Consider the following 57,671-nt stretch of genomic DNA (forward strand, 5'->3'; position numbering starts at 1 on the left):
GTGCTGCCCTTTGACGCGGACTAAAGCGTGTTAATCATCGCCATTAAGAAAGCCAAGCAATTGCAGCAGACTGGTGAATAAGTTAAAGATGGCAACAAATAAGGTGACGGTCGCCATAATGTAGTTGGTTTCTCCACCGTGAATAATGTTGCTGGTTTCATAGAGGATCAGTCCAGACATCAGCAATACAAACATCGCCGATACACCTAATGACAGGGCTGGGATACTAAACAGCATCGCACCTAATCCGGCTAGAAACGCCACCAAAATACCAACCATTAAAAAGCCACCCATAAAGCTGAAGTCTTTTTTGCTGGTGAGTGCATAAGCTGATAATGATAAGAAGATGGCGGCGGTGCCTACCATAGCTTGCATCACAATTTGGCCACCATTTGGTAGGCTTAAGTAGCTGCTTAAAATCGGCCCTAGAGTGAGACCCATGAAACCAGTTAGGGCAAATACACAGACTAAGCCCCAGCCACTGTTACGACATTTTGTCGTGGCAAACAATAGTCCAAAATAGCCAACCATAGTGAGGATTAAACCAGGGTGGGGGAGGTTTAGAGCCATCGAGGTGGCAGCCATCAGCCCGCTAAAGAGCAGGGTCATGGACAATAAGGTATAAGTATTACGGATCACTTTATTACTTGCCAGCACGCTCTCGTTGGTGGTGCTTGGTGCATTTGAAAAAGGTGATGTGTTCATTTTGGTATTCCTTATTACTGCGAATCGCTCAGTTGTTTGTGGTAAATAACGCTCAAAGTGCGCTTGGTCGTTTATATCGGTTCGCTGATTAGCGGTGCGCGTAACGCTTTGTTGCGTATTCGAGCTATTTTACGATTTACAGTGCGGCTGGCTCGGCTGGCCGCGCGATCAACTGCAACACTGATCTGCGATTGAGTATCCTCAATCACCACATCTGCTTGACCACTCAGTTTCACTAATATTTGACAGCGTTTATCGTTGCCACCGCGCGTCCCGTTCGTATCGGAAAGTCTCACCATAATGCGCTTAATACGTTGGTATTGAGATCCCATGGCGAAATGTAGCCGACGGCGAATATAATCTTGTAAAGACGGTGTTAGGGGTAAATGACGTGACTGCATGTCTATTTGCATCTGCTTCTCCTCACCAATAAAAACTGATTAGAGCGATTAGCTTATGTTGCTTTCATTGGCAGGTATACTCGAATATAGTTGTTGTATGGTTCGTATAAAACGAGGTATTTGATTCGTGATTAATTACAAGCACCTGCATTATTTTTGGGTCGCAGCCAAGCAAGGCGGAATAGCTCGTGCCAGTGAGCGCTTGCATATAACGCCACAGACAATTAGTGGACAAATTACGTTGCTGGAACAGCATTTTGGTGAAGCCTTGTTTAACAAGGTGGGGCGAAACCTAGAGTTAACCGAAATTGGTCGTTTGGTGCTGAGTTATGCCGATGAGATTTTTTCCTTGGGTGATGAACTTGAAGATACGATGCGCAATAAAATTGCACAGCGTCCACAGTTATTGAAAGTTGGGATTGCCGAAGTTGTGCCTAAATCCATCGCTTATCGTCTATTGTCACCGGCGCTCAATTTGGCGGACTCGGTACGTATGATATGTCGAGAGAGTAGCCTTGATAATTTACTGGCCGAACTGGCCTTACATCGCTTAGATATTGTGATCGCCGATGCGCCAGTTCCCCCAGGTTTAGGGGTTAGAGGCTTTAATCACTCTTTGGGGGAATGTGGTGTGAGCTTTCTCGCCATTCCTAGCTTAGCCGAGCGTTTGGTTGGTGATTTTCCTCATAGTTTACATGGTGCGCCGTTATTGATCCCTAGTGAGAGTAGTGTGATGCATGTGCGTTTATTGCAATGGCTGGATAAACTTCACATTCATCCGCGAGTGGTGGGCGAATTTGACGATAGCGCATTAATGAAGGCTTTTGGTCAAGCCGGGGTCGGGGTGTTTCTTGTGCCGAGTGCAATTGCCGCGGAGGTCGCGGCGCAATATGGTGCAGAAGTGATTGGTGCGAGTGATGTGGTACGCGAGCAGTTTTTTGCGATTTCGGCGGAACGACGTTTATCCAATCCTGCGGTGCTTGCGATTACTGAAGCGGCCAGAGAGTGGCTAAAAAAATAGACTAAATATGCTCGCAGAGTTTGTTTAGATTTAGCGTTTAATATTGCTTGCTCATCACAATAACAAGCAAAAATCAGCGAACGCAGGTGTTTGCTCGTGATTGCTCAATGGCGAATTTTTGATTATTCAGAGTCTTCCTAACACCCTAAATAATGAATGGTATTTGAATGGCAATTAATATTAATTCCTCTCGGTTCGGGCCAGCTATATGTTGGTTTTCGAATATCCCCATCCTGTTTTAGCAACGCTAATCGCTGATCGTTCCATCGGCGTTGTATGTGTCGAGGTGATTAATGAGTGAGTGCTTAAAGTTCGCATTGCTTGCTCGTTAGTTCGTGTAGGCAAAGCGCAACACTCACACTGCAATCGTTGGTGGTTTTACCATAAACCACCATGGCACCACGCTCTCACTCGGCCGGTCATATAACAACTGCGCATATCAGCTTGGAATTGGCTGAAACAGGCATTCAGCTAAGCACATCGAAAAGAACGCCTCTTGTCACGGTGGCGCCTGGAGCGACATCGATAGAGAGCTTTAGTGATGATGTTCGGGGTCTTGCTTCTTACTTTGGTTTAAATCATACCGCCATTGGCGCGAATAACCTGACCATTTATCCAGCCACCTTCTGGACTCGCCAAAAACATCACCACATTGGCAATATCTTGTGGGGTGCCAAGGCGCTCTAATGGGTTCATATTTGCCAAACGGTCAATCAATTGTGGTGATTTTCCGTCTAAAAACAAATTAGTGGCAGTAGGGCCGGGAGCCACGGTATTGACTGTAATACAACGTCCACGAAGCTCCTTTGCCAGTATTGCAGACATTGTTTCTACCGCTGATTTAGTTGCCGCGTACACGCCGTAGCTTTCTAGTTTTAGTCCTACGATGCTGGTGGACAGGTTGATAATCCGTCCTCCATTTGTGACTCGTTCTGCAGCGAGGCGCAGGGTATTAAAGGTGCCTTTAAAATTCACGGCGACTTGGCTATCAAACAGCTCCTCATCACTCTGAGAGAGTTGAGCAAGTTTCATGATTCCAGCATTGTTCACCAATAGCGAGATCGCTCCCAATTTCTCCTCGACAACATTAAACATGTGTGCGACCTCTGTTGAGTTGCCCACATTACCCTGTACCGCGATAGCGTTTCCTCCACTGGCTTTAATGTCTGCGACCAGACTTTCTGCCACATCTGCACTTGATGAATAATTCACGCCGACGGCATAACCTTCAGCGGCTAATTTGTTTACGATTGAAGCACCGATTCCTTTGGAGCCGCCAGTAACAAGGGCGATTTTTGACTGAGACATATTGCATTACTCATGAGTTGTTAAAAGATTATGGCCAGTATATGGTTATATCAATGCTTAATAATTACCCATTATTTAACTTAATAATTCCAAATAAATTAATAATGTCGAGGTGAGTGGGTGGATAGATTCAAAGAGATGCAGGTGTTCGTGAGGATTGCAGAGCGTAACAGTTTTGCTTTAGCGGCGGATGACCTGAGTATTCCAAGGCCGACGATGACAAATATAATCAAGCGACTTGAAAGTCGCTTAGGGATCCGCCTGTTAGAACGAACTACCAGGCAAGTGCATATGACTCATGAAGGTGAATCCTATTATCGGCAATGTGTTGGGCTACTTTCAGATCTAGAGGAAATTGAATCTTCCTTTTTGGAGGTTTTACCTAAAGGTCATTTGCGGGTAAATCTGCAAGGCACTTTGGCAAAGTACTTTGTGATGCCCAAGATTGCTGACTTTATTCGCCAGTACCCGGATATTACGCTACACATCGCTGAAGATGATAAGTTAATCGATCTCGTCCATGAAGGAGTCGACTGTGTCCTCAGGGCTGGACCACTGCAAGATTCCTCGCTGATTGCTCAGAAAATAGCTGAAATGACGCAAGTCACTGTGGCAAGCCCTGCGTATCTTGAAGCCTTTGGGATCCCTAAGTCGCTGGATGATTTACAAGAGCATCTTGCTGTTGGTTATTCTTTTGCGCAGTTATCTAAACCTTCAAGCTTGGCGTTTAAGTTAAAAAACAAGTATGTATCTATCAATTTAGCTAGCAGAACTTCAGTTGCTGGCGCAGATTTGTACACTGGGTGTGCTGTCGCGGGTTTAGGTTTAATCCAAGTGCCCAAATATCGTTTGGTGAATGAACTCGCAAATGGTTCTTTGGTTGAGGTGTTAGCGGACTTTCCGCCTCCACAGATGCCAGTATCCATTGTTTATCCAAATCATCGACATCTTTCCGCCAGAACCCGGGTATTTATCCAGTGGCTTAAAAGCCAGTTTCAAGAGAATAAAAGATAGCGAATACAAGCTAGCCTGCAGTTAGTGAAAGCGTATAAAAGTGAAGTTTATATTATGGCTTATTGAACCTAAATCAGCGGGATTGAATAAGCATTGATTGTTTATATAGTCAAGATCGGTGAAAATAGCGCCCAATTATGATTAACATCGCAGATTCGCCCAGAGCAGAGCCTCGAGAGGGACTTCTAAATGGTTTGCCAATCTGTGTGTACACTAAAAGAACTCTAAGCCATGTAAAAATTAAGCCTGCATTACGACTTACTGAGCCTAAATCAGCGGGACTGAATAAGCATTGATTGTTTATAAAGTCAAGATCGGTGAAAATAGCGCCCAATTATGATTAACATTACAGATTCGACTAGAGAAAGCCCTCGAGCGGGATTTCTAAACGGTTTGTCGATCTGTGTATAAACTAAAAGAATTCTTAATGACAGAGCCCAATTCTCTTCACCAAATCAACAAGCGAAGAACCTTTGCTATCATCTCTCACCCGGATGCGGGTAAAACCACCATTACTGAAAAGGTGTTGTTATTCGGCAACGCGATTCAGAAAGCCGGTACCGTAAAAGGCCGAGGCAATGCTACGCATGCTAAGTCGGACTGGATGGAGATGGAAAAAGAACGGGGGATCTCGGTGACTACCTCGGTGATGCAATTTCCCTTTAACCATTGCATCGTCAATTTATTAGACACTCCTGGCCACGAAGATTTCTCGGAAGATACTTACCGAACTCTCACCGCGGTTGATTCGTGCTTGATGGTAATTGATGCCGCCAAGGGTGTGGAAGACCGTACCCGTAAGTTGATGGAAGTGACCCGCCTGCGGGATACACCAATTGTGACTTTCATGAACAAATTGGATCGAGATATTCGTGATCCTATGGAAGTGATGGATGAGGTTGAAAACGAACTTAACATTATGTGTGCGCCAATTACTTGGCCAATCGGTTGCGGCAAGTTGTTTAAGGGGGTGTACCACATCCCTAGAGATGAAGTGATTTTGTATCAAACAGGTAAAGGTCACACCATTCAAGATGAGCAAATCATTAAGGGTCTTGATAACCCTGAAGTTGAGGCGGCAATCGGAGACGAATTGGCGGAGCAAATGCGTGAAGAGCTCGAGTTGGTTTTAGGTGCTTCCAACGAATTTGATCACGAGTTATTTTTACAAGGCGAGCTTACCCCCGTTTACTTTGGTACTGCCTTAGGTAATTTTGGCGTGGATCATATGTTAGAAGGCCTAACAGAATGGGCGCCTTCACCCAAGCCTCGAGCAACCGATGTGGGTGAAGTGCAGGCCAGCGACGCTAACTTTTCTGGTTTTGTATTTAAAATTCAAGCCAACATGGATCCGAAGCACCGTGATCGGATTGCCTTTATGCGGATTGTTTCCGGTGAATATAATAAAGGCATGAAGATGCGTCACGTACGTTTAGGGAAAGATGTCAGCATTTCGGATGCGGTTACCTTCATGGCTGGCGACCGTAGTGCTGCAGAAAATGCAATTGCTGGTGACATTATTGGCTTGCATAACCATGGCACCATTCAAATTGGCGATACTTTTACTCAAGGTGAGATGATTAAGTTCACCGGTATTCCCAATTTCGCTCCGGAGTTATTCCGTCGAATTCGATTGAAAGATCCCTTGAAGCAAAAACAGTTGTTAAAAGGCCTGATTCAGTTATCTGAAGAAGGTGCAGTGCAATTGTTTAGACCTTTACGTAACAACGATTTAATCGTGGGTGCCGTTGGGGTATTGCAGTTTGATGTGGTGGTTCACCGGCTTCGTACCGAGTATAAGGTGGAAGCGGTCTACGAAGGGATCAGCGTCGCGACTGCGCGTTGGTGTGACTGCGATGATAGTAAGAAGTTTGAAGAGTTTAAGAAGAAAGCGCATGATAACCTTGCTTTAGATGGCGGGGATAACCTGACTTACCTCGCGCCAACCATGGTGAATTTAAACTTAGCCATTGAACGTTATCCTGCGGTGCAGTTCTTCCAGACTCGGGAACACTAAGCAATTTTGGATAAATAAAAAGGTCGCATTAAGCGACCTTTTTTTATGGGGGAAGTTATGTTTTATTCGCGTTCTTTGGTGTAAGGCACGCCAATCGCTTTGGGGGCCACAGCTTTACCAATAAAGCCAGCCAATAAGAAAACGGTGAGCACATACGGAATGGCTTCGATGGCTTGTACTGGAATCGCGAAGTTACCAATCGATACCCCTTGCAGACGAATAGCCAAGGCATCCAAAAATCCAAACAACAAACAGGCGCTGAGCGCAGTAAACGGACGCCATTTCCCAAAAATTAATGCGGCTAGGGCCATATAACCCTTACCCGCACTCATGTTGGGAATAAACTGAGCCGTTTGTGCCACCGATAAATATACGCCACCAATGCCAACCAGCAGACCACAAATGAGTACTGCGCTATAGCGCATTTTTACCACCGAGATCCCTGCGGTATCTACCGCTGCGGGCGATTCACCGACAGCTCGAAGACGTAAGCCAAATCGGGTTTTAAACATCACATACCAAGCTAATGGTACGGTGATAATCAGTAAGTAGACTAAGGCAGAGTGGCCACTGATCAGTTCTGAATAAAGTAAGCCGATCACCGGAGTATCGGCGAGAGCATCTGCGCCGGGTAGGTGGATTGGCGCAAAACGTGCGGCACCACTTAAAGCTGGCGTTTGCCCGCCTTGATGGAACCAATGTCGGCCTAAGGTAATTGTTAATCCGGCGGCTAAAATGTTAATCGCCATACCACTGACAACATGGTCTCCGCGGTGAGTAATGGTTGCAAAACCATGGAGTAGTGCGAGTAGCATCGAAATAGCTACCCCAGCCAGTAGCCCTAGCCAAGCAGACCCTGTCACATGGGCGGTGGCAGCACCAGTAAAGGCCGCGGCTAGTAATTTTCCTTCTAAGCCAATGTTCACGATCCCTGAACGTTCACAGAACATGCCCGCAAGCGATGCAAAAATTAGCGGTGTGGCAACCCGAATCGTTGCATCTAGCATTAAGATAATGGTTTCAAACATCTTAAGCAGCTCCTTCTGAATGGTTTGGTTTTTTGCCAAATAGCTTAAGATAGCCGCGCTCCAGCGAGGGCTTAAACATGTGCTCTAAGGCTCCAGAGAAAAGGATCACCAGCCCTTGCAGTACCACCACAATATTACGGTCTACCCCATATTCAAAGCTGAGTTCAGCACCGCCTTGATAAAGAAAACCAAATAGTAAGCTGGCGAGTAGCACTCCGAGTGGGTGGTTTCGTCCCATCAGGGCCACCGCAATTCCGGTAAAACCAAAACCTTCTACAAAGTTAAGCTTGATTTGGTGCAGTTCTCCTTGCAGAACATTCAGACCGAAGAAGCCCGATAACATACCGGAAATTAACATGGTTAAAACTACGATTTTTAGATAGTTGATACCAGCATATCCAGCGGCGTTGGGATTCGCGCCCACCGATCTGATCTCATAGCCCCAGCGAGTGTTCCAAATAAATAGCCAAACAAATACACAGCAGGCTAACGCAAATACGAAGCTTAAATTGAGTGGACTCGGTGCTAGTTGAATACCAAACCAAGCCAGCATTTCGTGCACTTTCGGTAGCCAAGATGAGACTGCAAAAACGCGACTTTCGGTGGCCATGGTACTGTCTGGTTTTAAAACGTCGACCAGTAAGTAGGCCATTAGGGAAGCGGCGATAAAATTGAACATGATGGTGGTAATTACGATGTGTGACCCGCGTTTCGCCTGTAAATACGCAGGAATAAAGGCCCACGCCGCACCGAATAAACCGCCAACTATAATGGCAAGGGGAAAGACTAGATACCAAGGTAAATACTCACCGACGGTTAGGCAGACTAAACCGACGCCAAGACCACCGATGTAGGCTTGACCTTCGCCACCAATATTAAATAGTCCAGCGTGGAAGGCCACCGCTACGGCTAAACCCGTGAAGATAAAACCAGTCGTGTAGTATAAGGTATAACCAAAACCTTCGGCATAACCAAAGGCGCCAGTCCACATGACTTTGATGGCATCTACCGGTGATATATCGATGTACATAAACAACAGGGCAGACACGAGAAACGCGGCAAAAACGTTGATCGCAGGCAGTAAGGCTACACTAACCCAAGCCGGTACCGGTGATTGACTCATTGTGCGCCTCCTTGTGCTGAGTTTTTAATATGTTCAGGCACAATGTTGGCCATCATTAATCCTAAAGTTTTTTCATCGGCCTGTTCAGCACTGACTTCGCCAACGATGGCGCCGTCGAAGACCACTAATATACGGTCTGCCAAATTCATGATTTCGTCGAGTTCCACCGAGACCAATAGTACCGCCTTACCGGCATCGCGGGAGTGGATAATCTGTTGATGAATGTACTCAATGGCACCAATATCGACGCCACGGGTTGGTTGCCCTACCAAGAGAATATCTGGATTTTGTTCCATTTCGCGGGCAATCACTAATTTTTGCTGATTGCCCCCAGAAAAGTTAGCGGTTTTTAAATTGCTATCATCGGGTCGAACATCCCATTTCTGCATGCTGTCCAGACAAGCCTTATCAATAGCGGCTTTATCTTGTAACAGCCCTTTGTTGTATTCTGCTAAATGATGGTAGCCGAGAATATAAGCTTCCTTCGCTGAAAACTTATTGATTAAGCCCTGTTTATGGCGGTCTTCTGGAATGTGACCAACGCCCATGGCTCTCACTTCTCGTGGGTCTTTGGATTGTTCGGCGCTCAATTGGTGTTGATTAAGGCGAACGCTACCGCTACTCGGTTTTAAGATCCCGCTAAGCAAGCCGAGGATCTCTGACTGACCGTTGCCTGATACACCCGCGATCCCCACAATTTCTCCTGCGCGCACTTGGAAAGAGACTTCTTTCACTCGTTTTACGCCTGCAGGATCAACATAACTGAGTTGATTCACTTCGATTAAGGCTGCTTCCGGTTTTGCTTCGCCGCGCTCTACTTGTAATAACACTTTTCTGCCAACCATTAGTTCAGCGAGATTCTCTTGGTCGGTTTCGGCAGTCACCACATGTGCAACCATTGCACCTTGTCGCATCACCGAAACGTTATCGGTAATGGCTAATACTTCACGCAGCTTGTGGGTGATAATCATTACCGTGGTGCCCTGTTCGCGTAGTTTCGCTAAGATATCAAACAGGTGGTTTGCTTCTTGAGGGGTTAATACACCAGTAGGCTCATCTAAGATTAAGATTTTTGCCCCACGGTAAAGTGCTTTAAGAATTTCAACCCGCTGTTGTAGTCCAACCGCTAGATCTCCCACGAGGGCATCTAAAGGGACATCTAGGCCATAATCAGTCGCAAGTTGTTGCAATTTTTTACGGGCTTTACTAAGGCTTGTTTCTAAATTCCAGCCGCTTTCGGCACCTAATACAATATTCTCTAAGACGGTAAAGGTGTCGACCAACATAAAATGTTGATGAACCATACCAATGCCGGCTTGAATGGCTTCTTGAGAATTATGCGGCTCGTAGGGACGACCGTTGACTCGCATTGAGCCTGAGTCGGCATGATAGAAGCCGTAAATGATACTCATCAGAGTGGATTTACCGGCACCATTTTCACCAATAATGCCGTGAATAGTGCCTTTAGGGACTGCTAAATCGATGTTTCGATTCGCGTGAACGCTACCAAAACGCTTGTCGATTTGTTCCAGTTCAATGGCAAAATCAGCTGCTTGTGTCACTTTAGATTTCCAATATCTAGCGAATAAAAATACGCCAACCCCGTGGGTTGGCGTATTTTATCGACGTTTAGAAGTTACAGGTATTATCAGACATGTAGTCATGAACGCTGATCTTACCAGCGATAATGTCAGCTTTAAGACCATCTACGTATGCTTTCATTTCATCGCTAATTAAGGCTGCATTGTTTTCATCTAGCGCCCAATCGATAGAATTTTCTTTTAAACCTAAGGCTTTAATCCCTGGTTTCCAAGAATTGTTGATGCCGTCTTCCCAAGTTCCGTAGGCTGCGACACCGACTTTCTTAACCATAGAAGTCAGCATAGTACCCGGTTGAAGGTGGTTTTGGTTTGAATCAACACCAATCGCAAATTTACCAGCGTCTTTTGCTGCTTGGTAAACCCCTAAACCAGTACCGCCTGCGGCAGCGTAGATTACATCAGCTCCTTTAGAGAACTGAGATTTAGCCAGTTCTGAGCCCTTTGCAGGATCGGCAAAGGCTGCAGGTGTTGAGCCTGTCATATTTTCTAATACTTTAATATCAGGATTGGCGTAAAGCGCGCCTTGTTTATAACCACAGGCGAATTTACGGATTAATGGGATGTCCATTCCACCAATAAAACCAACGGTGTTGGTTTTTGAGGCTTTTGCCGCAAGCGCTCCGACTAAGAATGACCCTTCCTGTTCTTTAAATACGATAGATTGCACATTCGGTTTATCAACGACCATATCGATAATGGTAAATTGCGTATCTGGAAACTCAGAGGCGACTTTTTCGACTGAAGATGCAAAGTTAAATCCGACAGCGACAATCGGTCCAAAACCGCGACTGGCTAAGCGACGTAAACCCTGTTCACGTTGTGCTTCGTTTTGCGGTTCAAATTCGCGAACATCTACGCCTTTGTCTTTTTTAAATACTTCGACACCGTTGCGATATACGGCTTCGTTGAACGACTTATCAAATTTACCTGCGGTATCGTAAACTACTGCTGGTTTAGCGGCTAAAGCGCTAAAAGATGCTACAGCGAAAGCGGCAGCTGTAAGCTTGGTTGCGAATTTTTTCACGGTTAACTCCCTGTTTTTTTAGAAGTGTTTGTATTATTTACAGCAATCTGACTAGCCTAGCTTGACCTGTTATATTTTCTGAGCTGCAATTGTGACTAAGCGCATAGCCTGCCTTACATTTCCTTGGTTAGCTACGGACTATCGTTTAGGCCGAAACATAACCAGTATCATCTGTAAGTATCAACGGACTTGCGCTGCGTTACAGTTGTCCGATGAATAACTATCATTGCATCATGAAATTATCTTATGTTAGGCCTTTCTACCACTGATAAATATGCAGTGATCGAACTATAGAGTAGGGCGAAGGATAAATGAATTCAATATTGCTGCTTCAGTATTTCACTAGATCATTGGGTTGATTAAGAGATATTACCTAGTTATGTGGGTAATATGCAGATAAAATCCAGTTTACAGCTAAAATGAGGAAGGATATTTTGAACCAGATCGTCAGATTTTTTCGAAAGTGCTTAGTGCGTTATGATCGTTGGTTAGCTGAAACTGGTTTAGATAAGCCTTGCCGAAGCTGTATTCCACGGGAACATCTCAAGTCAGAGGACGATTAACTATGGCTTGGTTTGATACGCACTGTCATCTTGACTTTCCTCCCTTTGATGCGGATCTTGCCAGTCACTTAATGAAGTTTAAGCAGCAGAATATTGCTCAGTGTCTGGTGCCAGCTGTGGGGCCGGATAATTGGCTACGGGTGTTACATCTATCTTCCCATCCAATGTTGCATGTTGCGCTGGGCTATCATCCCTGCTTTTTCGATCCACAAGCTTTACAAGGTCAGCCTGAATTACTCTTAGCCGATTTATTACAGCTTGAACAGTTAGTCGAAACTCATCGTCAGCAAATCATTGCTTGGGGCGAATGTGGCTTAGATGGTCGCTTCCCAGAAACTCTTGCTCACCAAGAGTTTGCTTTGGTGCGGCAAATTGCCGCTGCACAACATCAGCAATTGCCGTTACTCATTCATTCGGTACGTTTACATGATCGGGTTGCGCAATTATTGAAGCTGGAACAGTTTAATCAAGGTGGGATTATTCATGGCTTTAGTGGTAGCTATACTCAAGCCAGTCGTTTTGTTGATTTAGGTTTTAAGCTCGGTATTGGCGGAGGAATTACTTGGCCTCGCTCTGAAAAAACGCGCAAGGCACTGCGACGCCTACCATTACAGGCTTTGGTATTGGAAACCGACGCGCCAGATATGCCTTTGTACCAGATGCAGGAGGCGTATAATAGTCCACTCAATTTACCAACGATTTTTAACTGTTTGTTAGAGTTACGCAATGAGTCTGCGGAACAGCTTCAACAGGCCTTATGGGAAAATAGCCATCAGGTCCTAAATTTGTCGATATAAGCGGTCTTGACTACCGCCATTGTACTGTTGCAATTTGTAGGAACGGCGTCACTTCCATAGACCTTGGTTTCGAGTTTATCGCCATCAGCGCTTAAATTTGTCGATATGTTCAGAGTTTACCGCCGCCACTGCGGCGCTGACGAGTTCACTTGCAGTCATTTGTTGCTCGCAACAGCCCAAACGCATCGCGGGGGTAAGACCCTCTTTATCTGGGAGTAGATAGTTAAATAAAGCTCGGTTTATTTCAAATAAGGCATCAACGGAACTAAAACTTTTCAGTTGTTTAGGCATATTTAACTGCAGGTGTTGGAAAAAGTTTTGGCAAGCTAAGGGTTGGGCTAAGGCGACCTTTGTCGGATTTTGTTGAGCACTGGTGATTGAGCAAAAAGCTCCGAAATCGGCGGGATACCAGCGATCGTTCCACCAACCAACCTTGTTACCCGCCGATCCCATATCAGTTTCACTGCGGGGGTGGCGATAGACGTAATAAATATCGGCTCGTTGCTGTTTTATCTCTTCAACACACGACATAAGGGCTGCGCCACGGATACTACTTTCGTGCTCGATGTAGTGATGGAAATTTTGGTTTTGGCTGGTAAAGGCGCTTAGTAATTGAAAGTGAGCGTAAGCCGTAAGTGCTGGCTGCAATAGCTGGCTGCCACGCAAGGCAGCGGTGCTACCGTAATGTAGATCTTCAAAGTGATAGCGATTCAGGGTGAGTTGGTAACGTCGTTTTAGCGCCTCAACGATCGGGCTATCCGATAATGGGGGTAACAGAGTAGAGGTTTTTTGTTGATAGTGAGCGCTATCGTTTAACTGCAGTTGGCTTTGGTTATGGGTGTGCAGTAACACATAACCGGAAGTGACTTCAGTTGAGCATAGTGTCCAGATACGTTTCTGTTCAGAAAACTCATGGATCTGGCTTTCGGTATGTAGTGCGCAGAAGCTTCTATGCAGCACCCTTTGCTCCTGTTGCCGACTATAAAAGCGTAAACATTGATATAGGCGTTGCAATAGCTGGTAATAGATCTTCGGAGCAATCTCTAGCTGTTGCATTATTTGTTGTGGGTTGTGGCCTCGATTTAGCAGGCTGAATAACCTTGATAAAGGCTCAAGCCCCTTGATGTTCACTTGGGTAAACACGTTTTGGCACTTGCGGCATTGATAACGCTGGCTATTGGCTCCCGTCTTACCGTAGCGTTTCACCCCAACAGTCGTACCGAGGAAAAAACCGGGTTCGCAGTGGCTGCAGCCACAGGGGGATTTCGTTAGCTGCTGTTTGGCTTTTTCCTCAACAATTAAATTGACACTGTGGCTGTCGACCAATGGCGGATAACTGCCACAGGCTTTGCAGTGCAAGGCTGGATAACCCAAATGTTGACTTTCAGCTAGATAGTCAGAACTTTCGGTCAGGCCAAAATTTGGGCAGCGGCAGTTTTTGCAGCAGTTAAACTGGTGTCTAAAACTATGTGCGGAGGCATTTTGCAGCTTTGCTGCCGCCTGAGCCTCATTCACAATACACTCTCATTATCAACATATTCAGTTACAACTCTCACATTTTGTTCTCATTGACCACAATAGCGTGACTTGAGTCACGAATTGCCGTTGATTTAGGTCCTACACTCATCAGCCTGTAGTCGCTAGTCATTTAATCGTCGAATTTCGACTCTGCTTAGTGAATCACTAAGGCTTCTTTAAATAGAACGTCTCTAGCTCGCTTGAGTGGTTTGCGAGCAAGAATGATTGCCATTGGCAGAATTCAGCAGGCGATTTGCTGGTGCGCGTTTATTTACTTATTAAAAATTTAATCTCAGTTATATTTTGTTGGATTTTTAATCTGATTGTCATGGTTATGCCATCTTAGGCAAGTCAGGTTTTATTATCAACACATTTGGTTATTTAATCGGCTGTTAGGCCGTATATGTCTATAGGGTTTGATCTGTCCCTCATTTAAGGCCTAGGGCCACGGTATCATTGCCGCCGTTATTATATCGGCTCGCAAACGGCCTTGCTGGGGACTCGATGTAACTGCAAACGTTATGATGCTTCGTTGATATTTGTTTCGCTTGAGAAAAATGAAACGGTGCTGATTGTATTAAAAGACAACTTAATCGAGAGACACGAATGAATAGTACGGTAATGAGCTTGGTTGGCGTATTCGCGCTACTAGGAATAGCATTGTTGCTTTCCGATAATAGATCCCGAATTAATAAACGCACGGTATTCGGCGCGTTTGTGATTCAAGCTGGATTTGGCGCTTTTGTGCTTTATCTTCCCTTTGGGCAGGAGGTTCTTGCCACTGTCTCTAACGGCGTTCAATCGGTGATTAATAGTGCCCAGGCGGGAATTGATTTCCTATTCGGTGGTTTAGCCACTGACGCCATGTTTGCCAATGGTGTCGGTTTTGTATTTGCTTTTCGGGTACTGCCAATCATCGTATTTTTCTCGTCTTTAATCGCAGTTTTATACCATCTCGGTATTATGCAAAAAGTGATTTTTTTGATTGGTGGCGGCTTGCAAAAAATACTTGGAACGAGCCGGCCGGAGTCGATGTCGGCTACCGCGAATATTTTTGTGGGTCAAACCGAAGCGCCGATTGTAGTGAAGCCCTTCATTCCCAAAATGAGTGAATCGGAGTTATTTGCCATCATGGTGGGTGGGCTTGCTTCGGTCGCAGGTTCTGTTTTAGCGGGTTATGCTGGACTCGGTGTCGAGCTTAAATATTTGATAGCGGCATCATTTATGGCGGCTCCCGGCGGCTTGTTGATGGCGAAGATGATCAAGCCAGAAACCAAGCCATCAGAGCAAGATATGGATGCCGCTCTTAATGAAGTTGAGCGCCCGGCAAATGTAATTGATGCGGCCGCCGTTGGTGCTTCAAATGGTATGCAACTCGCATTAAATGTGGGGGCGATGTTGTTGGCCTTTATTGGTTTAATTGCTTTAATGAATCATATGGTTGGTGGGGTCGGAGCCTGGTTTGGCTTAGAGCATTTAACGGTTCAATTAATTCTCGGTTACATTTTTGCGCCACTTGCTTGGATTATAGGGGTGCCTTGGGCTGAAGCAGTTCAAGCGGGTAGTTTTATTGGTCAGAAAGTTATTGTGAATGAATTTGTCGCTTACGTCGATTTTGTGAATGTACGAGCTACGTTATCGGAACACACTCAAATTGTGGTGACTTTTGCTTTGTGTGGGTTTGCTAACCTGTCTTCTATCGCAATTTTACTCGGTGGTTTGGGGAGTATGGCTCCGACGCGTCGCAGTGACATTGCGCGTTTGGGACTTAAAGCCGTTGCTGCTGCGTCACTAGCTAATTTGATGAGTGCGGCACTGGCAGGATTTTTTACCAGTTTGTTATAGCGACTGTCGTTTTTTGGCCTTGCGCCGAGAAGCTAAGCTATATCGCTGGTCTACTTTTTATTAACTTTGAGGAATAGTTATGTCTCAGTCTCTCACCGTGGTGGCGCAGCAAGCGCTATCTTTGATGGATCTTACGACGCTAAATGATGATGACACTCGTGCGAGTGTCGCAGCTTTGTGTGCTCAAGCCAGTTCAGCTCAAGGGCAAGTTGCTGCGGTATGTATTTACCCTCGATTTATTCCTTTTGCTCGTCGCATATTAGCGGAACAAGGTGCCAGCGAAGTAAAAATTGCGACGGTGACTAACTTCCCTCTGGGGGAAGATGATGTCGCTTTAGCGGTCGCTGAAACTAAGGCCGCAGTTGCTTACGGTGCCGATGAGGTGGATGTGGTCTTTCCATGGCGAGCTTTAATGGCGGGGAACCAACAGGTGGGAACAGACTTAGTTGCTCAATGTAAGGCAGCCTGTGGCAGCGCGGTGAAACTGAAAGTGATTATCGAAAGTGGAGAACTTAAGTCAGCTGATTTGATTGCCAAAGCCAGTGAGCTGGCGATAAAAGCTGGGGCCGATTTTATCAAAACCTCAACTGGCAAGGTAGCAGTGAACGCCACTCCAGAAGCTGCGAAAGTGATGCTGAATGCCATCGCTAAATTTAATCCTAACTGTGGTTTTAAAGCGGCTGGTGGGGTGAAAAGTGCTGAACAAGCCAAGATTTATCTTGACCTTGCTCGTCAGATCTTAGGGGATGAGTGGTTGAGTCAAGCGCATTTTCGGTTTGGCGCGTCTAGTTTATTAGCTGCTTTACAAGCCACGATTTTAGGTGACTCAAAGGCTGAAGCTGGCGCTGGTTATTAAGCCCTAAGATGGTTAAGGAAAGCTAATGTTGCTACCTCAAGAAATTATTCGACGTAAACGAGATGGAAAAACGCTCTCGTTGGCAGAAATCCAATTTATGGTGAATGGGCTCAGTCGTGGTCAACTCAGCGATAGCCAAGTTGGGGCTTTTGCGATGGCGGTGTATTTTCAGGGGATGAAACCTGAAGAAGCCACTGCATTAACCTGCGCAATGCGTGACTCTGGTCAAGTACTCAGTTGGCAGCATCTCGACTTGCCTGGGCCTGTGGTCGATAAACATTCAACGGGTGGGGTTGGCGATTTAACTTCCTTGATTTTAGGACCAATGGTTGCAGCTTGTGGGGGTCATGTACCGATGATCTCAGGCCGCGGTTTAGGTCATACCGGCGGTACTCTGGATAAACTTGAAGCTATCCCCGGTTACTCCATTAGCCCGACGACTCAGCAGTTTGAACAGATCGTCAAACAGGTTGGGGTTGCGATTATTGGTCAAACCGGAGAATTAGCTCCTGCCGATAAACGTTTGTATGCGATCCGCGATGTGACTGCCACCGTTGAATCTATTCCGTTGATTACTGCATCTATTCTTAGTAAAAAGTTGGCCTCTGGTCTCGATGCTTTGGTCATGGATGTGAAGGTGGGGAGTGGCGCATTCATGCCTGATTACGCCCAATCTCAGTGTTTAGCCGAAAGTATTGTACAGGTTGCCAATGCCGCTGAGGTGAAATGCTGCGCCTTGCTGACGGATATGAACCAGCCTTTAGCGCCCAGTGCCGGTAATGCGCTAGAGGTGGCCGAAGCCTTACGCTACCTGAAAGGCGACCGCTCGGCACAGCGTCTACATCAAGTGACGACGGCTTTAGCCGTAGAGATGTTGTTAGCGAGTGGCTTAGCCAGTAGCCAGCAACAAGCGGAACAAAAACTTGCGGTAAGTCTCTCGTCGGGAGCTGCCTTAGAACGTTTCTCGATGATGGTGGCAGCGCTTGGTGGGCCGCATGATTTTGTGCAACGTAGTGAGCAATATTTACCGAAGGCTAAGCTTATCAAACCACTTGTTGCTGAACGCGATGGTATTGTGACACAAATCGATTGCCGCGCATTAGGCATGGTTGTTGTTAGTTTAGGTGGCGGTAGAACGGTCGCTGGTGCAGCCATCGATCATAGTGTTGGGATTAGTGATTTAGTCGAGTTAGGTGCTCAGATCATTCAAGGGCAAAGCTTACTCTACTTGCATGCGCAAGACGAGTCCTCTTGGGAAGCAGCAGCGAGGCTGTTACAGCAAGCTATCACGATAGAGTCGTCCGTGACTGTATCGACAACGGTTGTCGCGGAACATCCGGTTTATCAACGTATTGGTCCGCAATAAGGAGATCTTATGAAACGTGCAATTATCTTAATGTTGGACTCATTTGGCATTGGTGCCAGTGCAGATGCTGACAAATTTGGAGATCAAGGCGCCAATACCATGCTACATATTGCCGAGCAATGTGCCGCAGGCAAGGCTGATATTGGCCGCAGTGGGCCGTTAACATTGCCTAATTTGAATCGGCTTGGTTTGGGCCAGGCTTGTGCCGACAGCGGCGGTGTTTACCCACCAGGTTTAGATCCTAAGGTTAATTTTGAGGCTTGTTATGGTTATGCCGCAGAGATGTCTAGCGGCAAAGATACCCCGAGTGGGCACTGGGAAATCGCTGGGGTACCGGTACTATTTGACTGGGGCTATTTTAGCGAGACAGAGAATAGTTTTCCGCAAAGTTTGCTGGATGAGTTAGTTGAACGGGCTGAACTGCCAGGTTATTTAGGGAATTGCCATGCTTCTGGTACTGAGGTCCTCACGCGCTTAGGGGAAGAGCACATGGCAAGCGGTAAGCCGATTTTTTATACTTCGGCGGATAGCGTGTTTCAAATAGCGGCGCATGAAGAAACCTTTGGTTTAGAGCGTCTATTAAAGTTATGCGAGTTGGCTCGAGAGCTGGTGGACCCTTATAACATTGGTCGAGTCATCGCTCGTCCTTTTATTGGGGCTAATGCGGCTGAGTTTGCTCGTACTGGTAATCGCCGTGATTTATCAGTCTTACCACCGGCCCCTACCTTATTAGATAAGATGGCTGAAGCGGGTGGCGAAGTGGTTAGTATTGGGAAAATTGCCGATATTTATGCTCAGCAGGGGATTACCCGTAAGGTGAAGGCGACAGGGCTTGAAGCGCTATTCGACTTAACTTTGAGCGAGATGGCTCGGCAAGTGGATCACAGCATAATTTTTACCAATTTTGTTGATTTTGATTCTTCTTATGGACATCGTCGTGATGTGGCAGGTTATGCCGCAGCCTTAGAATATTTTGATCAGCGTTTACCTGAACTGCTGGCACAGCTTGGTGATGAAGACATCGTGGTACTTACCGCAGACCATGGTTGTGATCCAACATGGCCAGGTACCGATCATACGCGTGAACACATTCCGGTTATTTTCTTTGGGAATAATTTGACCGCTAAGAATGTCGGGAAGCGTGATAGCTTTGCTGATATAGGCCAAACCATCGCCGACTATATGGGTTTACCAGCCTTACAATATGGACGTAGTTTTTTACAAGAATAAGTATTTTTAGCAGCTAATACGGCTTTATCTTGCTGCTGTCGACATAACTTTTATTAGGAGAATATATGGCAACCCCTCATATCAATGCTAAGCCTGGTGATTTTGCTGAAACGGTACTGATGCCCGGCGATCCATTGCGTGCGAAATATATTGCGGAAACTTATCTACAAGATGTTGTTGAAGTGACAGGTGTGCGTAACATGCTCGGATTTACTGGGACTTACAAGGGCAAACGAGTCTCTGTCATGGGCTCGGGCATGGGGATCCCCAGTTGTTCTATTTATGCCCATGAACTGTATACCCAATATGGTGTAGAAAACATTATTCGTGTGGGAAGTGCTGGCGCGGTTAGCGAGCAAATTAAATTGCGTGATGTGGTGATTGCCATGGGCGCGTGTACTGACTCCAAGGTTAACCGAAGCCGTTTTAAAGGACATGACTTTGCGGCAATCGCTAATTATGACTTACTACGCGCAGCGGTGGATAGTGCAAAGACTCATGGCATTGATGCGAAAGTGGGTAATATTTTCTCTGCCGACCTATTCTACAGCCCAGAGCCTGATATGTTTGATGTTTTAGAAAAACACAATGTTTATGCGGTGGAAATGGAAGCGGCCGGTTTATACGGTGTTGCTGCAGAATGTGGTAAGGCGGCGTTATGTGTGGTGACCATTTCTGATCATATTCGTACCGGCGAGCAAACCACAGCCGAAGAGCGCCAAACAACCTTCAATGAGATGATTATTCTTACCTTAGAATCGTTACTTTAAGTTGGTTTTGAGAGAGGCTTTGGCGGTGATATAACGGTGGAAAATCAACTTCCATCGAACGTCCTCAAAGCACTCTCAATTTATTCTCAATCGATGATGATTGAAGGACAGGAACACCGCCTTAATGACGGCTTTTGGACAGCGACTTTATCGGGAGCACAAAGCTCGCCGAGCCGCTTCAAAGCACTCTCCATTGATATATGATTAGCCTAAGTTTTACTTGTTGCTGCTTCTGGCGGCGATGCTTGCCAATAGTTGCTTCGCTTGTTTACTGTTTTTGCGTTGTGCTCGGTTATTAATCCGTAGCAACATCGCGAAACGACGTTTTCTTGAGAGTACTCGAGTAAGAAAAAAACCGATGGATATCGACATTAAAAACATTAGCATCATTCGTGCTTGACCATCACTCACATAAGTATTGGCTTCGGCTAATAGAGTTGTGTGCTCTAGCGTAATCCGTAAATAACCTAAAGTTTCTCCCTGCGGGCCTCTAATTTCAGCAATGTAGGGGCGTCTGCCGAGGCCCTCTAAGGGTGTATGGCTACTTCCGGCTAAGGGGAGAAGCTTGCTTAAAGGCAGTGCTTGCTGTGATTGGGCTAAGCGGAGCCCTTGATGGTCATAAATGGTAGCGTCTTTAACAAAATGTTCTTTGACTAAGGCATTCACCAAGTATGTGAGTTCGGCTTGATTATCTTCTCCGATAAAAGCCGCTGCGTTCAAGGCTGCTAGCGAAGTGAGTGAGCGCGCTAGTTTTTCAGTTTGATTTTCAATTAATTGCTCACCGCTATGCTTTAAGTCTAAATAGCCGTAAAGAACCCAAATGCAGCACCCAATGGCAATAACAAATTGGAAAAATTGAATGAATCGATAGCGTTTTACTGCTGATTTGGCCACGCGAACCTCTTTTTTATCGTCAAAGCTATTGTAGGTGCTTGCCAAACTAAAAAGCAATACGCTATCTTGATGCGCCGCATTTGTAATTAACAAGGAATCAGTTTGCAATCACCTCATAGCCTAGACCGCTTACCGCAGTCCTTAACTCAGTGGTCTCTTTCTTTAAAACAGTTTCCCTACCAAGTTTGCCCCGAGTTGGGCCTGCAGGAAACTAACCAAGGTCTCACTGGTAGTTACATCTTGGCTTGGGCGAAAGAGTTACTGATTAGTGATTTTATTAGCTTAAGTCAAAGCTTCATGTCGCAGCAAGCATTGCAGCTCTGCGGAGTGATGCCTGCCGCAGGAAATATTTGTGTTTTGTTACGTAGCGATGCCGACGCGCAATGGTGTAGAACACAGCTAGAGGCACAAGACTTTGCTTTTGATGTGGTGGTCTTAAATCGTTTACCAGACTTAAGTGAACCCGGTTTAGTGTTGATGGATATGGATTCCACCACGATTCAAATCGAATGTATCGATGAGATTGCCGCCTTGGCTGGCGTAGGAGAGCAGGTGAGTGCAGTGACTGCAGCCGCGATGCGTGGTGAGTTAGATTTTGAGCAGAGTTTGCGTAGTCGAGTTGGCTTACTCAAAGATGCGCCGCAAAGCATTTTACAGCAGGTGGCTGACCAAATGCCCTTGATGCCGGGTCTAGAGTGCTTGATTAAAACGGTTCAGCAAGCGGGCTGGAAGGTAGCCATCGCCTCGGGAGGATTCACCTTCTTTGCTGAGCGGCTGCAACGTGACTTAGGTTTTGACTATGTGAAAGCCAACGTACTCGCGATAGAACAACAACGACTCACTGGTGAAGTGATTGGTGGAGTGGTTGATGCGCAGGTGAAAGCAGATGTATTAGCCCAGCTAAAACAGCAATATGGCGCTAAGCAAACCATGGCGATAGGCGATGGGGCGAATGATTTGAAAATGTTAGCAGTTGCCGATTTTGGGGTCGCGATTCATGCCAAGCCTTTGGTACAAGAGCAGGCGCAATTGTCGGTCAAACACAGCGATTTAGATGGGGTGGTATGTATCCTACAAGCCGCTAAAATGCTGATTGCTTAGACGATAACCTGTATATCTCTGCATCCTTGCGGCGAGATTGATGCCTGCCCGATAGAACTGAGTGCTATCGGGCCCATAACATCGATTTTTATCGTCGTTTTTTATATGAAGTATCGCGTCGATTACGCTCCGCTATAGGGGCGTGTTAATCGCGACTCAAGCGAAAGCGCTGCATTATTTCAGCACTGATATCTGTTAACTCAATCAGACCTGCAACACTCCATAACTCATCTTCTAATTGTTTGGCTCGATGGATGGCGTAATTGCTAATGTAGTCTAGTTCACGTTGTATATACTCGGTATCTGGGCGGCCCACACGTGATAACAATAAGGAGAAGGCATGGACCTGACCGCGGTCTAGACTCAGCTGAATAAATTCTCGTTGTTGTTGGCTTGACTTAAAGCCACTACTGAGTCGCTGGCTGAGTAGTTTTTTGCCATCTTTTGAGAGCACGACGATCAGCTCGAAGCGTTCGGGTGGATCACTCGGTCGATGGTCTTTTAAGCGTGAAGAAATAAGTGAGCCAAGGTTCTCATGGGCTAGAAATTGGCTTAAATCCGCAGTTTGCTTGTGTTTATCAATATTGAGTAGCAGATCGCTAGCCTGAGGGATCGTGCCATAGGCAACGCAGCCCACTTCCAGATTGCCAGGGATCTTATTAATGTATAAGGCTCGGCAAAAGAGCGGCGCACAAACAAGTTGTCGCAGCGCATCTGATAATCCCGAAATATTTCTTCCTTCTGGCACCAGTGGTAGTTTATCTAAGTTATGATCGATTAATTGTTTAAAGAAACCTCGACCTTGATGTACTTTCCCTTTTGTATCCACCGCTTTTAAGTTGTAGATGGTATGGCTGGTATTACAGTTAACCACCTGGTAGTTGAGCTGGGTTAAATTAAAACTTTTCACTAGTTTTTGAAATTGAGGGAGAGCCAAGTTCAAGTGATCGTCAGGATTGAAATCCAGAGGTGTTTCAACTTGGATTTTCATTCCGCCGAGCGAGAAATCGACCACCCATCCACTTTCTATAAGGCCTCGGTGTTCAACCTCGACCAGAGAGCGGTATTGGTAGCGATTTTCTTTACGCAGCTGCATATACTTGTAGCTAATTTGCTCAAAAGCGGTAATTGATTGTTTTGTTTGGTTGAATAAAGCCAGTTTATTGGGGTTATCGTTTAAGGGGTAGTTCTGCTGATAATCGCTGCCATTATCTGCCCCGGTGATATCACTTAATAAGCCGACCACACTCAAATTTTCAAGGGCATTGGCAACCCGCTCTTGTTCAATAGCAGAATCTTTTCTAGGCAAGGGAGTACTCACTTGCGCATCGCTCGCTTGGGCTTTTTGCCACTGAAATCTAAACACTTTCCAGCTTGGCTTACGGCAGCCAAAGGCGAAGTAGAGCGCGCGAATTTCCGGGTGTTCTGCGAGTTCTTCACTGCTGGCAGAATAAAAGAACAACTTGTTATTGGTGGTATGGGTAAAGCAATAAATCAGGCTTTCACCTTGATTTATTGCCTGATAACGCATCATTCGCGGATGATGAAATAGCTGGGATAAATGGCTGGTATTGGTTTCATCTCGCCAGTAAGACAACAGTTCTAAATTGTTCGGCGTGGCTAAAACATAAGTTAGTTGCGGTGGCGTTTGACCGGTAAAATATAGCGGGACACTGCTGAGTCGCGGCATCAAATATTGTTCGTAGCCTTTGGTGATGACCGCCGCGGTGATATTATCCACATCAACTCGGTAGCGCCCCCGGTATGAGCGCAAGAAAGTACTAAAAAAGTGGTTAAACTCTTCGCTGGGATCGATCACGGTCATTCGTAACCACTTTTTCTGATCCTTCTGGTCAATTCCTACGATTCGATATTCAGTTCCCGCGCTGAGAACCCGATTGGCAAACTCTTTTTCCAAACCGGTGAAGTAAACTAAATAGTGTTCGCCTAGAGTATAGGCTCGCTTAGGGTCAACCTGAACCCGTAAGCCCGAGACCGACATATTGGAGCTTCGAGCATCAAATTGTTCGCCGTTTAAGGTCGCCATTTTAATGGGAGCTGTGAGGTGCATTCGCTCTTCACTGCGGCCAATGTAGTGGCCTAAACGTATTGCTCTGGCCTCCACCATTTTAGGTTTACGAGCCGCTGCTTGCTGAGGGCTGATGTTTTTTTGCTGCATCACCTTAAAGTTATTTTCGGTGCTTTGCAGTTTTTCAAAAATACCTAAGGTGTATTGATTTTGATAAAGCTGGAGTTGTTGTTTAAATACTTTAATTGCGACTTCATCTAGGTAATGGGTTTTACCTTGGTAAGTAAATTCGCCGCATTCCCCGTCTACTTTATCTCGTAAATCGACCAATCGTTGGCAAGGAGCCGACAAGCGTTGCATTTCCATTTTTAGTAAGAAGCGTTCATTGTTTGACAGCTCCTGAGTCGCGCGATTAAACACTTGGTTAAAATCTTTGCTGCCCATGAGTGGTAATAAACGTTCGATTAATGCATAGCCCTTAGTATGTGGCATTGGTCTGGGTATTTTTCCTTACTGATTGGTTTTACTGTCAAATCTTTGGCTGAGTCTTTACACTTAGCAAAGATTGTGCCTTCAGATCGGATTAAGGCAAGGTTTTTTAATGATATTTTTGCACTGAGTTGTGGTTAGGGGGCGAAATGGCAAAAGTGAAAACGGCCTATGTATGTAACGACTGTGGTGCTGACTTCCCGCGCTGGCAAGGTCAATGCGGTGAATGTAAAGCCTGGAATACCATTAGTGAAGTCCGTTTAAGTGCTGCGCCTGCGCGTAATGACCGCTTTAGCGGATACGCAGGAGGGACCAGTGTCGGTAAGGTTCAAACCTTAGACAGTATTGATTTAGCTGAATTACCACGTTTTTCGACTGGATTTGTTGAGTTTGATAGGGTTCTTGGCGGTGGCGTTGTGCCGGGAAGTGCCACTTTGATTGGAGGCAGTCCAGGAGCCGGGAAGAGTACTTTGTTACTGCAGACCATGTGTGGCTTGGCTCAGCATATGACTACCTTGTATGTCACTGGTGAAGAGTCGCTTCAACAAATCGCTTTGCGAGCCCAACGTTTGGGCTTACCGAAAGACAAACTGCAATTGTTAGCCGAAACCAGTGTTGAGCAAATTGGTCAAATCGCCTTACAAGTTAAACCTAAAATGATGGTTATTGATTCGATCCAGGTGATGCATATGGCAGATATTCAGTCGGCTCCCGGAGGCGTTAGTCAAGTTCGAGAGAGTGCCGCTTGGTTGACTCGTTTTGCCAAACAACACCATATAGCGATGTTTATGGTAGGACACGTGACCAAAGATGGTTCTTTGGCAGGGCCTAAAGTGTTGGAGCACTGCATCGATTGCTCGATTATGTTAGAAGGTGATGCCGATGGGCGTTTTCGTACCTTGCGCGGCCACAAAAACCGTTTTGGAGCGATTAATGAGTTAGGGGTGTTTGCGATGACCGAGCAGGGGATGCGGGAAGTTTCCAACCCTTCGGCAATTTTTTTATCGCGAGGTCAAGAGCCCGCACCTGGCTCGGTGGTGATGGTGGTATGGGAGGGGACTCGTCCGCTGTTGGTGGAGATCCAAGCCTTGGTTGACTATAGCCAAATGGCTAATCCGCGACGGGTTGCAGTGGGTTTTGAGCAAAACCGTTTAGCGATGTTACTGGCCGTGATGCATCGCCATGCGGGGGTTCAGATGTCGGATCAGGATGTATTTACCAATATTGTTGGTGGCGTGAGAGTTGCCGAAACTGGTGCCGATTTAGCCCTGTTGGTGGCAATGGTCTCGAGTTTTCGTAATCAAATCTTGCCTCGTGATTTAGTGGTTTTTGGTGAGGTGGGCTTATCGGGTGAAATTCGACCGGTGAGCAATGGTCAAGAACGGCTAAATGAAGCGGCTAAGCATGGTTTTAAACGCGCTATAATCCCTTTGGCAAATCGACCCAAAGTAGCCATTAAGGGACTTGAGGTGATAGCGGTTGCTAAGCTGGTTGAAGCTTTAGAAGCGGTTTAATCCGCTTCTATCGGTTGTGCAACTAAGTGTTCTAACTCTCGGTGTAGCAGTTCATCATCACCTAAATTGAGTTCAATCAGGCGTTTAAGGTGACTGGCGCTTTCTAAGTCAAGATGAAGACAGCGTAAGCCTAGCTGTTTGTCTCGTAGATGTTTTACTTCTACATCCATGGTAATGGTCAGTTCTTCAACGGCCATGTCAGTTAAGTTAAAGCTAAGCGTGAGTTGACTTAATTGTTCATCCCAGTCTTGGGGGAGCGTAACCAGAGCTCCACGCAGAGATAAGTCTAATAGTTTACATGACCAAAATTGCTCTCCGTGGTTGAGAGAGGCTGGGCGGTCAAATAATACTCGCAAAAATTGGCGACGTTCATGCATAAAGCGCTTCCTAATATGGCCTTTAACTTGCCCCTAAGACTAGCTTAAATAAGTCTAATTTGCAGCAATCAAGATAAAAATCATCTGCTGCTGAAATGCGGTGAGTATTTGTTGATGTAGAGGATGTTGCTTTAGCCCGCTTCTAGACCAAAGTATTTGTCGCTGTTTTCTAGCTTGTGATTAGGGGGGCATTTTCATCATTGCATGTTAGCGTTTCTTCCTTCGTATAAAGAAGCGAGACATGGCGCTAAAATTATTCATCAATGCTCAACAAGCCTTAGGTTCATGATTTGGCCGCGTCGCTTAAATGAGGGGGAAGCACTATGATTAAATAGACGCCGTATGGGTTTGGGAAGACACAGTGATCCCTCATGTTCGTATAACTAGAGTGATAGATGAATCGATCAGCAGAGCAATTAACGATTTTGTTGATTCAAATTCGCGATGATTTGAATACACGTATCGAAGAACTCGCTAGTTTTAGCCATTTTTGTGGCGTACCAGCGGCGCAATTTCGCGTGCTGAATGTCTTTGAGCAAGCTCATTTTGACGAACGAGTATTACTTGATGTGGATGCGGTATTAGTGGGCGGCTCTAGTGAAGCCAGCGTGCTGCAACCGCAGCGTTATCCTTTTGTATCCGCCATTCAAGGTTTATTACTCGCCTGTATTGAGCGACAGCTTCCGACTTTTTGTTCTTGTTTTGGCTTTCAGTTATCGGTATTAGCTTTAGGAGGAGAAATTCATCACCAGTCGCAAGGTTTTGAAATGGGAACCTTGGCGCTTCATCTTCACCGAGCCGCAGCCAAAGACCCGCTGTTTAAAGAACTTCCAGATCCGTTTTTGGCGGTATCGGTCCATCGAGATAGTGCACTTTGTTTACCGGACTGTTGTCAAGTATTGGCTTATAGTGAACAATGTTTGCATGCCTTTAAGCACAAACTGGCGCCGTTTTGGGCAACTCAGTTTCATCCTGAAGTGAATCGCAGTATCTTGGTTGAGCGGTTAAGCCAATTTAAACATCAGTACACGCAGGGGGAGCAGCATTTGCAGCAAGTATTGAGCCGAGTTCAGGAAACGCCAGAGAGTAATGCGCTATTAGCCAGTTTTATTCAACGAGTCGTGCTCGCATGAAAATAGTCAAAATTCTAGTGCTCTGTATTTTCGGCTGGTTTTTCTTGGCTGCAAAACCCAACTTAACCGGCTTTCGGCCAGAGCAAGTATGCCAAGCAGGCATCGCAAGCATGGCCTCGGTGGCTCCAAAACAAGTCAGTATTTATCGCAGTCAAGCTCCCTTATGGCAATTGCGACTAAGCAAACATGGCCAAACTCAAAGCTATTATTGCCAATTACAAGCCGATGAAATTTTGTGGCGACGTGCTGAAGATAGCCTGTGGCAGGACAGTCCAAAGCTGCGTTTTCAAAGCAATTCGAGTTCTCGGCAATTGATTATCACTCACTACCTTGGACAAGCACGCTTGGCTGAACATAATTTTCGTGGTGAAGATTTCCTCTAGTACGCATGATATCCCATCGATTAAGGCGCGCAGCTACCTCGATGCCTCAAGCTCGCCTTGTGTCGTTTTGGGGCTACAGTTTTGCAGCCTTATCTAAAACCACATCATTGATTTGTGTGCAGCATTGCTTGCGATGGCATTGGTTTGATATATAAGCCAAAAACCACTTTAGAGGAATTGGTTTTAGTAAGAGGTGTCTGGTTCAATATCTAGTTTATGATTTTACTTTAAGTCAAAAAAGCAGCTTAAAAATCTTGAATGGCTAGTGTTTTGCAGGTATTCTCCCGCGAAAATATATATTCATCTCCTGTGAATATAACAACACATTTAGCTTAATAGAGTGATTTTATATGCGTGACGTGGAGGCGCTCAGCGTGCCTGATTCCGATCAAACCATCCCCTCAACTCAAATCCCAGCTTGGAAGTTTATCTTACCGTCTTTGCTGGGGATCTTTTTGTTCATGCTACCGCTGCCTTATAACGGTTCTTACACGATTCCGGTGGCTATCTTGGCAAAAAGCTTGGTAGCAGGCCTGGGCGATAGCGCCTTATGGCTGGTCGTGGGTTTTATTACGATTAGTGCCATCATGTCGACTTATACCTTGCTTACCAAGCCGCGTTGGTTGGGTAAAAATGCCTTATTAACGTCTCTGTTTAAGGTCTCAAAGGCTTGGTATGGGATCCGTATGCTGGGCTGGGTATTAGTATTGCTGTGTGCCTTCAAGATAGGCCCCGAGGCGATTTGGTCGGGTGATACTGGTGGACTCATTTTAGGAGACTTACTACCCACACTACTCAGTGTATTTATTTTCGCAGGCTTGTTATTACCACTCTTGTTGAACTTTGGCTTGCTAGAGTTTGTGGGCACTTTACTGAGCAAGGTGATGCGTCCGGTATTTGGGCTGCCGGGCCGCAGCGCCGTAGATTGTATGGCATCTTGGTTAGGTGATGGCAGTGTCGGGATCTTGTTGACCAACAAACAATATGAAGACAAACACTATACTCAGCGTGAAGGAGTCGTGATAGCGACAACCTTTTCGGCGGTGTCGATTACCTTTAGTCTGGTGGTATTAGCGCAGGTTAATTTGGAGCACATGTTTGCGCCCTTTTACTTAACCGTGTGTGTCGCTGGTGTTGCAGCTGCGGTCATTGTACCGCGCTTGCCACCCCTGTCGGGCTTTAGTGATAAGTTCATCGATGGCAGTCAGCGCCAGAAAAATAGTGAAGTGCTTCCCGAAGGCTATAGCAGCGTTGCTTGGGCATATAGCTTAGCGCGGCATCAAGCGGGCCGAGCCAGTCATCCAAAACAATTGCTTAAAGAAGGGCTGCACAACGTATTAGACATGGTTCTTGGGGTATTACCGGTAATTATGGCTGTGGGAACCGTCGCCTTAGTGATTGCAGATACCACCCCTATTTTTGCTTACTTAGGCAAGCCGTTTATTCCTTTATTAGAGTTGTTGCAATTGCCAGAAGCCGCACGGGCCTCAGAAACCTTGGTGGTAGGCTTTGCCGATATGTTTATTCCTTCGATTCTTGCCGCATCTATCGAAGCCGATATCACCCGTTTTGTGATTGCCGCAGTGTCGGTGACGCAGTTGATTTACTTATCGGAAGTGGGTGCCTTAATTATGGGGAGCCAGTTGCCGGTGAAATTGTGGCAGTTGTTTGCGATATTTTTAATTCGTACCCTAGTCACCTTGCCGTTGATTGCGTTGATGGCGCATCTATTCTTTTAGAACTGACATTTTGGCGATACTTAATACTGTAGATTGTTAAGTATCGCTGCTATGGTATTGCTCCAATCAATATTTACCCTCATCAATTAGCGAGTAATCAAAGTGGAAAAAACTATGGCTTATCGCGCCGCTGTATTTGATATGGATGGCTTATTACTCGACAGTGAGCGGGTGTCGTACGATACCTTCGCAGCTGCTTGCGCCGAGTTGAGTATCGAATTTAAAGAGTCCGTTTACTTACAAATTATTGGGACTAATGCGCAACAGATTAAAAAAATCTTATGTGCAGGCTACGGCCAAGACCTCCCTTATGACCAGTTACGGGCGTGTTGGATAGCTAAGTATCATGCAATTGTGATGCATCAAGCAGTTCCCTTAAAAACTGGGGCGCTGGCTTTGTTGCAATGGTTTAAATCTGAATCGATTCCGGTAGCGCTGGCCACTTCATCGGCCCGAGATACGGCAGAAAAGAAATTGGAGCATGCGGGGATCCGTCAGTTTTTCGATCATATCTCAACCGGTTGTGAAGTCACATATAGTAAACCTCATCCGGAGATTTTCCTTAAGGCTGCGCAGGGTTTGGCGGTAGATCCACAGCATTGTCTGGCCTTTGAAGACTCAGATAATGGCGTGCGTGCAGCGGTGGCTGCCGGGATGCAAGTGTATCAAGTTCCCGATCTGATCCCCCCTAGCGAGCAGCTTAAGCTATTGAATCATGAGATCCGCTTGTCCCTTAGCGAGGTCCTAGCCGAGCTGGCTTAATCGCCGTTAATTTTTTGACGCTAGCTGCTGGCACTGTTTTTGCTCAATCAAGATGATTAACATCAGGATTGAGCAAATTATGATAGAAATACAGATCAGTGAAAATGTGCAAGCCAGCTTACCACGGGCATTTCCTTCCTTAGAGCATGCTTTTTTTCGCCATCGCTGGAGTGCTCATGCTTTTGCTGTTGGTGACCACGAGTGTTTGGCCGTGATTGAGCGAAATAGTGGCTACGTCATATTATTCTTTGATTTATGCCAAGCGGATTACCTGCATTTTTCTCGGGTTCTACAGCTGCGCTTATTAACAGAAGCGATCGCCGTGGCGGATCTGGAAGAAGATGAAGCCGCGTGTTTAAAACAGCGAATGCTAGCTGATTTTCAGAATATCATGGTCACCGAAGGGGTCAATCACCCGATCACCCCGCAACTTGATAAAGTGAAAGGTTTGGTATTGGCAATGGCTCAGCGCGAAGGCGGTGTGCCCAAGCAGCAAATGGAAGAGTTTCGTTGGGGAGTTATTTTAAATGACTTTGCACAGCGTCATTCTGGCTTAAGTCCTTATCAACAGATGCAGCAACAATGGCAAGAAATGGCGGTGAACGTACCTTTGAGTCGCGATCATGTTTCACAGGCGAAGCAACCCGTTCTTCACTAATGGCTAAGCTTTAAGCCACCACAGCTTGTGGAGTTCTAGGGCATTTATGGCTTCGGTCAATGCTGAACAAGTGATATCATATTTTGCCGTTGGTATCGCCGATAAGTGCAGCATTGAGCGACTAAAAAGCATTTGGTATTTTATTGATAAAACAGAACACCGCACCGCACCGAGTTTGTATTGAGTCGCGTATTAGAGAACTCGAGTTAGAATGAGGGAGTCGCAAGCTCATTCGTTTTAAGCAACATTATTCAGTCGTCTCAACCTGGACATTGTGAATATCGATGAACGAAAAATATAGTCACTTAACTCATATCCGCTCTCATGACGAGTTGCCCCTATACGAACTTATTCCTAACGTTGTTTGGATATTTGATCTGGATAAGCACGGTTGGTGGTGGGGGAACTCGGCGGCGGTCCGTTTTTGGGGCCTGGAAAACCTTGGCCAACTGATTGCCAAAGATTTGTCGGGGGATACTCAAGGTGCCCGAGAACGTACTGCCCAAACTTTTGAATTAGCGGCAAAAAATGGCTTAACCGTTGATCCGTGGACAACTTATCCCAACGGTAAACCTAAAACCTTACATATGATGCATCGCGCGGTATTAGTCGGCCCGGACAAACATCGCGCCATTATTGCTTTTATTAACGAAGAGGTCGACCTGGGGGCTGAGCCAGAAAACTTACTACTGGTTGAAGCAATGCGTTATACCACGGTGCTGGTCACCAGTTTTACCCAGGCTGGTGAGGTGGTGATCGAAAATCCCGCGGCGACAGAAGCTTATAAACACCTCAATCATAGTGAAATCGTCAACGACGGGTCTACTTTCGCGGCGCGCTTTGCTGATCCCAAAGAAGGTGAAGGTTGTCGTGAGCAGGCATTAAAAGAGCAAGGTGGGCGCTGGGAATATGTGATGAATACCAGCCAGGGAAAACGCACCCATACTTTAGATATACGCATCACTCGTCATCCGCTCAGTGGGGATTTTTTATTACTGGTCGTTGAATACGATATTACCGAGTTGCATCTGGCATTGACAGTTGCCGAAGAAGCACAGGAGCAGCTTCGACAACTGGCGCATTACGATGCGCTTACCGGGCTTTCGTCGTTACATCTAATGCAGGAAAATGTCGCGTTGTTGATCCATCAAGCGGCCCGAGTGAAGCAGCGTTTAACTTTAATGTTCATTGATCTGGATGATTTTAAAACCGTTAATGATACCTATGGTCATGATGCAGGTGATGAAGTGTTAAAAGCCGTGGCCGAGCGCTTGAAGTTGAGCTTGCGTAAATCAGATTTTATCGCTCGGCTAGGCGGTGATGAGTTCATTATTGTGCAAATGGATAGCCATACCGAACAACAAGCAGCCAAGGTGGCCAGTAAAATAATTGAAACACTTGCCAAGCCTTATGCCTTAAACAATGGTCAGGCGGAGATTGGCGCAAGCATTGGCATTGCTTTTTATCCTGAGCACGGCAACGACCTTGAGTGCTTAATTAAAGCGGCCGACGAATCGATGTATGTTGCGAAACGAAGGGGTAAAAATAGCTATTATTTTGCCTAATGTTTTATTTTGATACTTAGAATTGCTGTTTGATGATTGCTAGGGGGTAAATATAACGAAGGACCGTATGCAGACTTACCATTCTTATTCGAGAATTTCGCCTCGCGGCGAGGTTATTACGCTTTAACGGCCCAAGCTTAGCGAAGCCAAAACAAAGGTCGCCCTGCATTATCTTTATCTTTGCTGGCTCAGTGCCAAGCACCTGCGCCACTTGCTACGCTCAAACAGACTTCAACTTTGCTCCCTTAGTTCATTTGCGCTACTCGGCGAAGATGATGGGATTTAAAAGCGTAATCTTGGCTATCGAGAGTATGAAAGGTTTTTGTTTTTAGAATGGGTGTCTAGTTTATTGACAAAGTGAAGTTGAAGAAAGCGGGATGGAGCGACGATTATCGGGCACGAGTCTTCTTTGGGTTATAAATCCATCAAAGTATGCTCCCGCCCTGCTTTTGCCCCAAAGTGAGTTAACTTATTTTTTTGTGGGAGCTGTTAGTCTCGTTTTTATCATTTAGTTTTGGATCGATCTGTTAGTGAGGGTTTCGCCCTGACGGCGATATACTTTTCTTTGCTGGCCAAAGAAAAGTATACAAAAGAAAGGCCACCCTGCATCTTCTTAGATCCTCCGTTGCTCACTCACAAGGGCGTTGAACTAACTCGCTACGCTCAAACAGACTTCAACTTTACTCCCTTGTTCATTTGCGCTACTCGGCGAAGATGATGGGATTTAAAAGCGTAATCTTGGCTATCGAGAGTATGAAAGGTTTTTTTAAATTGGTGTCTAGTTTATTGTTGAATAAAATAAAGCGCTATATCCATGCTAAATCCCTTCGAATTGTTGTTTCTCTAAAGCGTGTTAAGCGCATTTTTACCTCGATAAACGCGAGATATGCTGGGCTCATATTTCGACCTTTACACTGTGATTATATACAGTTCAGTGGGTTCCCGTTCCCATCTTTCTGCAAATGCATTACCATCTTTCACGCATGGTCAAAATGGTGATTCACTGATATGCTATTGATAGAATTGAACATTAAAGGGTATGTGAATTTCTGTGGTGCGTGATAGGTGGTAACTTCGCATGCGTGAAAGATGGGAATTTGCATATTAATATACTGTTAGCTCCCACAGGAGACGGTGTGATTTCAAAGTACAGGGTTAATATTGTTTTTGTCTTTTCTGCATTGGTCGGTGGACTGATCGGCTATGTCTATGGTCAAAACGAACATATGAAATTTTATAAGCTTCTTAACCTGTTTGGATTGATCTATGATTTTATTGCAGTTGTTCTATTATCCTATGTTGTTCTAGCCAAAGACCAGATCAAAGAATCTGTGGCTCACTACTTGTCTCTAGTCTTTATCATTTTTACGATTATGTTTCCTGCTAGCTTTCATATCGCATTTATCTTTGGCAGCATGAATATAGCATTCGATGGTTATGTAACAGCATTCACGATTATATCTATTGCTCCTGCAATGTATGTCTACTCATCTCCAGTATTAGAGCCGTTATCGTATAAGAGTTATTCTGCGGAAAGTCGAGTCAAAATATTGGGCACGTTACTACTATTAGTAGGGTTTGCTTTTCAAATTACGGCATCTGTTGCTGATTTAGGTAGCTAACAAACGACTATGGTGTCAATAAGTTAGATTAAATTATTTTTGCATCCCATAAGGCGCCATCTCGTAGCATTGAGTTTAGGATGGTTACCATCTTTCTTACGCATGCAATGATGGCTACTTTTTTAGGTTTCCCTTCAGCTAAAAGCCTCTGATATGTGCTCTTAAAAATGGGGTTACATTGGATGGCTGACATCATGGCCATGTATAAAACGGTTCTTACTTGAGCTCGTCCCCCTTGAATTTTTCTGAGCCCTTTATAGCGGCCACTTTCTCGGTTCATTGGGGCCACTCCGACGAGAGATGAGGCTTGTTTATTGGTTATTAACCCTAACTCTGGAAGGTTACTAATGATAGACGCCGCTGCAATTTTCCCTATTCCTGGCATGCTTTGTAATATCTCATTCTTGGCTTGATACTCAGGGTTACTTTCAATTAGCTTGATAATCTTGCTTTCAATTTTCTCTATCTGATTTTTAAACGCAGTTAAAATAGGTTTAATCGTCAGAATGAGTTGCGAGGGCATAATTTTCATGCGATTTTTTTCCATTGTTTGCATCGAAAGAAGCTGGTTTCTTCGGATGACTAAATCTGCCATGAGTCGCATAGAATCTGGCTTTAGTGTCGTTAAATTGGGCTTTATAGCTTCGGCGTAGTGCGCGATAAGTTTTGCGTCAAGTTTGTCTGTTTTAGCCCTCTGCCCGATAGCGCCTGCAAAACGTCTTACATGAACAGGGTTGGCTATTACATACGGTAGTTTGGCATTGTGACAAGCTATAATAAAAGGCATTTCTAATCGACCTGTAGCTTCAATCACGACTCGTAATGGCGTGTGTTTTTGAATGATTTTTATGGCTTGCTTGATACCTTTATCATCGTTGGAGACAGTGAAGAAAATGTCGAGGGGTCTAATATAAACATCAAGTTGTTCTTTACCTGTATCGACACCGACGTTAATACATTTATTTGTTACTGTATTCATAATAAGCTGACTCTATATTGCGTAATACGGGTTCTAGACCCTGTAGACTATTCGAGTGTGGTGCTTGGAGTTCCACTTAATGCTCACGTTTGTTATCGGCCTTTGAAAGGAGCCTTAAGAATATCGAGCTATTAAATAGAAGCTTAAGTTGCTGCTTAAGCCTGAGTCTCACTTTACTCATATTTCTTAATAATTATCCATACAATAAGAATAGGTGTCGCGTAGCCGCCACCTTATTCGGGTGTTGAACAAGCCCGATGCTCCCTTCTATAGTAAATAACGGTATTGATGTTGGCGGGGCCAAGGCCTTGTTACTTTTTACAAGGCGAGTTTGGCTAAGACTGGGTGAATGGCGTTAAGCCTTTACCTGTCATACATGGTGCTAAGCTGTTATTTTTTGTATGTATTCATCCTCATGTTAAGCCCTGCCATTCTCCTTATCCTGTTCGCCTTTCGGCTAGCTCGTTCGACTCACGCCTGTGCAGTGCATGGGGTGCTGGCAGCAAGGGCATGGCCGGGTCGCGCTGTGGTTGTCGGTTTGGAGCGCGGCGAGGTTCACGCGTTGCGGCACTCGCAGGCATAGATAGCTAGACACCCATCGTAACTCTATGAATGAAAAGCTGCCCTAACTGAGCCAATGGCTCACTTTGCAACGCTGATTTGAATAAGAAAAATATTCAGTCGCGTGTGAATTTAAATAGAGACAGCAGATGACTAGATTGCTCTGCCAATTCACGACGGTGAGCTGTTCGGATACGGCTAATGGGAGAAATCCTTCCATTGTTAGTCTTGCCATCACTATAATAAATTCGTATATCCTAGGGTTTATCTACTTAACTAAACCTGTGAGAGCATCAATGACCATTTGATGATCCTCTTCTTCTGGGAGGCCAGAGACAGTTACGGCACCAACCAAACCACAATCTTTTATCCTAAGCGGAAATGCTCCACCATGCGCGCAATATTCATATGCATTAATATGTGCCTGCTGTTCAAAGGCTCTATTTTTAGCTTGGTTGTATTGACCAACATAGTATGAGCTGTGACCAAATCGCAAAACAGTTTGTCGCTTTCTTTTTATCCAATGTTGATTATCCAGCTGGGTGCCATGCATCGCATAACTAAATAAATTCTGGTTAAAGGCATATACTTCAATGGCAATAAGAACATTTTTTTGCTTCAGCGAGCTCTTTCAATTTGCAACCTAACTGCCATGCAGTTTGATTATTAAATCGTTCAAATTGCAGTTCGCTTTCCTGAAGTAATAAATCAGTCAATATATTATCGCTACTCATTATTCAACCTTCATTGTTTTACCTAAACGACTACTTTCCATTGCCAATTCAATCAGTCGAATATTCCACAATGCATCTTCTGCGGATACCGGAGGCGGCGTTCCATTACGAATCGCATCGGCCAGTTGCTGGTAAAAATGTTGGTAATCGCCACACTCGGTTACCTCTGCTTGGGATGATGCTTCAAAGTATAAACGGCCGCATTGGTCTTGGTTTTCCTTACCCCAGTCCCTTGTATTAGGCAGTACACCTGCTTTTAATCTCTCTTCCTGTGGATCTAAACCTAATTTAATGTAACTCCCTCGATCCCCTTGAACATTGAAACGTAAGTTGGGACCTGCAGAAAATAATGAGGCGTTTAATCGCGCAAGTTTGTCTGGGTAATGCAGGGTTAAGTTAAAATAATCGATATTAGTAGAGCCTTCTCGCATTACTTTGCACTGCGCCGTTACTGCTTCTGGTAAGCCGAATAGTTGTAAAGTCTGATCAATTAAATGGGGGCCTAAATCGAATAATATGCCGCCGCCGTCTTGGCTTTGTTCTCGCCAGCGTTGGCGAACGTTTGGTCTAAAACGATCAAAGTGGGATTCAAAATGTTTAATATGACCCAGTTTGTTTTCTGCAATCAATTTTTTTATAGTCAGAAAATCACCATCCCAACGGCGATTGTGGTAAACACTTAATAGCAGATCTTTCTCTTCTGCTAAACGGATCAAAGTCTCACCATCCTCGATTTTAGTTACAAAGGGTTTTTCTAATAGAACATGTTTATTATTTTCCAATGCCAATTTAGCCAGTGAGAAATGCACATCATTCGGAGCTGTAATAATCACTAACTGGGCTTCACTATTTTGCAACATCTCTTCCGCGGTAAAATAATGCTCCGCATGCGGCCACTCCTGTTGAACTATATTGCGTTGACTGCTGCTAATTGCCGAGACTTCGAATTCGGGTCGTGTATCGATAAAAGGAAGATGGAAGGTTTTTGCCGAGAAGCCATAGCCAACGATCGCCGTTTTAATCACATGGGTATTTATTTTATTGTTCATTGTTATTCCCTTTGTTTGTCTGATTAACGACCAGAAGTTCTATTCCCTGTTTTTCAAAGGCGCTGAGTAAGTTTTGGCCGGGGGGCTGATCGGTGATGACCATATCGACTTTATCTAAACCACAAATATGGTGGAAATTCTGCTGTTCAAATTTTTGACTGTCGCAAACTAAGATCAACTGTTGTGCCTGCTGAATCATCGCTTTTTTGATATCCGCTTCATCTTCACTCGAGGTTGATAAGCCAGATTCAGACAGTGCGCATACCCCTAAAAATACCTTATTAACTTGATATTCTAATAGTTGTTTAACGGCCTTGGGTCCTAAAATTGCCCTGTGGTAGTGATTTAGTTTTCCACCTAATAGTTGAACATGAATACTTTCTTTATCCGCGAGTAGGGCTAAACAATCGATAGAATTGGTGACCACCGTTGCTGGGTTGGTTAAATATGTCGCCATCGCCGTTAAACTTGTTCCACTATCGACAATAATAAAATCATTTTCATTTACTAAATGTGCGGCGGCTTCGCCAATTGCCAGTTTACGGTCGCTCAATTGTTCACGTTGCAGGTAAGGTAATGTGCTCTCTTGCACAGGAACTAATATTGCTCCTCCTCGAATACGTTGCACATCTGCCAACTCACCAAGTTTGATTAAATCGCGTCTAGCGGAGTCTCGAGATATGTTGAAGTGCAGACAGATCTGTTCTGTCGTTAGTTTTTTAGCCTTTAACAGTAATGCATGTTGTGCGAGTAGGCGTTCGTCTTGAGTCATTACATTCTCTTTATATGCCTTATAATTGCTTACAGTAACAAATTATCACACCGGTTTGTAAGTAAATTTAAGTTTTTAATTTAGTTTCGCTTAACATTGCTTATTTGTTATGGTGGATTAATTTCTAAGGAGGTGTTATGTTTACTTCAACGATGCCAAAAGTTGGTTTAGGATTATGGAAAATTGCCAACAAGGATTGTGCCCAAACGGTCTATGACGCGATTGCCGCCGGTTACCGACATTTAGATAGCGCTTGTGATTACGGTAATGAAAAAGAGGTTGGACAAGGTATAGCAAAGGCTCTTAAAGATGGCTTATGCACGCGTGAAGAGCTATGGGTTACCTCTAAGCTATGGAATACCTACCATGCCCCAGAGCATGTAAAACCTGCATTAGAGAAATCGCTGGAAGATTTGGGTCTGGATTACCTTGATTTATATTTAATTCATTTCCCCATTGCTCAAACTTTTATACCTTTTGCTGAACGATATCCACCAGGATGGTTATTTAACACCGATGATGAATCTCCAACGATGAGTCTTGCAGCTGTCTCGCTTCAGAAAACTTGGCAAGCAATGGAAAAACTTGTTGATGAGAAACGAGTCAAAGAGATTGGGGTTTGTAATTATAATTCGGCATTAATACATGACCTAATGAGCTATTCTCGGATTAAACCCTCGGTGTTGCAAATTGAATCGCATCCTTATAATACGCAGCAACGCTTAATTTCGATGTGTAAAAATTACAATATAGATGTGGTCGCTTTTTCCCCTTTAGGCGCTTTGTCATATTTAGAATTAGGTATGGCAGGTGAAAATGAAACGGTATTAGAACAACATGTGGTTCAAGCTGCTGCAAAACGTTTAAGAAAAACGCCTGCGCAAGTGGTATTGCGTTGGAACATTCAACGCGGATGTACAATTATTCCTAAAAGTAGCAAATTGGAACGACTTAAAGAAAACATTGCGCTATTTGATTTTGAATTATCAGAGCAAGAAATGGCGGCTATATCAGCCCTTAATCAGAATCGACGTTTCAACGATCCGGGGGAGTTTTGTCTTTCGGCATTTAATACGTTACACCCAATATATGATTAGTTGCTGTTCAATTTGAATCACAAATAAAGGAAAAGTAAATTAAAACAAATGGACATCCATCCTAGTTCTTATTTATTAATGGCTTGGGCTGCCACTCGAATATAAATAAATGAGTGCTTTAGATGGTTGTCCTATTTCGATTTTCTGTTCGATTCAATAAGCTGTGGCCTAAGAGAAAAGAGTGTTCATCTGTCGTCAGCTTTTCGTTTTGAATGGGGGAGGGGGGTCTCTGGGTTGAGTTTTAATTCCATTGGTACAAAACGTATACCATTACGACTTTGCTCTGTGGAGAGAGGCTCAAATCCTAATTTTTCATAGAAACCCAAAGCGTTCACCGAGGCTTTGAGTTGAATTGACTCGGCTGAACAGCGCGCTAACATGCCCTCCACTAGGCGTCTGCCAATTCCATAACCTTGGTATTCTGATCTCACATAGAGCTGAGCAATGTAATTGCCATGTCGCCATGCAATATAGCCAACTAAGCGCTGGTCCACTAAGGCCTTGAGGCTGCAATAAATCTTGGGATCGCTTGCTTGAGCGATATCCTTGACACGTGCAATACGCATTGCTTGCTGCCCTTGTGGATTTAAGTAGGGCACAACATTTGCCTCGTTTACCGATTCACCTAGTTGTAAAATGGCGGCCTGATCTTCAGGTCTAACTTCGGCAAGTACAATCTTCATCATCGTTCCGATTCAGTGTCGATAGTCTATTGATGATTAAATGCTAAACTGTCATTGAAGGCAATCAAAAGCACATAAAAATACAGATATCAGCGCCTTAGCGCTGATTCGAATTTGCCGAGTCCTGTACCGCTTTAACGGGCGATTTGGCTGGCGACGTTTTCAAGGCATTTGCGAGCCGATGAGCTAACAGCCGACAGTTGAAAGAAACCGTGAATGACCCCTAAATAGCGTTCGCAGTAAGCTTCGACGCCATTGGCGACGAGTTTTTTATAGAGCTGCTCCCCTTCATCTCTTAGGGGATCGAATTCTGCCGTCACAATAGACGTTGGCGGCAAACCTGAGAGATCTTCGCGTAGTAAAGGCGATATTTCAGGGTGATTTTGTGCGACCCCAGAATTGCCTAAATAAAGTTCAAATCCAGATAACAACATGGCAGCTGTAATCACAAAGTCTGTTCCATATTGTTGGTAGCTTGCTGATTGCCCATAAGCATCAAGCATGGGATATAGAAGAATTTGCTGACTTGGCAACCAATCGGCCTGCGTTTTTAGTCTTAAGCTGGTCACTAAAGCCAAGTGAGCGCCAGCACTATCGCCAACAAAGACGATCCGCTGTGGATCTCCGCCGTATTTTTGAGCGTGCAGACGAATGAGTTGTGCAGCCTGATAGGCGTCATCATGAGCTGCCGGATAACAATGTTCGGGAGCTAGTCGATACTGGATACACACTACAATACTGTTGGATAGCTTAGCTAATTGCCGGAGTTGTTGCTGGTGAGTATTAAAACCACCACTGATGAAGCACCCCCCGTGAAAGTAAAGTGTGATGGGGAGCGAGGCCTCATTGGAGGGTTTAAATACCTTAAGGGTTATTTGGTCAAGCTGGTCAACAAACTCCTGATACATTTCTGGACCATCGCCAGCTAATACTGTGCTTTCGATATATCCTTGTCGTCTCTGGCTAATCGGCAGACTTGAAGGATTTGGCTTGTCTGATTGGATGAACGCTTCGACTAACGCTCTGATCCCTGGTTCAATTTGATTTAACACTGCAACCTCCCATGAAGCGACTATTTAAGAGGACCAATTATAGCGTCTATCAATAAGGCTGTATATATGTACAGTCTCAAAGCGTTTAACTTAAGCGATACTTTGCCAAGGCAGCGATAGCTTGATGTTGACTAAAATGCTTGCGGTAGGCCGATATTTACTGCTTAATCGGTGTCCATGTTTGACTATTGAGCTGTAATTTTGGTGAATGGACGCCCCTCTTCGCAACTATATCTTGGCTTGGCCTGCTCTGTATTGGCATCCTGTCTGTTTGCTTTTTTGCCTTGGTATATTCATTTTTTTCCACTTGAAGCTCATAGTGGAAATTGGTTAGCTGCGCAACGAATTCTATGGAGTAGTGGCCTTATGCTGCTGTTGCTCAGCTTTACGGGTCAGCTGCCAAGCTTAGTGAGGCTGCTCCTCGATTGGCGAACATGGCCTCGTTTGTGGGCATCTGCATTGCTTGTTGGCATGCAGTTCTGGGTGTTTATTTGGGCTCCGGCTAACGGTCAAACCTTGGCTGTTGCGCTCGGCTATTTTTCGTTACCTATAATTTTGGTATTGGTCGGGCGTTTTGTTTATCAGGAAAACTTAAACTCAATGCAGTGGGCTGCGGTGAATCTGGCTGGCGGCGGGGTTGCTTATGCTTACCTGCTCGCGGAAGGCTTGTCTTGGGTGATGTTGTTGGTGGCGTTTGGTTATCCGCTATATTTTATGTTACGTCGTAAATATGCGTTGCCGGGTCATATTGCCTTCTCTATTGATAACTTATTGCTGTTGCCTCTGGCCATTGCTTATTTGTGTTTTAATCTGCCCCCGGTTTGGTCTGCGGAAACCAGCTTAACGCTATTTGTCGATTACCCTTGGATTTATTATTTGGGTTTGGGGATCGCGGGTACAATTCCAATGCTGCTATTTTTAGCGGCTTCTAACCGTTTGCCGCTAAGCTTGTTTGGTTTAATGGGGTATTTAGAGCCGCTATTGGTATTTGCTGTTGGTTGGCTATTGGGAGAGCGACTGTCGCCGGAGCAATGGCCAACCTATATTTTGATCGTTTTGGCCTTGCTGTTGTTAGCCTTCGATGGGGGGAAGCGTAGTTTGCAAGGTCGTATATCGATTAAGGCCTATAAGTAAAACTAGCTAATATTGGATGATGATCCCCGCCAACGGCAGCCAGTGCTTTGGCGGATTGAATAGAAAATTCATCCGAGGCTAAAATGTGGTCGATCCGGGTTCCATGCCAAGTGGTATATTTGCTGTAATTAATGCCACTACCAGCGGTGTCGATTGCGTTCTGATAAGTCGATAAATATTTTTGATAAAGTTTTTCTTGAACCGTCATATTAAAATCACCAGCGATAATGAAATCGCGATGTTGCTTGGCCCATGATCCCACTAGTGAAGTCTCCATGTTGCGGGCGAAGTGTAAATCAGCAAAAGCGTTCTTATCCACGTTGCGATGCAGCAAGCTAGTGATCGTTGAACGTGGTGTTTCTAAATGAATGTTCGCGAGGTGGACGACTTGGTCATTTATCGTAGTTTGGTAAAATACCGCAAAGTTTCCCCAGCCGCCAAAGGTGCTGCGCGATATGCTGCCCTGGTGCTCAAGGGGGGTTCGGCTTGCCGTACACAAGCTATCACAGTGTCGATACCAACGCGCATCAAATACTTTTTCGAGCAGGGCCAAATTTGATTCTTGCATAAACACAACATCGGGTTGATATTGCTCGACTAAATTGTGGATCTCTGCGGCATTGGCGCCGCCGCCGCTGTTTAATGTGAGGATACTCATCTCACCGCGTCGCTCGGATGGCCAATGCAGCTGAATATCTTGAAATTGAAAGAATACCACTGCGCAGAGTGCCCAGCTCAAATATTGCCATTTGGATAACTGTTTTAGCACGAATAGTGGTAATAAACTGAGGATGATCAGCCACCACCGTGGTGAAAATAATAATAAATAGCTAAGAGAGATACTAAAGGTCGTCTCTGGCCAATAGCCGAGTGTCATGATGAGTGTGGCGAGTAGTAAACTGAATAACGACAGGGTGATTGAGAAATACTTCAGTAATAAGCTCATTGTTAGCGGTTCATCCTTAAACAAACAAAAGGTGCCATCGTGATCATGCGGAGTTTGGCTTTGATTTAATGGCGTTGATGAAATTTTAATTTAATCAACTTTAACTAAGCTACAGCCTACACTCTAATATGTAAATAAGTTGTAAATTGGTTTGCTCCATATATTGCTTTTAGTCTGATGATTTTTACGAATCAAGTTGATTTCGAGGGTTAACTAAGTGAATATCTTTCAACTTACTTGCTAATTATGTGTTCCGGTGATGAAACGCTCTATGTTTAAGAGCCACGACTGATAAGGCTAGATCAATATGGTGTTCGAGCTGCTGCTGATTTTTCTTGGAGCTTTGGCTTTATTTCTATTCCGTCGAAGTTCCAGTGAGCGAGAATGGATGGATTTACCTTTGTATGATGAGTATCTGTCAAGTCATCCAGAGACAGCTTTAGCGACTGGTGCTCAGTGTTTCCATTGTCATAGTGAGCAAATTTGGGAGTATGGCGTGGATAGCCTTATGGATTATCGGCGTGAAAATGTCTGTTTAGCTTGTGGAACTCGCTTATGGCGGAGCGAGCAAGAAAGCCTTACGAAATAAGCCAGTGACTGCTCGACCATCTTCTTCAAACTTTTCTCCACTTTAGCCCTATTGGTCATTGTTTGTGATGACCAGCCAACTCGCTTAGGCCATCTTTCTATATGTCAGCCATCCTAAAATACTTGGTATTGCTTGGTGGTGAGCTTCACTCTAGCCTTGATGCTTGATTGGGGGCTGGCAAGCCTTCCATTCGAGGTGGAACTCAATCTTGCGGCCAGATAAACAGATAACTAGACAGCCACGCAACTAGCGATTGTCCTTCGACAGCTATATCGTTTTAATGGTCGAGCATTCGGTGAATGGCTTGGTTTCGTTAGGTGTCTTTATATGCCTCGGCCAGGTGTGCTTGCGTCCGGCTTGTTTTGCTAAATACATCGCTTGGTCGGCGCGTTCTAACCAGTCGTCAATGCTTTCGCTGGCTATTACGCTGGCTACGCCAGCACTAAAACTAATGGTTTGTTGATTCGGTGGAGCAGAGGGCTGGGCGAGTTGTTGTAGCAGCTGTTCACTGACGTGGTAGGCTTGGCTAAAATCTGTGTTTGGCAAAAGAATTAGAAATTCTTCTCCGCCAAAGCGAAATACTTGATCGCTGACTCGTACATTGTTTTGTAAATAAGTGGCAAACCAAACCAAAACTTTATCCCCAACATTATGGCCATGTTGATCATTCACTTGTTTAAAGAAATCGATATCTAACATGATGATACTACTGACAACATTGTTATGTTTGTAGTGTTGTTTTGCGACTAGTAGTTCCTCGTATAGGGCGCGGCGGTTATAGCAGCGAGTCAGGGTATCCTTAAAGGCGAGTTCTTTTAATTCGGTGTTTTGTTTCATTAGTAACCGAGCTAAACCCCAAGCAAAAAAATGTGACACGATTACGCTAAGGCTAAAGCGCTGGGCGATATGGCTGCCCAAGTGCTGAAAGCTTAATCCAATAGCTGCGAGACTGAGCGCCATAACGAGACGCTCGGCCAGTTTTAAGGGCAGGCGAACAAAGCAAGCTAGAATTAATGGCGGAACAAAAAACTCACCATGCATTTCGGGAAGAATTAAGGCCAGCAGTACTGGTGGAATCGCTAATAATAGAAACCAGAAATCGGCGACTTTATAATCTTGAGAGTTGGGCCGAGTGAGCATTAAGTAAACCGATGCCAGCAGAGTAGACATGCAAGGGAGAATGATGATCCCAAACAAAAAGTTATTATAGAAAATATGATGGACAGAAAAATACACGCAGGGAAACAGCCCTGCCACGTGCATCATTAGACTTATTTTCTTTTCTGGAAAATTCGCGGGAGCCCATTGAGATAACATCAGGTTAACGGTCCCTTCTTGGTTGTTGGTTAATCCTTACTGAATAACCATACTACCTTCTAACTGTAAACTTAACTTGTCACTTTAGTCAAATTATTGATTATATTTTTTTGACATTACCCTCACCGTTCTGATACCCGGTAATAATTTGCAGGTTTGCTGTTGTAATAATTGTAAAAATGCTTGTAAGGCTGGGGCGTTTCTCAGGCTTAATGGGTAAGCTGCGTACATTGGTCGCCATAAGGCTTGCTGCAATGGCAGGGCACATATTAACCGTTGTTTTACATAGTGATCAACGGCCCAATAAGGCATCGCGGCAATGCCCATGTCAGCGGCTACCATTTGCACTAACATCGCTGGATTATCGGCGTGTTTACGGTGTTTCATCTGAAGATTCTCGGGCGTTAAAACGAAGTTGTATATGTCTAAACGTTGCGGATTTACTGGGTAACTGATTAGTGTATGTGGACAGAGATCAGCGGCGCTAAGCTCAGTTTTACTGCTGAGTGGATGAGTTAATGGGCAAATGATGACCATTTCATATTCGAATAGAGGTTGGTAGTGGATGTCCTCCTGCGGTGAAACTTGAGAGGTCAGCAATAAATCAGTTTCGCCTTGCTGTAATAGCGGCAACCCATCGTAGTTTAGGTCTTGGCAAAGGTTACTTACAACCTCTGGCCAAGCTTGTTTAAATTGTTGCAGGCTTGGTAATAACCATTGGAAACAAGCATGGCAATCAACGCTGATGTTGAGCCTGCTTGAATGCTGGTTGCCGCTAATTAATGTTTGTTCTAGCTGGCCTATAAGGGGCAAAACCTGTTCGGCGAGCGCCAGCACTTGCTTGCCGGGTTCGGTTAATTGTATCGCTTGTCTTTTCCTAAGTAGTAAGTGGACGCCAAGCTTTTGTTCCAAACCCTTGAGTTGATGAGAGAGAGCCGATTCACTAACAAATAGTTTGGCTGCGGCGCTTTTCATCGAAGGGCTGCTGGCAAGGGCTTGTAGGCTACGTAAGTGTTTAATTTCTAACATAAGTTCAACAGAGTACCAGTGCTATTAGCGATTAAGTCGCAAGCTTAGGAGCTTGGACTTTGCTTGTATAGTTAGCGGCGATTTTAGTTTCCTTAAATTAAATTAAATTCATTTTAAATGCTCTTGATGTTAAATCATGGCTGTATACGTAGTCCTAACTTCCATTTTATGCTTTCTAAATTGAATTTAATTCATTTTTGTTTGAATACTTTGCAATTGTAATTGGCGGCTTCGCTTGCCAGTATGGAGCTGTATACATCTAGACGGCTAAAAGGATTGGTTTATGACTATCACACATATTTTGGGTTACCCCCGTATTGGTAAACAGCGTCAGTTGAAGTTTGCCTTAGAGGCATATTGGCGGGGGGAATCTTCGCAACAGCAGTTACTGGAAGTGGGGCGGCAGATCCGCCAACAAAATTGGCAAGCTCAGCGAGACAGTGGTCAAGCTTGGGTGACCGTTGGTGATTTTGCTTGGTATGACCAAGTGTTGAATACTTCCTTATTATTAGGGAATCTACCACAGCGCCATCGCTCTGCTGAACTAAATTTAGACACGATGTTTGCTATTGCCCGTGGTCAACAAGGTTGCGGGTGCAACCATGCAGCATCGGACATGAGTAAGTGGTTTAATACCAATTATCACTATATTGTGCCGGAGTTTTCTGCCAATAGTGAGTTTAGTTTGCAATGGTCACAATTATTTGACGAAATTAAAGAAGCCTTGGCTTTAGGTCATAAAGTGAAACCTGTGTTACTAGGGCCGGTGTCCTATCTATATTTGGGGCGCAATGATGTAGCCTGCAGTGAGCCATTCGAGCGGGTCACTTTGCTACCGAAATTAATCCAGGTCTATCAGCAGATCTTGCAAGGTATCGCCGCGCTGGGGGTTGAGTGGGTGCAGCTAGACGAGCCTATCTTAGGTTTAGAATTAGAAGCGCAGTGGCAAGATGCTTTATTGCAGGCCTACAACAGCCGTTTAAGTCCCTGTAACTTATTATTAACTAGTTATTTTGACGATATCTTAAGTAATACAGGGCTGATTAAGCAGCTGGCGGTAGATGGTTTACATCTCGACTTAAGTGCTAGCGCTGAACAGCTTGAACCAATATTGAGTGATTTTCCCGAGAACTGGGTATTGTCGGCTGGCGTGATCAATGGTCGTAATGTATGGCGAGCCAACTTACCCGTCTTAGCTGAGCGCTTGGCAGCGGCCAAGCAACAATTGGCGGATCGTTTATGGTTGGCCAGCTCCTGTTCGCTGTTGCATAGTCCGATTGATTTGAATGCTGAAACCGAGTTAGCCGAAGCAAAGCCTCGCTTGGCCTTTGCCGAGCAAAAGTTAGAGGAATTGCAATGCTTGGCTGCCGTGATTGATGGGGATGCAGCGGCTCAGCTTAAAGCTCAGCAATATAGCGCTGCGGTGCAGGCGCAAAGCCTTGCAACTGAGGGAGAACTACAACAGCAAATTCAGCAATTCTCCTTGTTACAGCGAGAGCGTGGGCAAAGCTTTGCCCAGCGCCAAGTTATTCAGCAGCAAAGTTTAGCCTTACCTGCGCTGCCCACGACTACTATCGGCTCATTCCCTCAGACCACCGAAATTCGTCGCCAGCGGCGTGAGTTTAAGGCTGGTTTGCTAAGTCCAACAGACTATCAGGCGGCCATCGCCGAGCACATCCGGGAGGCGATCAAGCGTCAAGAGAGGCTTGGTTTAGATGTATTGGTACATGGCGAAGCTGAACGCAACGATATGGTGGAATACTTTGCCGAGTTACTCGATGGCTTCTTGGTGAGTCGTTTTGCTTGGGTGCAAAGTTATGGTTCTCGTTGTGTGAAGCCGGCGATTATTGTTGACGATATTAAGCGCAGTAAACCCCTAACCGTTGCGTGGGCAAGCTATGCACAATCGCTGACGCAAAAACCGGTAAAAGGCATGTTAACGGGTCCAGTAACCATGCTGACCTGGAGCTTTGCGCGTGAAGATCTGAGCAGAGCGCAAATCGCAGAACAGATTGCTGTTGCTTTAAATGAAGAAGTGGCCGACTTACAACAGGCGGGGATCCAGATCATTCAAATTGATGAGCCTGCGATCCGTGAAGGTATGCCTTTAAAACGCAGTCAATGGTCTGCTTATTTAGATTGGGCGGTGGCCGCTTTTAAACTATCGGCGGCCAGTGCCAAGCCGGAGACGCAAATTCATACCCATATGTGTTACAGCGAGTTCAACGATATTATGCAGGCGGTTGCTGCCTTAGACGCAGATGTGCTTACTATCGAAACCTCACGCTCGGCAATGAGTTTATTACAGGCCTTCGAGCACTTTGCCTATCCAAATGAGATCGGCCCCGGGGTTTATGATATTCACTCACCCAACATTCCGAGTGTTGCAGACATGAAGGTATTGATTGATAAGGCGGCCAAATGGATCCCTTGGCAACGTTTATGGGTGAATCCCGATTGTGGTTTGAAAACCCGGAATTGGAAAGAAACTGAGTTAGCTTTGCAAAACATGGTGCAGGCGACGAAGGAGTTACGCGCCAGCTTAGTTTAAGCTTTGCTTAAAGCCATCGCTTAAAACCCTTGTTTATTCGGGGGTATTTGAGCAATGACTTCGGCTGGCTTTGCACCTACACTCAGGGTTTAAGATCCCTGTAGTGAGCATCTATGCCCAAGGCTAAATTTATTTCTGGTGATATTTTCCGGCACATTGTGTTGATGTCCTCCACTAATGCGATCGGTTTAACGGCCTTATTTTTGGTTGATTTAGCCGATCTGTTTTTTATTAGCTTGTTGGGGGAGGCCGAGCTTGCTGCTGCCGTGGGTTACGCTGGTACGATTGCTTTTTTTACCACCTCTTTTACGATTGGTTTGTCGATTGCCATGACCGCTCTGGTCTCTAAGGCAATTGGCCAACAGGATAAAAGCCGCGCTCGCCAGTTAGTGACCAATGTGCTAGCAACGGGTTTTTTGATCAGTAGCTTGGTGGCTGGCTTAGCGTGGATTTTTACCCCCGAATTATTAACGCTAATTGGTGCGAAGTCGCGTACCCATGCCTTGGCGGTAGAATATTTACATATTTTATTACCTTCTTTGCCTATCTTAGGCATGGCGATGAGTGCGGGGGCTGCATTGCGCTCGGTGGGGGATGCAAAACGGGCGATGTGGTCTACTCTCGCTGGCGGTGGGGTGAATGCCTTACTCGACCCCTTGTTCATTTTTGCTTTAGGCTTGGGCTTGCCGGGCGCGGCCATCGCTTCGGTTGTCGCACGCTTTGCGGTAGCTGGGGTGGCTCTGTCCGGTGTGATCAGTAAACATCAGTTAATCTCTGCGTTTCGTATTGGCGGCTTGATTGACGATTTACGCGGCATTTTAAAGGTTGCATTGCCAGCGATGATGACCAATGTTGCAACCCCAATGGGGAATGCTTATGTGACTGCCGCGATTGCTCACTTTGGTGATGCTTATGTGGCTGGATGGGCGGTGGTTGGGCGGATCATGCCAGTTGCCTTTGGCATGATTTTCTCTCTGTCGGGAGCGATTGGTCCAATTGTTGGGCAAAACTTTGGCGCGCATGCCTACCCTCGAGTGAAAGAGGCGCTCAGTAAAGCGCTGTGGTTTAACGTGGTTTATGTACTGGCCATTTCTTTGCTGCTGTATGGCTCGAAAGACTTGCTGATTGCGGCCTTTGGCGTGAGTGGTGATGCAGCCTCGGTGATTGATTTTTTCTGTACTTGGGTTTGTTTCAGCTTTGTGTTTAATGGGGCCATGTTTGTCGCCAACGCAGCGTTTAATAATCTTGGTTACCCAAGTACTTCAACCTTGCTCAATTTTGGTAAAGCGAGTCTTGGGACGATTCCTTTTGCTTATTTTGGTGGGCAGTGGTTTGGTGCTCTAGGTGTACTCGCGGGCCAAGCTGTGGGGAGTATTGTATTTGGTTTGCTTGGCTTGTGGATGGCTTATTACATCGTGACTCGGGTCACCAATAAACATCTTGCGAAGCAACAGCTCGAGGCGCAAAACCTAGAGCCGCAAAACCTAGAGCCGCGGGTACCCTTAACACCATTTTGTTCAAGTCGTGCTTATATGTGTGCCGAAGCAGAAGTCGATCAATTGAACGATCCTGCACCTACGCCTAAATAAATCGGCTGGTGAGATGATCGTGATGATTGCTTGGCATTGCGAATTAGCAATAACCAGCTTCGGCTGGTTTTTTTGGTAAATGCGCTTCGGCCGGGAAGGGTTTGAACTGCTGGATTGGATAAGCCAGTAGAGTTGACTTCTGTGGTGAATGCCAGTAAACATCCTTTAGCTCAGCCATTCATAAAAAATACTAATTTATCTGTTGATTGAAACGGATTGGCTTGGTTGGTTTTGCTAAGCGCTATATAAGGAAGATCTGTGGAGAGGGAAACAGCGGTGAATATGTTGTTATTTGATTTGGACGATACTTTAGTCGATGACGGTGTCGCTACCCGTTTGGCGGCCGAAGCTTTATTTCAACACTACTGGCCAGAGCAACAAGCTCAGGCGCTGCAGCATTGGCAACGGGCCTTAAAATTATATTATCCGGCGTTTTTACAAGGCCAGATGAGCGCTGCAGAAATGCGTCAAGCTCGTGCCCGGGAAGTGTTACAGCAGCCGCAACTGAGCGCGGCGCAAGCGGAACAGGTTTTTGAGTATTTCATGCAGCAATATATCGCATCAACCCAGCTTTATCCCGATACTCTTGCCTGTCTAAAGGAGTTGCAGCAGCAAGGTTGGCGTTTAGCACTGATATCCAACGGCCCCGAAGAGATGCAGCAGCGAAAGGTAAAGGCTGCGGGTTTAGTGGATTTTTTTGAGTTTGTATTAACCGCCGAAGTGGCGGGGGCAGCCAAGCCTAAACTTGATATTTTTAAGCATGCTTTGCGCTTAGCAAATTTACCTGCGGCTCAATGCTGTTATATTGGGGATCATCTAGAGAAGGATGCTCAGGCCGCCTTTGCTGCAGGTTTGAGCAGCATTTGGTTGCAGCGGACCGATAGCGCTGAAGTTGTTGCGTGGCCTTATCCGGATGTGAATTGGAAAGTTGCTTGTCTGGCTCAGCTTAAACAGTGCATTTAGCGCTAAATAAAGGCACAGGCAAAGATGATGTTGTTAATTGTTCAGGGAGTTGTATGAGATTCGCCAGTTTGTGGGATTGGTTGGTTGATAGCTTAGCGTTTTATCGTCAGCATATTATTAGTTTTGCGGCAATGGTATTACCCTTCGCTATTCCATTTTCTGCGTTACAGAGTGGTTATGTGTATGACGTTTCACACCCTTCGGTATTGCAATATTGGATATTTATTTGCTTGGGTTTACTCTGCCAGCCAATCTATCAAGGTGCGAGTATCTTGTATATTCGAGCTCAGCTAAACCAGCAGCCTTGGAGTATTGCTCAATGCTTTCAAGCGTCGCTTAGTATCTGGCCAAGGCTATTTGTGGTGGTATCGATCAGCTTTAGTTTAGTGATGCTTGGTCTTAACTTTTTTGTTGTTCCCGGGCTTATCTTTGCGAGTCGTTTGTTATTTGCCGATTTGAATTGTGTTTTATATAAACGCTCTCCTTTGCAATCGCTTAATGATAGTTGGCGGCAAACGGATGTGATCAAATGGCCGCTGTTAGCCGGTGTGATTATTGTCTCTGGCATTAGCATATTACCAGTATGGGCAATTGATCACTGGTTAGTTGCGCAACATGCCAGCAACTTTTGGTTTTTTGCCAATAAAGTGTTGGGGCAATTATTGGATGTATTTTTTCTAGTGTTTGCTTATCGTGCCTATTCTGGCATCAGTGATGTAACAGAGGAGCCTTAAGTGAGCCAGCTCGAACCATTAACATTACTCAACTATCCCAACCCGATGTTGTCTCAAGTTGCTGAACCATTGCATTTTCCGATGAGTGCTGAGCAACTTCATTGGATAGAGCGTTTGCGTTTTACCATGATACAGGCCAACGGAGTAGGGATTGCCGCGCCGCAAGTCGGGCGCGCATGGCAGTTGATGATTGTGGCTAGTTCGCCAAATGCACGTTATCCAGATGCGCCGGAGCTAGCACCGTTTGTGTTGTGTAATCCTCAGATCAAGCAATATAGCGAACAACAACAGTGGGGTTGGGAGGGTTGTTTAAGTGTTGCTGGACAACGCGCAAAAATAGCCCGTTCGCAAGCCGTTTGGTTGGAATATCAGGATTTACAAGGCGAATGGCAACAGGCGCATTATCAGGGCTTTGTGGCACGTATTATTCAGCATGAATATGACCATCTGCAAGGTTTATGCATCGTTGATCGCGTTAGCGAAGATACTTTGCTGATCACTGAGCAGCAGTATTTGCAAGACTTTAGCTAACGATAAATTGCTGCTGTTGAGCACGTAACTCATAACCCGCCTGTTGCAGTCGTTGGGTGAGTTTATCTTGGTCTAGTGCGTAAAACTGACACAATTCGCTGAAGCTGCCGAAGTCATTTCTAATTTGCATGTTCACGATACTCAGTAAAATGTGAACATCCATTGTTTCGATGCGTTGTTGGTCTAACATTATACTTTTCCTCTGATGGCTGAACCTATGCTTTAAATCGCGAGTTAAAGAGCAAGTGTCTCTGCCTCGACCCGTTTCAAATCAGCTTTTTATTGAAGAAATTAGCCACGCGATGGACACTGGGTTCAACAAGTGCGATGGCACCGTCGATCAGGATCTGGTCGCTTAATTAGCGTTTGCTGATTAAACTGCACGTCTAAATGATAATTATTATCATTTAGACGTGCAAGTGTTTTATCGATTTTTGTTGTGTTTGTGTCAGTTGGTGCTGCTTTATTTTTTGGATATGGAAGTTATAGAGTAAAATCATGTCACGATCACTGAACTTGATGGCGGGTCTTGAGTGCTTGGCAATGCTTTTTGCGGGTGCTTGTTGGTGATTGGTGTGCTGTTTCCTATGATTTAGCGAGATAGGGGGGAGTTTCTCTAGCTTGTCTTACTGATATGAACCACTAACGGTTTAAAATAATGAGGATGGGCAATCGCTACTTAACGCCATTGCCTCATTACAGGGATGAATTATGTTTCGACGTTTTACAGTATTAGGCCTTTTGCTGGTGGTAGTGGTTGGCTGTTCCAGCATTATCATTCAGCAGTTTGACCAGCGCTTTGGTCAAGCTACGGTGCAGACTCGGATTTATTCAGAAGATTACCCACCTAGCGCAAACTTCCTAGAAGAAGTGAAACCAATCCTCGACCAACGCTGTGTGATGTGTCATGCCTGTTATGATGCGCCCTGTCAGCTCAAGTTAACTTCTGCTGCGGGCATCGACCGAGGCTTGACCACTGCACGGGTGTATAACTCCAGTCGTTTGATCGCCGACCCTACCAGTCGCTTATATACCGATGCGCGTTCTACTCAAGCTTGGCGTCAGAAAGGTTTTAACCCAGTGCTGAATGAGCGGATCCAAAGCGAACAGGCGAACCAGGAAGGTGGTCTGATGTATCAGGCGCTGAAGCAAAAGCGAGATTTTGTTGATAGTCAGCAAGATATTCTCGATCCCAATGCCTATGATTTTGCCTTAGATCGCGCTCAACAGTGTGTTGGTATCGAGGAATATGCCTCTAAGGTTCAGGCTTCTCATCCAGAGTGGGGCATGCCCTACGGTTTACCAGCGCTCAGTGATGCCGAGTTTGATAGCCTCACGGCATGGCTTGTGAGCGGAGCGCCAATGGCTGACGATTTGCAGCATCACCAACAGTTTGCAGCGCAAGTTAAACGTTGGGAAGCATTGCTTAATGGTGATTCACTAAAAGAACAATTGATGAGTCGCTATCTGTATGAGCACTTGTTTATCACTCATCTTTATTTTGACGATTCACAAAGTAAACGTCCGGCTTTTTTTAAACTGGTTCGTTCGCGCACCGCACCCGGTTTTCCGGTCGATGAAATCGCAACCCGCCGACCTTATGACGACCCTGGGGGGGCGCGGGTTTATTACCGTTTAATGCCTGAGCGTGAGAGTATAGTGGTGAAGACCCACATTCCTTATCATCTTGATGAAGCGCGAGCAGAACGCTGGAAATCTTGGTTTTTGGCTGACAATATTAAAGTTGAACAATTACCGTCTTACCAGCCTGATGTAGCAGGAAATCCTTTTGTAGCCTTTCGAGATTTTCCGGTTAACTCGCGCTATCGCTTTATGTTGGATGACGCGGAAACCTTCATTATGGGTTTCATGAAGGGGCCAGTCTGTCGAGGACAGGTGGCTTTGAATGTGATTCAGGATCATTTTTGGGTGTATTTTGTTACGCCTGCTCATCAGTATGAAAAACTACAGGCCGACTTTTTAGCGGCTCAAAGTGAGCACTTGCGGATGCCCTCGGTAGAGCAGAGTAACGTTTTGCCACTGAGTACTTGGATCTCGTATTCGAAACGGCACCGCCAATATATGGAAGCGCGGATCAAGAGCCAGCAAAACTGGTTGAAGGAAGATGCTGGCCGCATAGATTTAGATTTGATCTGGGATGGTGATGGTAACAACAGCAATGCTGCGCTGACGATTTTCCGTCATTTTGATAGTGCCAGTGTGGTACGAGGTTCGGTGGGTAAGCCACCTAAAACGGCTTGGATCCTCGATTATTCCCTGTTTGAACGGATCCATTATTTATTGGTGGCAGGCTACGATCCCTATGGTAACTTGGGGCATCAACTGGTAACACGTTTATATATGGATTTCTTACGTATGGAAGGTGAGTTTAACTTTGCTTCTTTGTTACCAGCGCAAGCGCGTTATGATGAGTTACGTCGTTGGTATGTTGATGCTGACAAAGAAATCATTAAGTTTGTTGAGTCGCGCCCGCAAGAAGCTTTCTTTAAAAGCTCGGTTCACTATAACCAAGATTTGCCCTATAAGCAGCAGTTATACAATAAGTTATCAACCAAGCTTGCTGCGGTACAGAGTTCGAAGTACCAAATTGATCCGATCCATTATTCGCGAGCGGTGAATGATTTTGCTTCCCAGCTGGCGGCCTGGAAGGGGGGAGCGATCAAATGGTTACCGCAAGTGGTGTTTATTCAGGTGGTTCAGCCAGAAAGTTCACAGAGCCAGTATTTTACGCTGCTCCGAAATAACGCCCATGCCAACATCTCTAGCTTGTTCTTGGAAGATAAATATCGTTTGCCAGATAATGATACGCTGACTTTGTTGCCTGGGCTTGTGGGGGCCTACCCCGCTGCTTTTTGGCAAGTACAAGAAAGCGAATTAAAGCAATTGCAACAGCAGCTGCTGCATGTGAATAACGAGTTGGCTTACCAGCAATTGATGAAGCGTTTTGGGGTTCGCCGAACTAGCTCAGAGTTTTGGCCCTATAGCGATAGATTGCATCAAGCCTATTTGCAGGCCGAGCCAATTAGTGGCGGGATCTTCGATTATAGCCGTTTAGAAAATCGTTAGTTGACGGCACCGGCGAGCCCTAAGTTAGGGCTCGCATTTGTTGAGTAATCTTCAGGCATGCCGGATCCACCGATGTGCAGAGCCATCCGGCCATTGCATGGTTAAACCATTGTCGGTCTTTGTTTTGCCTGAGAACTTTTTTAGCATGCGGCCAAACAGCAGCCAAACAGCAGCCAAACAGCAGCCAAAGCCCTACCTAGGGGAAGGAGAGGGCAAACAAGGTTGTGGCTATAAAAATTAGCGTCGATGCTGGTAAAGGCGGTGATGGCTCCGCTGATAACATTCCGGTGGAGCCAACCCCGATCCCAGTCAACAGCGCTAGGCTCTTTTTGAACCCCAAATTCATACCAAGCTGATTCATGATATGAGTAAGTTATTGCGCAGAGTAAACCTGCCGATAGCGAGGTATCAAGTGCAGTCATTCGTGGCTCTCATGAGAAGATACATCACGCAGTTCGCGGTGATTTAGACGAGTAACAATCAACCGATAATGAGTTAGATTGGTATCAGTCCAAAACTCATTACCATTAGTTTATTTGGCGATGGCGCAACCGATGCTGATATGGCAAATCATGTCACTGCCTATCGATTATTCATGTTTTCGCTTATGCTCATCCCGAATCCCTAACGTTTGGGTTGTGATTGAAATTTCGAGGGCTGGGGTCGTTCGCTCGCTTCGAGAGCAAAGTCTCTCAATCACGTCATCGAGAGCAAAGGGTGCGGCACGGCGAGTGCCGCAACTCCCTTCGGTCTATTGCTCAAAGGGAGGGTTATTGGCGGAACGCTTCGGGCCGAGTTTCATTGAGGCGGGAGGCTTAAGCCTTAATCTGCGGCTTGTAATATTTCTTTTAAGGCAAACATCCCATTTAATGCTGCTGGAAAGCCAGCATAAACCGACATTTGTAAGATCACCTCTTTAAGCTCTGCTTCGCTGCAACCGACATTGAGCGCCGCTTGCAGGTGTACCTTGAGCTGGGGTTGGCAGTTGCCCATGGCGGTGAGAGCCGCAACGGTGGCAATTTCTCGTGATTTCAAATCGAGTCCCGGTCGGCTGTAAATGTCGCCAAAGGGATACTCGATGGTATATCTGGCTAAATCGGGGCAGATGTCTTTCAGGCTTTCGATCACTTGATGGCCGGCTTCGCCATCAATTTTACTCAGTTGTTCCAGGCCGATTTGGTATCTGGTGTTGTCCATGGGCAAGCTCCGTTTCTGTATTGAGAAACCACACTGTACAACTTCGAGTTCACTCTAAGTCAAGCGCTACTTGGCGATGATACCAATTTATTTTTTGCTCCAATGCCGCGAGGTGTTGTTGTTGGGATTGAATATGCGTGCTCAGCTTGGCTTGATGTTGTTCGAGCAGGGCTTGGCGGTTGGCATGGGTGCTTGGGCCTTGTTCGCGTAGTCGGGCATATTGCAAAATGTCGCACAGTGGCATCGCGGTTTCTTTTAAACGAATGATGAAGTTAGCCCACTCTAAATCTTGTAGATGGTAGTAGCGATGGCCACTGGCATTGCGTTGGATGCCTTTAAGTAAGCCTATCTTCTCGTAATAGCGCAGCGTATGCGCCGATAAACCACTGCGTTGAGAAAATTCTTTAATGTTCATCGATGGTTCCTTGAATTGGCGTTCTGTTCGTTGGTTAGTTGCGTAGTTAGCTTTTGTGGGGGCTAAGTAACAGTGATAAACCAAAGCCGACAAATACCCCGCCAGTGATTCGATGAAATAGACGACTCACATTTTGTTTTCGTAAATAAGGGCTGAGCTGCTTGCTGGTGAGTGCATAGACCAACAGCGCGCTGAATGAGCATAGGGCA

At 45.3% G+C, this 57,671-nt stretch carries 53 protein-coding genes (1 of these 53 cut by a window edge); 29 read left to right on the forward strand and 24 right to left on the reverse strand.

The features are described from left to right. Positions 1 to 30: 30 nt before the first annotated feature. Both ACRRS0_RS04240 and ACRRS0_RS04245 read right to left on the reverse strand, forming a co-directional pair. Entirely contained in the window at positions 31 to 705 is a 675-nt protein-coding gene (locus ACRRS0_RS04240; protein WP_432454466.1) for a Bax inhibitor-1/YccA family protein, read from the reverse strand. A 71-nt stretch (positions 706 to 776) separates the two neighbouring features. Further along, positions 777 to 1,118: an HPF/RaiA family ribosome-associated protein gene (locus ACRRS0_RS04245; protein ID WP_432454465.1), complete on the reverse strand. Its 342-nt coding sequence runs from the start codon at positions 1,116 to 1,118 to the stop codon at positions 777 to 779. Between the two features lie 115 nt (positions 1,119 to 1,233). Here ACRRS0_RS04245 and nhaR point away from each other — a divergent pair, with 115 nt between their 5' ends. Next, positions 1,234 to 2,127, forward strand: a complete 894-nt coding sequence (gene nhaR / locus ACRRS0_RS04250) for a transcriptional activator NhaR (RefSeq protein WP_432454464.1) — start codon at positions 1,234 to 1,236, stop codon at positions 2,125 to 2,127. Positions 2,128 to 2,700: 573 nt separating this feature from the next. Here nhaR and ACRRS0_RS04255 read toward each other — a convergent pair. Next, the gene (locus ACRRS0_RS04255; protein WP_432454463.1) at positions 2,701 to 3,435 is read right to left on the reverse strand and encodes an SDR family oxidoreductase; all 735 of its coding nucleotides are present in this window, start codon (positions 3,433 to 3,435) and stop codon (positions 2,701 to 2,703) included. Positions 3,436 to 3,555: 120 nt separating this feature from the next. Between ACRRS0_RS04255 and ACRRS0_RS04260 the strand changes: the two genes are divergently transcribed. Then, positions 3,556 to 4,449, forward strand: coding sequence for a LysR substrate-binding domain-containing protein (locus ACRRS0_RS04260; protein ID WP_432454462.1), 894 nt, complete (start codon positions 3,556 to 3,558; stop codon positions 4,447 to 4,449). Positions 4,450 to 4,876: 427 nt separating this feature from the next. Then, positions 4,877 to 6,466, forward strand: coding sequence for a peptide chain release factor 3 (gene prfC / locus ACRRS0_RS04265; protein WP_432454461.1), 1,590 nt, complete (start codon positions 4,877 to 4,879; stop codon positions 6,464 to 6,466). Between the two features lie 62 nt (positions 6,467 to 6,528). On the opposite strand, the gene ACRRS0_RS04270 is transcribed toward prfC, so the two are convergent. The 4 genes from ACRRS0_RS04270 to ACRRS0_RS04285 all read right to left on the reverse strand — a co-directional run bounded on the left by ACRRS0_RS04270 (position 6,529) and on the right by ACRRS0_RS04285 (position 11,242). Then, positions 6,529 to 7,494, reverse strand: coding sequence for an ABC transporter permease (locus tag ACRRS0_RS04270; RefSeq protein WP_432454460.1), 966 nt, complete (start codon positions 7,492 to 7,494; stop codon positions 6,529 to 6,531). A 1-nt stretch (position 7,495) separates the two neighbouring features. Continuing rightward, positions 7,496 to 8,617, reverse strand: coding sequence for an ABC transporter permease (locus tag ACRRS0_RS04275; RefSeq protein ID WP_432454459.1), 1,122 nt, complete (start codon positions 8,615 to 8,617; stop codon positions 7,496 to 7,498). After that, the gene (locus ACRRS0_RS04280; RefSeq protein WP_432454458.1) at positions 8,614 to 10,179 is read right to left on the reverse strand and encodes an ABC transporter ATP-binding protein; all 1,566 of its coding nucleotides are present in this window, start codon (positions 10,177 to 10,179) and stop codon (positions 8,614 to 8,616) included. Before ACRRS0_RS04280 ends, ACRRS0_RS04275 begins: the two co-directional genes overlap by 4 nt. 67 nt (positions 10,180 to 10,246) lie before the next feature. Next, positions 10,247 to 11,242: a BMP family lipoprotein gene (locus tag ACRRS0_RS04285; protein ID WP_432454457.1), complete on the reverse strand. Its 996-nt coding sequence runs from the start codon at positions 11,240 to 11,242 to the stop codon at positions 10,247 to 10,249. A gap of 419 nt (positions 11,243 to 11,661) precedes the next feature. Here ACRRS0_RS04285 and ACRRS0_RS04290 point away from each other — a divergent pair, with 419 nt between their 5' ends. Together ACRRS0_RS04290 and ACRRS0_RS04295 are read left to right on the forward strand one after the other, a co-directional pair. Then, positions 11,662 to 11,805, forward strand: coding sequence for a DUF5363 family protein (locus tag ACRRS0_RS04290; RefSeq protein ID WP_432454456.1), 144 nt, complete (start codon positions 11,662 to 11,664; stop codon positions 11,803 to 11,805). Positions 11,806 to 11,807: 2 nt separating this feature from the next. Beyond that, positions 11,808 to 12,602 carry a TatD family hydrolase gene (locus ACRRS0_RS04295; RefSeq protein WP_432454455.1) on the forward strand — a complete coding sequence of 265 codons (795 nt, stop codon included), beginning with the start codon at positions 11,808 to 11,810 and terminating at the stop codon, positions 12,600 to 12,602. Positions 12,603 to 12,686: 84 nt separating this feature from the next. On the opposite strand, the gene ACRRS0_RS04300 is transcribed toward ACRRS0_RS04295, so the two are convergent. Continuing rightward, positions 12,687 to 14,117, reverse strand: coding sequence for a hypothetical protein (locus tag ACRRS0_RS04300; RefSeq protein ID WP_432454454.1), 1,431 nt, complete (start codon positions 14,115 to 14,117; stop codon positions 12,687 to 12,689). 609 nt (positions 14,118 to 14,726) lie between these two features. Between ACRRS0_RS04300 and ACRRS0_RS04305 the strand changes: the two genes are divergently transcribed. The 5 genes from ACRRS0_RS04305 (at position 14,727) to deoD (ending at position 20,187) form a co-directional block, all read left to right on the forward strand. Next, positions 14,727 to 15,965 carry a NupC/NupG family nucleoside CNT transporter gene (locus ACRRS0_RS04305; protein WP_432454453.1) on the forward strand — a complete coding sequence of 413 codons (1,239 nt, stop codon included), beginning with the start codon at positions 14,727 to 14,729 and terminating at the stop codon, positions 15,963 to 15,965. A gap of 79 nt (positions 15,966 to 16,044) precedes the next feature. Next, the gene (deoC, locus tag ACRRS0_RS04310; RefSeq protein WP_432454452.1) at positions 16,045 to 16,821 is read left to right on the forward strand and encodes a deoxyribose-phosphate aldolase; all 777 of its coding nucleotides are present in this window, start codon (positions 16,045 to 16,047) and stop codon (positions 16,819 to 16,821) included. A gap of 25 nt (positions 16,822 to 16,846) precedes the next feature. After that, a complete protein-coding gene (deoA, locus tag ACRRS0_RS04315) occupies positions 16,847 to 18,187 on the forward strand; it encodes a thymidine phosphorylase (RefSeq protein ID WP_432454451.1) in 1,341 nt (446 codons plus the stop codon). Positions 18,188 to 18,196: 9 nt separating this feature from the next. Next, a complete protein-coding gene (locus ACRRS0_RS04320) occupies positions 18,197 to 19,417 on the forward strand; it encodes a phosphopentomutase (RefSeq protein ID WP_432454450.1) in 1,221 nt (406 codons plus the stop codon). Positions 19,418 to 19,482: 65 nt separating this feature from the next. Continuing rightward, positions 19,483 to 20,187, forward strand: coding sequence for a purine-nucleoside phosphorylase (deoD, locus tag ACRRS0_RS04325; RefSeq protein WP_432454449.1), 705 nt, complete (start codon positions 19,483 to 19,485; stop codon positions 20,185 to 20,187). 216 nt (positions 20,188 to 20,403) lie between these two features. Here the strand turns inward: deoD and ACRRS0_RS04330 are convergent, their stop codons facing one another. Beyond that, positions 20,404 to 21,189, reverse strand: coding sequence for a YtjB family periplasmic protein (locus tag ACRRS0_RS04330; protein ID WP_432454447.1), 786 nt, complete (start codon positions 21,187 to 21,189; stop codon positions 20,404 to 20,406). Here ACRRS0_RS04330 and serB point away from each other — a divergent pair. Continuing rightward, entirely contained in the window at positions 21,184 to 22,182 is a 999-nt protein-coding gene (gene serB, locus ACRRS0_RS04335) for a phosphoserine phosphatase SerB (RefSeq protein WP_432454446.1), read from the forward strand. The two genes, ACRRS0_RS04330 and serB, sit on opposite strands and share 6 nt — an antisense overlap. Before the next feature lie 145 nt (positions 22,183 to 22,327). Here the strand turns inward: serB and ACRRS0_RS04340 are convergent, their stop codons facing one another. Then, positions 22,328 to 24,703 (reverse strand): PilZ domain-containing protein, encoded by a 2,376-nt coding sequence (locus ACRRS0_RS04340; RefSeq protein WP_432454445.1) that lies wholly within the window; start codon positions 24,701 to 24,703, stop codon positions 22,328 to 22,330. 146 nt (positions 24,704 to 24,849) lie between these two features. Between ACRRS0_RS04340 and radA the strand changes: the two genes are divergently transcribed. Then, positions 24,850 to 26,214, forward strand: a complete 1,365-nt coding sequence (gene radA / locus ACRRS0_RS04345) for a DNA repair protein RadA (RefSeq protein WP_432454444.1) — start codon at positions 24,850 to 24,852, stop codon at positions 26,212 to 26,214. On the opposite strand, the gene ACRRS0_RS04350 is transcribed toward radA, so the two are convergent. Then, positions 26,211 to 26,591: a PilZ domain-containing protein gene (locus ACRRS0_RS04350; RefSeq protein ID WP_432454443.1), complete on the reverse strand. Its 381-nt coding sequence runs from the start codon at positions 26,589 to 26,591 to the stop codon at positions 26,211 to 26,213. The genes radA and ACRRS0_RS04350 overlap by 4 nt on opposite strands. Positions 26,592 to 26,986: 395 nt before the next feature. On the opposite strand from ACRRS0_RS04350, the gene ACRRS0_RS04355 reads away from it, so the two are divergent. From ACRRS0_RS04355 to ACRRS0_RS04390, 8 genes are all read left to right on the forward strand, one after another. Continuing rightward, entirely contained in the window at positions 26,987 to 27,724 is a 738-nt protein-coding gene (locus tag ACRRS0_RS04355; protein WP_432454442.1) for a type 1 glutamine amidotransferase, read from the forward strand. Next, entirely contained in the window at positions 27,721 to 28,107 is a 387-nt protein-coding gene (locus ACRRS0_RS04360; protein WP_432454441.1) for a hypothetical protein, read from the forward strand. The genes ACRRS0_RS04355 and ACRRS0_RS04360 overlap by 4 nt, the downstream gene beginning before the upstream one ends. 350 nt (positions 28,108 to 28,457) lie before the next feature. After that, entirely contained in the window at positions 28,458 to 29,846 is a 1,389-nt protein-coding gene (locus ACRRS0_RS04365; RefSeq protein WP_432454440.1) for a YjiH family protein, read from the forward strand. A 114-nt stretch (positions 29,847 to 29,960) separates the two neighbouring features. Continuing rightward, positions 29,961 to 30,608 (forward strand): HAD family hydrolase, encoded by a 648-nt coding sequence (locus ACRRS0_RS04370; protein ID WP_432454439.1) that lies wholly within the window; start codon positions 29,961 to 29,963, stop codon positions 30,606 to 30,608. Between the two features lie 79 nt (positions 30,609 to 30,687). Next, the gene (locus ACRRS0_RS04375; RefSeq protein WP_432454437.1) at positions 30,688 to 31,266 is read left to right on the forward strand and encodes a hypothetical protein; all 579 of its coding nucleotides are present in this window, start codon (positions 30,688 to 30,690) and stop codon (positions 31,264 to 31,266) included. 46 nt (positions 31,267 to 31,312) lie between these two features. Continuing rightward, entirely contained in the window at positions 31,313 to 31,450 is a 138-nt protein-coding gene (locus ACRRS0_RS04380) for a hypothetical protein (RefSeq protein WP_432454436.1), read from the forward strand. 100 nt (positions 31,451 to 31,550) lie between these two features. Beyond that, the gene (locus ACRRS0_RS04385) at positions 31,551 to 32,831 is read left to right on the forward strand and encodes a diguanylate cyclase domain-containing protein (RefSeq protein ID WP_432454434.1); all 1,281 of its coding nucleotides are present in this window, start codon (positions 31,551 to 31,553) and stop codon (positions 32,829 to 32,831) included. 1,082 nt (positions 32,832 to 33,913) lie between these two features. Further along, on the forward strand, positions 33,914 to 34,453 hold the full coding sequence (locus ACRRS0_RS04390) for a hypothetical protein (RefSeq protein ID WP_432454433.1): 540 nt from the start codon (positions 33,914 to 33,916) through the stop codon (positions 34,451 to 34,453). Between the two features lie 28 nt (positions 34,454 to 34,481). On the opposite strand, the gene ACRRS0_RS04395 is transcribed toward ACRRS0_RS04390, so the two are convergent. The 4 genes from ACRRS0_RS04395 to ACRRS0_RS04410 form a co-directional block, all read right to left on the reverse strand. After that, on the reverse strand, positions 34,482 to 35,432 hold the full coding sequence (locus tag ACRRS0_RS04395; RefSeq protein WP_432452353.1) for an IS110 family transposase: 951 nt from the start codon (positions 35,430 to 35,432) through the stop codon (positions 34,482 to 34,484). Between the two features lie 829 nt (positions 35,433 to 36,261). Next, positions 36,262 to 36,615 carry a heme-degrading domain-containing protein gene (locus ACRRS0_RS04400; protein ID WP_439022898.1) on the reverse strand — a complete coding sequence of 118 codons (354 nt, stop codon included), beginning with the start codon at positions 36,613 to 36,615 and terminating at the stop codon, positions 36,262 to 36,264. Positions 36,616 to 36,726: 111 nt separating this feature from the next. Beyond that, on the reverse strand, positions 36,727 to 37,776 hold the full coding sequence (locus ACRRS0_RS04405; protein WP_432454432.1) for an oxidoreductase: 1,050 nt from the start codon (positions 37,774 to 37,776) through the stop codon (positions 36,727 to 36,729). Next, on the reverse strand, positions 37,766 to 38,548 hold the full coding sequence (locus ACRRS0_RS04410; RefSeq protein WP_432454430.1) for a DeoR/GlpR family DNA-binding transcription regulator: 783 nt from the start codon (positions 38,546 to 38,548) through the stop codon (positions 37,766 to 37,768). Before ACRRS0_RS04410 ends, ACRRS0_RS04405 begins: the two co-directional genes overlap by 11 nt. Positions 38,549 to 38,685: 137 nt before the next feature. Between ACRRS0_RS04410 and ACRRS0_RS04415 the strand changes: the two genes are divergently transcribed. Continuing rightward, a complete protein-coding gene (locus ACRRS0_RS04415) occupies positions 38,686 to 39,645 on the forward strand; it encodes an aldo/keto reductase (RefSeq protein ID WP_432454428.1) in 960 nt (319 codons plus the stop codon). 185 nt (positions 39,646 to 39,830) lie between these two features. Here ACRRS0_RS04415 and ACRRS0_RS04420 read toward each other — a convergent pair whose 3' ends face one another. Both ACRRS0_RS04420 and ACRRS0_RS04425 read right to left on the reverse strand, forming a co-directional pair. Beyond that, complete coding sequence (locus ACRRS0_RS04420) at positions 39,831 to 40,331, reverse strand: GNAT family N-acetyltransferase (RefSeq protein WP_432454426.1); 501 nt, start codon at positions 40,329 to 40,331, stop codon at positions 39,831 to 39,833. A 131-nt stretch (positions 40,332 to 40,462) separates the two neighbouring features. Next, the gene (locus ACRRS0_RS04425) at positions 40,463 to 41,380 is read right to left on the reverse strand and encodes an alpha/beta hydrolase (protein ID WP_432454425.1); all 918 of its coding nucleotides are present in this window, start codon (positions 41,378 to 41,380) and stop codon (positions 40,463 to 40,465) included. Between the two features lie 204 nt (positions 41,381 to 41,584). Between ACRRS0_RS04425 and rarD the strand changes: the two genes are divergently transcribed. Next, a complete protein-coding gene (gene rarD, locus ACRRS0_RS04430) occupies positions 41,585 to 42,514 on the forward strand; it encodes an EamA family transporter RarD (RefSeq protein WP_432456099.1) in 930 nt (309 codons plus the stop codon). On the opposite strand, the gene ACRRS0_RS04435 is transcribed toward rarD, so the two are convergent. Beyond that, a complete protein-coding gene (locus ACRRS0_RS04435; RefSeq protein WP_432454423.1) occupies positions 42,498 to 43,460 on the reverse strand; it encodes an endonuclease/exonuclease/phosphatase family protein in 963 nt (320 codons plus the stop codon). The genes rarD and ACRRS0_RS04435 overlap by 17 nt on opposite strands. 307 nt (positions 43,461 to 43,767) lie before the next feature. Between ACRRS0_RS04435 and ACRRS0_RS04440 the strand changes: the two genes are divergently transcribed. After that, positions 43,768 to 44,049 carry a hypothetical protein gene (locus ACRRS0_RS04440; RefSeq protein WP_432454422.1) on the forward strand — a complete coding sequence of 94 codons (282 nt, stop codon included), beginning with the start codon at positions 43,768 to 43,770 and terminating at the stop codon, positions 44,047 to 44,049. A 267-nt stretch (positions 44,050 to 44,316) separates the two neighbouring features. Here ACRRS0_RS04440 and ACRRS0_RS04445 read toward each other — a convergent pair whose 3' ends face one another. Then, positions 44,317 to 45,366, reverse strand: coding sequence for a GGDEF domain-containing protein (locus ACRRS0_RS04445; RefSeq protein WP_432454421.1), 1,050 nt, complete (start codon positions 45,364 to 45,366; stop codon positions 44,317 to 44,319). A 93-nt stretch (positions 45,367 to 45,459) separates the two neighbouring features. Next, positions 45,460 to 46,395 (reverse strand): LysR substrate-binding domain-containing protein, encoded by a 936-nt coding sequence (locus ACRRS0_RS04450; protein WP_432454420.1) that lies wholly within the window; start codon positions 46,393 to 46,395, stop codon positions 45,460 to 45,462. Between the two features lie 283 nt (positions 46,396 to 46,678). Between ACRRS0_RS04450 and metE the strand changes: the two genes are divergently transcribed. From metE to def, 5 genes are all read left to right on the forward strand, one after another. Continuing rightward, positions 46,679 to 48,946 (forward strand): 5-methyltetrahydropteroyltriglutamate--homocysteine S-methyltransferase, encoded by a 2,268-nt coding sequence (metE, locus tag ACRRS0_RS04455; RefSeq protein ID WP_432454419.1) that lies wholly within the window; start codon positions 46,679 to 46,681, stop codon positions 48,944 to 48,946. Positions 48,947 to 49,059: 113 nt separating this feature from the next. Further along, positions 49,060 to 50,535, forward strand: a complete 1,476-nt coding sequence (locus ACRRS0_RS04460; RefSeq protein ID WP_432454418.1) for an MATE family efflux transporter — start codon at positions 49,060 to 49,062, stop codon at positions 50,533 to 50,535. A gap of 258 nt (positions 50,536 to 50,793) precedes the next feature. After that, positions 50,794 to 51,498, forward strand: a complete 705-nt coding sequence (locus ACRRS0_RS04465) for an HAD family hydrolase (RefSeq protein WP_432454417.1) — start codon at positions 50,794 to 50,796, stop codon at positions 51,496 to 51,498. Between the two features lie 53 nt (positions 51,499 to 51,551). Then, positions 51,552 to 52,232 (forward strand): hypothetical protein, encoded by a 681-nt coding sequence (locus ACRRS0_RS04470; protein WP_432454416.1) that lies wholly within the window; start codon positions 51,552 to 51,554, stop codon positions 52,230 to 52,232. After that, positions 52,233 to 52,763, forward strand: a complete 531-nt coding sequence (gene def / locus ACRRS0_RS04475; RefSeq protein WP_432454415.1) for a peptide deformylase — start codon at positions 52,233 to 52,235, stop codon at positions 52,761 to 52,763. It abuts the gene before it with no gap. Here the strand turns inward: def and ACRRS0_RS04480 are convergent. After that, positions 52,756 to 52,953, reverse strand: a complete 198-nt coding sequence (locus ACRRS0_RS04480) for a DUF4250 domain-containing protein (RefSeq protein WP_432454413.1) — start codon at positions 52,951 to 52,953, stop codon at positions 52,756 to 52,758. The genes def and ACRRS0_RS04480 overlap by 8 nt on opposite strands. A gap of 521 nt (positions 52,954 to 53,474) precedes the next feature. Here ACRRS0_RS04480 and ACRRS0_RS04485 point away from each other — a divergent pair. After that, on the forward strand, positions 53,475 to 55,850 hold the full coding sequence (locus ACRRS0_RS04485; RefSeq protein WP_432454411.1) for a fatty acid cis/trans isomerase: 2,376 nt from the start codon (positions 53,475 to 53,477) through the stop codon (positions 55,848 to 55,850). Between the two features lie 822 nt (positions 55,851 to 56,672). Here the strand turns inward: ACRRS0_RS04485 and ACRRS0_RS04490 are convergent. The 3 genes in view from ACRRS0_RS04490 to ACRRS0_RS04500 are tightly spaced (at most 49 nt apart) and all read right to left on the reverse strand, a layout consistent with a single transcriptional unit that may run on beyond the window. Then, entirely contained in the window at positions 56,673 to 57,047 is a 375-nt protein-coding gene (locus ACRRS0_RS04490) for a carboxymuconolactone decarboxylase family protein (protein ID WP_432454409.1), read from the reverse strand. Between the two features lie 49 nt (positions 57,048 to 57,096). Next, complete coding sequence (locus ACRRS0_RS04495) at positions 57,097 to 57,462, reverse strand: MerR family transcriptional regulator (RefSeq protein ID WP_432454407.1); 366 nt, start codon at positions 57,460 to 57,462, stop codon at positions 57,097 to 57,099. Between the two features lie 46 nt (positions 57,463 to 57,508). Beyond that, on the reverse strand, positions 57,509 to 57,671 hold the final stretch of the coding sequence (locus ACRRS0_RS04500) for a LysE family translocator (protein ID WP_432454406.1). The gene runs 464 nt beyond the window's last position; 163 of the gene's 627 nt are visible here — the last part of the coding sequence; the start codon falls outside the window, past its right edge; the stop codon is at positions 57,509 to 57,511.

It is taken from the genome of Agarivorans sp. QJM3NY_29 (assembly GCF_050870835.2).
Lineage (GTDB): Bacteria > Pseudomonadota > Gammaproteobacteria > Enterobacterales > Celerinatantimonadaceae > Agarivorans.

Coding starts and splice junctions, on each gene's coding strand:
- ACRRS0_RS04320 (WP_432454450.1), top strand. CDS start 18,197: ATGAAACGTGCAATTATCTTAATGTTGGACTCATTTGGCATTGGTGCC.
- ACRRS0_RS04240 (WP_432454466.1), bottom strand. CDS start 705: ATGAACACATCACCTTTTTCAAATGCACCAAGCACCACCAACGAGAGC.
- ACRRS0_RS04350 (WP_432454443.1), bottom strand. CDS start 26,591: ATGCATGAACGTCGCCAATTTTTGCGAGTATTATTTGACCGCCCAGCC.
- ACRRS0_RS04495 (WP_432454407.1), bottom strand. CDS start 57,462: ATGAACATTAAAGAATTTTCTCAACGCAGTGGTTTATCGGCGCATACG.
- deoD (WP_432454449.1), top strand. CDS start 19,483: ATGGCAACCCCTCATATCAATGCTAAGCCTGGTGATTTTGCTGAAACG.
- metE (WP_432454419.1), top strand. CDS start 46,679: ATGACTATCACACATATTTTGGGTTACCCCCGTATTGGTAAACAGCGT.
- ACRRS0_RS04270 (WP_432454460.1), bottom strand. CDS start 7,494: ATGTTTGAAACCATTATCTTAATGCTAGATGCAACGATTCGGGTTGCC.
- ACRRS0_RS04450 (WP_432454420.1), bottom strand. CDS start 46,395: ATGTTAGAAATTAAACACTTACGTAGCCTACAAGCCCTTGCCAGCAGC.
- radA (WP_432454444.1), top strand. CDS start 24,850: ATGGCAAAAGTGAAAACGGCCTATGTATGTAACGACTGTGGTGCTGAC.
- ACRRS0_RS04380 (WP_432454436.1), top strand. CDS start 31,313: ATGGCTTCGGTCAATGCTGAACAAGTGATATCATATTTTGCCGTTGGT.
- ACRRS0_RS04395 (WP_432452353.1), bottom strand. CDS start 35,432: ATGAATACAGTAACAAATAAATGTATTAACGTCGGTGTCGATACAGGT.
- prfC (WP_432454461.1), top strand. CDS start 4,877: ATGACAGAGCCCAATTCTCTTCACCAAATCAACAAGCGAAGAACCTTT.
- ACRRS0_RS04440 (WP_432454422.1), top strand. CDS start 43,768: ATGGTGTTCGAGCTGCTGCTGATTTTTCTTGGAGCTTTGGCTTTATTT.
- deoA (WP_432454451.1), top strand. CDS start 16,847: ATGTTGCTACCTCAAGAAATTATTCGACGTAAACGAGATGGAAAAACG.
- ACRRS0_RS04305 (WP_432454453.1), top strand. CDS start 14,727: ATGAATAGTACGGTAATGAGCTTGGTTGGCGTATTCGCGCTACTAGGA.
- ACRRS0_RS04385 (WP_432454434.1), top strand. CDS start 31,551: ATGAACGAAAAATATAGTCACTTAACTCATATCCGCTCTCATGACGAG.
- ACRRS0_RS04445 (WP_432454421.1), bottom strand. CDS start 45,366: ATGTTATCTCAATGGGCTCCCGCGAATTTTCCAGAAAAGAAAATAAGT.
- ACRRS0_RS04360 (WP_432454441.1), top strand. CDS start 27,721: ATGAAAATAGTCAAAATTCTAGTGCTCTGTATTTTCGGCTGGTTTTTC.
- ACRRS0_RS04470 (WP_432454416.1), top strand. CDS start 51,552: ATGAGATTCGCCAGTTTGTGGGATTGGTTGGTTGATAGCTTAGCGTTT.
- ACRRS0_RS04375 (WP_432454437.1), top strand. CDS start 30,688: ATGATAGAAATACAGATCAGTGAAAATGTGCAAGCCAGCTTACCACGG.
- ACRRS0_RS04355 (WP_432454442.1), top strand. CDS start 26,987: ATGAATCGATCAGCAGAGCAATTAACGATTTTGTTGATTCAAATTCGC.
- ACRRS0_RS04480 (WP_432454413.1), bottom strand. CDS start 52,953: ATGTTAGACCAACAACGCATCGAAACAATGGATGTTCACATTTTACTG.
- ACRRS0_RS04290 (WP_432454456.1), top strand. CDS start 11,662: ATGAGGAAGGATATTTTGAACCAGATCGTCAGATTTTTTCGAAAGTGC.
- ACRRS0_RS04295 (WP_432454455.1), top strand. CDS start 11,808: ATGGCTTGGTTTGATACGCACTGTCATCTTGACTTTCCTCCCTTTGAT.
- ACRRS0_RS04370 (WP_432454439.1), top strand. CDS start 29,961: ATGGCTTATCGCGCCGCTGTATTTGATATGGATGGCTTATTACTCGAC.
- ACRRS0_RS04415 (WP_432454428.1), top strand. CDS start 38,686: ATGTTTACTTCAACGATGCCAAAAGTTGGTTTAGGATTATGGAAAATT.
- ACRRS0_RS04365 (WP_432454440.1), top strand. CDS start 28,458: ATGCGTGACGTGGAGGCGCTCAGCGTGCCTGATTCCGATCAAACCATC.
- ACRRS0_RS04275 (WP_432454459.1), bottom strand. CDS start 8,617: ATGAGTCAATCACCGGTACCGGCTTGGGTTAGTGTAGCCTTACTGCCT.
- ACRRS0_RS04245 (WP_432454465.1), bottom strand. CDS start 1,118: ATGCAAATAGACATGCAGTCACGTCATTTACCCCTAACACCGTCTTTA.
- ACRRS0_RS04405 (WP_432454432.1), bottom strand. CDS start 37,776: ATGAACAATAAAATAAATACCCATGTGATTAAAACGGCGATCGTTGGC.
- ACRRS0_RS04490 (WP_432454409.1), bottom strand. CDS start 57,047: ATGGACAACACCAGATACCAAATCGGCCTGGAACAACTGAGTAAAATT.
- ACRRS0_RS04420 (WP_432454426.1), bottom strand. CDS start 40,331: ATGATGAAGATTGTACTTGCCGAAGTTAGACCTGAAGATCAGGCCGCC.
- ACRRS0_RS04255 (WP_432454463.1), bottom strand. CDS start 3,435: ATGTCTCAGTCAAAAATCGCCCTTGTTACTGGCGGCTCCAAAGGAATC.
- ACRRS0_RS04435 (WP_432454423.1), bottom strand. CDS start 43,460: ATGAGCTTATTACTGAAGTATTTCTCAATCACCCTGTCGTTATTCAGT.
- ACRRS0_RS04340 (WP_432454445.1), bottom strand. CDS start 24,703: ATGCCACATACTAAGGGCTATGCATTAATCGAACGTTTATTACCACTC.
- deoC (WP_432454452.1), top strand. CDS start 16,045: ATGTCTCAGTCTCTCACCGTGGTGGCGCAGCAAGCGCTATCTTTGATG.
- ACRRS0_RS04485 (WP_432454411.1), top strand. CDS start 53,475: ATGTTTCGACGTTTTACAGTATTAGGCCTTTTGCTGGTGGTAGTGGTT.
- ACRRS0_RS04410 (WP_432454430.1), bottom strand. CDS start 38,548: ATGACTCAAGACGAACGCCTACTCGCACAACATGCATTACTGTTAAAG.
- ACRRS0_RS04460 (WP_432454418.1), top strand. CDS start 49,060: ATGCCCAAGGCTAAATTTATTTCTGGTGATATTTTCCGGCACATTGTG.